A 56,501-nucleotide genomic window follows, 5' to 3' on the forward strand; every position below is an offset into this window, starting at 1 on the left:
TCAGGTGAAGAAGCCCCGTACGGAAGTACGGGGCTTTTTTACGTCCGTCGTCCGGGGAGGGCGTGGCCTGCCGGGCCTCTGCGGGCTTCAGGGCAGATCTCTGCCGTCGCCTGCCGGTCATCCTCCCTGGCCCTGACCGTTTACCTTGCCTCTGCATGTATGCGGCCGTCATGACGTTTATCTTCCGACGCCGCCCTCGTACAACCCCATACGACGTCTCAGCCAATACCTGTCAGAGATAACGCGCCATGTATCTCGTTCCCTTAACTGGCCTTTTCCAGCCATGTCATGATAAACGCAGCAACCTCTCCGGGCTGGTTCATATCCACGGTAGGCACATCCGGCTTACGCGAAAGGTCGTCAGTGACAACCGCCACGACATGCTCATCCAGCAGATCGACCAACTCCCCTTTAACACCCGATCGCCAAAGCACGATTTTGGGCACGGGCTCATCTTTGAAGCCTTCCACTAGCACCAAATCCAGTTGCGTACTATCCATTCGTGAGGCTAACGCTCTTAGACTAACGGGCTGCTCTGGCGTTTCACACATCATCGCCCAGCGCCGATCGCTGGCGACAATAACCTGATCGGCACCGGCTTTTCGCAGCCGATAGCTGTCCTTACCTGGCGTATCAACATCCATCTGATGATGCGTATGTTTGATCAGTCCTGCTCGTATTCCCTGCGCTTTCAACAGCGGTATAACCTGCTCAAGCAGCGTGGTTTTACCGGTTCCGCTCCAGGCGACAATTGCTAATAAGGGGACGGGCATGATGATTTCTCCCGATTAACCAGATCGTCAGGCGTATTAATATTGCGGAAAGCTGATTCCGCATCACTGAAAAGTACGGGATGTCCACCCTGTTCACGCATAAATTGCATAAGCCTGCGTTCACCACGTAACAGGCCCGCTTCAAGATCGCCAATCAGCGCCCGATTCATCAGCGCCAGAGTCGGATGATCACGTTCGGATGACTGCACCCAGACAACAGGTGCGCTGTTACGCTGCTGCCAAAGACGCGCAACAAAATCGCCGGGAATATCAGGTGTATCGCACGCGCAAAACGCAACCCACTCAGTAGGACTGTTTCGCAAACCGCTCAGCATACCTGCCAGTGGTCCGGGATAGTCCTGCATGGTGTCAGCCACGACCTGACAACCACTTATCTGATAACGATCAATGTTACGGTTGGCGCTTATTAACACAATGTCTACCTGCGGCTTTAACCGCTGAAGAACATGCTGATAAAGTGGTTTACCTTGCAGCATTATTAACCCTTTATCCTGTCCTCCCATACGGCGACCTTGTCCACCTGCAAGGATTACCCCGGTAATTGCTGTCATTTTCGTCTCCTGACTCAAATCTGGACGATACTCACATTGCGGCAGCGGACCACCTGCATAAAGGAATCATCATGAAAACGCATCGGCTGAGTGAACTGCTCGAACTCCTGCAACCAGCCTGGGAAAAAGAACCTGATCTTAACCTGCTGGCATTTTTACAAAAACTGGCTCAGGCGTCCGGTTTCGTTGGCCCATTAAGTGAATTAAGCGATGACATATTGATTTATCATCTAAAAATGCGTGATTCTGCCAGCCATGATCAGATTCCCGGACTGAAAAAAGATTATGAAGTTGATTTTAAAACGGCGCTGCTGCGTGCACGTGGAGTCATTAAAAATGATGAGTAGTGTTATCCTTAGCCGTTCACAGTAAAGATAAGCACAGGGATAACCATGAGTGATGCCGCCTTTAATTTTCAAACGCTCAATCCAGATGTCCTGCTTGATGCGCTTTGGGAAACAGGTATTCGGGTAGACTCCGGTCTTACTGCCCTGAACAGCTACGAAAACCGCGTTTATCAGTTTAGCGATGATAACAGGCAGCGCTATGTGGCCAAGTTTTACCGACCACAGCGTTGGTCTGCTGAGCAGATTACTGAGGAGCATCAGTTCTCTCACGCTTTACTCGGCGATGAAGTGCCCATTGCTGCGCCCCTGGTTCTTAAGGGTAATACGTTGCAACAGCATGCGGGTTTTTACTTTGCGGTTTTCCCCAGCCTCGGGGGCCGACAATATGAAACCGATAACGACGATCAGATGGAATGGGTTGGGCGCTTCCTGGGCCGCATGCATCAAACTGGCCGAAAAAATCTGTTCCGGCACCGCCCCTCAATGGGGCTTGATGAATATCTGGATCAGCCCCGGGATGTGCTGGCAAACGCTGAACTTGTGCCCGCGTCGCTGCGCAGTGCACTGTCAGAGGCCGTTGATAAGCTGGGTATGACACTCCGTCAATGCTGGCACGACAACTGGCAGCCGTTACGATTACATGGTGATTGCCACCCAGGCAATATCCTGTGGCGGGACGGCCCCCTGTTTGTCGATCTCGACGATGCCCGCAATGGCCCGGCCGTTCAGGATCTGTGGATGTTGATCAGCGGCGATAAGCAGGAGCAGCGGATCCAGTGGGATATTCTGCTGGAAGCCTATAGTGAATTCAGTGATTTCGATATTAACGAATTGTCACTGATTGAACCTTTACGTGCGATGCGCATGATTTATTATCTGGCCTGGGTTGTTCGCCGCTGGCAGGACCCCGCCTTTCCGCGCGCGTTTCCCTGGATGACCGATGAGGATTTTTGGCGCAGGCAAATTTTGCAGTTTATCGAGCAGGAAAAGGTGTTGCGGGAACCCCCGTTGCAGCTGACCCCGCAATTTTAATGACAAGTCAGGAGAGTTTTCCCCAATGAAGAAAATATTTTTTGCACTGATGGGTTTGGTGCTGGCCTTCAGCGCATCTGCTGCACAATTCTCTGAAGGTAAACAATATGTCAGCCTGCCTAAGCCGGTTGCCGGTGAACCGCAGGTCATGGAGTTTTTCTCTTTTTTCTGTCCTCACTGCTACCAGTTTGAAGAAATCTATCATGTCAGTGATGCGGTGAAAAAGAACCTGCCAGCGGATACCAAAATGGTTAAATACCATGTTGATTTCCTGGGCGGCGAGCTGGGGCCGGTTGTCACGCACGCATGGGCTGTGGCCATGGCGCTGGGGGTTGAAGATAAAGTCACGGCACCTATTTTCGACGGTATTCAGAAAACCCAGACCATTACCGATCCCGCCAGTCTGAAAGACGTTTTCATCAAAGCCGCAGGCATTACCTCTGAGCAATATGATTCGGCCTGGAACAGCTTTGCAGTAAAAGCGCTGGTTGCCCAGCAGCAAAAAGCGGCCGCTGATGTGGATCTGCGCGGTGTTCCCGCTATCTTTATTAACGGCAAATACATGGTTAATAACGGTGGACTGGATACGAGCTCAATGGAAAACTTCGTGGCGGATTATGCCAACGTTGTTAAATTCCTGGTCGAAAAGAAATAAGCGTTTTTTGCTATCATCTTCCGCAAAACGCCAGCATTCGCTGGCGTTTTCTTTTGCCATCACTCACCTTATCTCTGCTGGAGTGGAGAAGCACAGTTTTTCTATCCACACAAGCAGACATGCCGTCAAAAATCACGATCACATCACGGTTTTGTTTTAAGTTACTAATTTTAAACAAGTATCATTGCTGGCCGGGATCGCTATGATATAAATAAATGATTGATATGATTTTTACGCACAAAGTTATCCACAGGAAGATCGTTACGATCCAAAAGGCTACAGCACCAAAAAAACAACTTCCCGTTTGTCTTGATTAACCCTTTTCGCCAAGGTGTGGCATCCTTATAGACCAATCCATGGCAACGAAGAATACACAGACATATGGCGCAAATAGCAGAAAACCCCCTGATTTTGGTTGATGGCTCATCCTATCTTTATCGCGCGTACCACGCTTTCCCGCCGCTGACGAACAGTGCAGGAGAGCCTACCGGTGCTATGTATGGCGTGCTGAACATGCTTAAAAGCCTGTTGGTTCAATACAGCCCTACACATGTTGCTGTGGTGTTTGATGCTAAAGGCAAAACCTTCAGGGATGAGCTGTTTGAACATTACAAATCTCATCGCCCGCCCATGCCCGACGATCTGCGGTCACAGATTGAGCCGTTACACGAAATGGTGCGTGCGATGGGATTGCCTCTGCTGGCCGTCAGCGGTGTCGAAGCGGATGATGTGATTGGTACGCTGGCGTTAGAAGCGGAAAAAAAGGGTTACTCTGTCCTTATCAGTACGGGCGACAAAGATATGGCGCAGCTGGTGACGCCAGCGATAACGTTAATCAATACGATGAATAACACCATTCTTGGGCCGGAAGAAGTTGAGCAAAAGTATGGTGTGCCACCCGCCTTGATCATCGATTTTCTGGCGATGATGGGCGACAGCTCAGATAACATTCCAGGCGTACCAGGCGTGGGTGAAAAAACGGCTCAGGCCCTGCTACAGGGACTGGGAGGGATGCAGTCGATCTACGATAATCTCGATAAAGTTGCCGATCTTTCATTCCGTGGTGCCAAAACTATGGCCACAAAGCTGGAACAAAACCGCGAGGTGGCGTTTCTCTCCTATCAACTTGCGACCATTAAAACGGATGTGGCGCTGGATCAGCCTTGTGAGGCGCTTACCGTCGGTGAACCGGATATTCAGGCCTTGCAGGCGCTGTTTAGCCGTTACGAGTTCAGGCGCTGGTTGACCGACCTGCAAGAGGGAAAATGGCTGCAGGGTAAGAAAAGCAACCGACAGGCCCAACAGGTTCTTGTCGATGAGCCTGTAAAGGCGGAAGCCACAAGCGTCTTGTCTGCCGAGGGTTATGTCACCATCCTGGATCAGCAAACACTGGACAACTGGGTTGAGAAGCTGAAAAAAAGCGACGTTTTCGCGTTTGACCTTGAAACCGATGCGCTGGACACGTTAACAGCCAACATTGTGGGTCTCAGTTTCGCCATCGCGCCAGGCGAAGCGGCCTATCTTCCTGTCGCGCATGATTATCTTGATGCGCCCGAGCAGCTTGATCGCGATGCGGTGCTCGCACAGCTCAAACCGCTGCTGGAAGATCCTGATGTGAGCAAAGTGGGGCAAAACCTCAAGTACGATCGCGGTGTCCTTAAGAACTACGATATTGAGTTAGCAGGCATTAAATATGACACCATGCTTGAGTCGTACATCCTGAACAGTGTGGTGGGCAAGCATGATATGGACAGCCTGTCGGCACGCTGGTTGAATCATAAAACGGTCACCTTCGAAGAGATCGCCGGTAAGGGTAAAAATCAGCTTACGTTTAATCAGATTGCCCTTGAGCAGGCTGCGCATTATGCGGCAGAAGATGCTGACGTCACGTTGCAGTTGCACCTGAAGATGTGGCCTGAGCTTGAAAAAGAAGCCGGCCCGAAAAAGGTGTTCGAACAGATCGAGATGCCGTTGCTCAGGGTCATTTCGCGCATTGAGCGTAATGGCGTGTTGATCGATCAGGCCATCTTAGCGCAGCACTCAAAAGAGCTGACAGCGCGCCTGGCTGAACTGGAACGTGAAGCGCATGAACTGGCGGGCGAGCCGTTTAATCTCTCTTCCACGAAGCAGCTGCAGGTCATCCTGTTTGAAAAGCAGGGCATCAAGCCCACCAAGAAAACGCCGGGTGGTGCGCCGTCGACCAGCGAAGAAGTGCTGGCAGAGCTGGCGCTGGACTATCCATTACCGAAAGTCATTCTGGAGCACCGTGGGCTGTCAAAACTCAAGTCCACGTACACCGATAAGCTGCCGTTGATGATCAATCCTGTAACCGGCCGTGTGCATACGTCTTACCATCAGGCCGTCACCGCGACCGGACGTTTATCATCTACCGATCCTAATCTGCAAAACATCCCGGTGCGGAATGACGAAGGACGGCGCATTCGCCAGGCCTTCGTAGCAGGCAAGGGCAACCGCATCGTCGCGGCGGACTACTCGCAGATTGAACTGCGTATCATGGCCCATCTGTCGCAGGATAAAGGCCTGCTGGACGCGTTCTCGCAGGGAGAAGATATCCACCGGGCTACCGCAGCGGAAGTGTTTGGCGTACCGCTCAGTAAGGTGACGGGTGAACAACGTCGCAGCGCGAAGGCCATCAACTTTGGTCTCATCTACGGTATGAGTGCATTTGGCTTATCCCGCCAGCTGAATATCGGTGCAGGTGAGGCGAAGAAATATATGGATCTGTACTTCGAGCGCTATCCAGGCGTCCTGCGCTACATGGAAAATACGCGTCAGCTCGCCGCGAGTAACGGTTATGTCGAAACGCTGGACGGGCGTCGCCTGTGGTTGCCTGACATCAAGTCCAGCAATGCGATACGACGTAAAGCGGCAGAACGCGCCGCAATCAATGCCCCCATGCAAGGAACGGCGGCCGATATCATTAAACGCGCGATGATCGCGGTTGATAACTGGTTACAGGAACAGCGAAGCGACGCAGTGAAGATGATTATGCAGGTGCACGATGAACTGGTGTTCGAAATCAAAGAGGAGGCCGTTGAAGCGGCCAGTAAGCAGATTCGTACGCTAATGGAAGGCAGTATGGCGCTGGATGTGCCCTTACTGGTTGAAGTTGGGGTAGGGGATAACTGGGAGCAGGCACACTAGGTAAGCAACCGGCGCTGACGTGATGCGTTAGCGCCCGGTGAGAAACGTTGCCCGTTCAACCATTCAGGTTTTCTCAGCATCATGAAGGAATGACTGACTCTGCCTCCACCATTTTTTTGATAATTTAACTACATGTCATCTTCATTTTTGTGACGAGCATAGTAAAAAAAGTGGCGGAAAATGAATGGGAGTAACAAAAAAACCTTTGTTGCTCACAAAAAATCAGGTAAAGTTCGAGGCGTAGGGTACAGAGGTAAGATGTTCTATCTTTCAGACCTTTTACTTCACGTAATCGGATTTGGCTGAATTTAGCCGCCCCAGTCATTCTGTGACTGGGGCGTTTTTTATTGGGCTTTTTGCCCGGCCTTATGCGTCACTGTCCTGATCGTCCACTGCGGGTTCCAGTTCACTAAACCAGCTATTCAGCTTGTGGCGCACTTTATCAACGCCAATCTTTTTCAGCGATGAGAAAACCTCCACCTGCACATCTCCCATGAAAGCCAGCGAGGCTTCCTTCACCATATTAAGCTGGGCCTTACGTGCGCCAGATGCGAGCTTGTCGGCTTTCGTCAGCAGCAGCAAAACAGGAATACCGCTGTCAACGGCCCACTGAATCATTTGCTGATCCAAATCTTTAAGAGGGTGACGAATATCCATCAGTACTACCAGGCCTTTTAATGCCTGGCGTTTTTGCAGATATTCTCCCAGTGCCCGCTGCCACTTGAGTTTCATCTCTTCCGGTACTTCGGCATAGCCATAACCGGGTAGATCGACGAGGCGCTTACCTTCGGCCACCTCAAACAGGTTAATCAACTGCGTACGACCGGGCGTTTTACTGGTACGCGCCAGGCTTTTTTGGTTGGTTAACGTGTTTAAAGCGCTGGATTTCCCCGCATTAGAACGGCCAGCGAACGCCACTTCAATGCCGGTATCAGAAGGTAAATGGCGGATATCAGGCGCGCTAAGGATGAAGCGGGTGACATGGTAATTCAGTTCAGACAAGGTAGTACTCCAGAAACGCATTAGGGCAATGGCGCTGATTATACGCATTATGGCGGGAAAGTGCTCAATACCATTGTTCAGGGCTCCCTGTAAGACATTTGCCATAAATCTTGCAGGTTATGTCGCTTTTTAATTAAAAAATTAAAAAAATAAATGATTAAAATTCAGTGAATTATACTAAAGTACAGGTTTTTCGCTCAAACACCATACAAGTATTACTTGAGCCTTTTACCAATTGGTCTACATTATTCAGCAGTGCAGGACAGCATTCATCAGGATGATGCGCTCAGGAACGTTGGGATAACGAAGAGCGACAGGAAAGGAAATGGTCAGGGATTGCGGACCAGAAAAGGAAAAGGATGAGCTCCGGAGTTGAGCAGGCGCAGGATTAACCGGGATGTTGTGAGCCGAAACGGATTTGAAACATGATTCCTTCTGCCGAAGGTATGAAATAAGGCGACAGCTTGAGCTGTCGCCTTTTTTCTTTGTCTGGTTTCTGCTAGATTTCGCCGCAATTCTATACTGAATAAAAAACACCGGAACCCAAGATTATGAAGCAACCTGCAAGCGCGGCGAAGGGCAAGCCTGTCGCCAAAGCAAAACGTAAATCGCGTGAAGAGATCAATAACGAAGCGCGCGATCGTAAACGCGATAAAAAGCATCGTGGCCATGCGTCAGGCAGCCGTGCTAACCCGCAAGCGCAGAGCAGCAACGGTAAGCAAGCGGCCCCGGCAAAAGATCCGCGTATCGGCAGTAAAAAGCCGGTGTCGTTAATCGTTGCCGACAACGCTGCACCCGCAAAAACCAAAAAAGTGACGGCAAAACCGGCGAAGCAGAAAGTGGTGCTGACACCGGAAGAAGAGCTGGCGCAGTTAGAGAACAGCGAGCGTCTTGATGCGCTACTGGACCGCCTTGAGAAAGGCGAAACGCTGTCATCTGAGGATCAGGGCTGGCTTGATGTCACGCTGGATCGCATTGATGAACTGATGGAACAGCTCGGCATCGCGATGGACGAGGAAGACGATCCGGAGGCGGAAGAAGATATGTACCGCCTGCTTAAAGGGCATTAAGCCGTCTTTGATCGGCATGCGTAAATGCGCATGCCTGGTTTAACAGGTAAACGACAATGTTTTGGCCTGGATCAATTTTCGTGCTTTTGATGACATGTTATCTCCTGTGGTTATTGTTTAAACTACAACGACTGTCGCGTCTGAAGCAGCGTTTACGGCGGGTTTCCTCCCGCACTCCTCTCTTTCCTTCTGCATCGCGGCCTTTCCCACAGCGAGGTAAACGGAAGGAGTCAGCATGTCAGCGACACAAATCGACTGGGACCAGGCATTAATTGAAAAATACAATGCGGCGGGTCCGCGCTATACCTCTTATCCCACCGCGTTAGCGTTCAGCGAGACCTTTACAGACGCTGATTTTCAACGTGCCACTGAACGTTATCCGCAACGCGCGCTGTCGCTCTATGTTCATATCCCGTTCTGTCATCGCCTGTGCTATTTCTGTGGCTGCAATAAGGTTGTCACGCGTCACTTACATAAAGCCGACCGCTATCTGAACGCGCTGGAACAGGAGATTGTCGCCCGCGCGCCACTGTTTCGTGATCGTCGCGTCACTCAACTGCACTGGGGCGGCGGCACGCCGACATTTTTGAATAAGCAGCAGGTTAGCCGGCTGATGGCGCTGCTGAAACAGCATTTCACCTTCGAGGATGACGCGGAGATGTCGATCGAGGTCGATCCGCGTGAAATTGAACTGGAGATGATCGATCATCTCCGGACGTGCGGTTTTAATCGCCTGAGCATGGGCGTACAGGACTTTAACAAGGCGGTGCAGGAACGAGTTAACCGGGTGCAGGATGAGGACGTGATTTTTGCCCTGATGGCACGGGCACGTGAGCAGGGGTTTCGTTCAACCAGCATCGACCTGATTTACGGTCTGCCGCTGCAAACACCGGAAAGCTTTGCTTTTACGCTGCAGCGGGTTATCGCGCTGGATCCCGATCGACTGAGCGTTTTTAACTATGCGCATCTTCCGTCACTCTTTGCCGCACAGCGAAAAATTAAAGAAAATGAACTGCCCTCGGCGCAACAGAAGCTGGCTATCCTGCAGCAGAGCATTACAACGCTCACCCGGCATGGCTACCAGTTCATCGGTATGGACCACTTTGCTAAACCGCAGGACGAGCTGGCGGTGGCTCAGCGCGAGGGGAACCTGCACCGCAATTTTCAGGGTTATACCACCCAGGGCGACTGCGATTTACTCGGTCTGGGCGTCTCCGCCATTAGCATGATCGGCGACCGCTACGCGCAAAACCAGAAAAGCCTGAATGAATGGTACAGCCAGGTTGAAAAACAGGGCCATGCCTTGTGGCGGGGATTCACGCTCAGTCAGGACGATTGCCTGCGCCGCGATGTGATCAAAACGCTTATCTGCAACTTTGCGCTCGATTTCAGCGCGACAGAAACGCAGTGGAATATCACCTTCGACAGCTATTTTGCCGAAGAGCTGGCGCGGTTAAAACCGCTGATTGCGGATGGGCTGGTGGTGCAAAACGCGACAGGCCTGAAAGTGACAGGAACAGGACGACTGCTGATTCGCCATATTTGTATGTGTTTTGATGCTTACCTGCGACAAAAGACGCAACCGCAGCCCTATTCGCGTGTGATTTAACCGCCGGAACAGCACAGGCTGTTCCGGCGGAATGGCTTATTCCATGCCCAGTTCTTTCAGCTTACGTGTCAGCGTATTCCTTCCCCAACCCAGCAAACGCGCGGCTTCCTGTTTGTGACCCTGCGTGTGGCGCAGTGCAGTCGTCAGAAGCGTGCGTTCCATTTCCGGCTGTGCTTCTGACAGCAGGTTTTGATGACCGGAACGCAAGGCACGATCGGCCCATTGTGCCAGCAGGGTTGCCCAGCTGTCGGGAAGCGACTGCGTGGGGCTTTCCGGCGTACTGGATTCGAATAGCTCCGGTGGTAAATCCTGAATCAGCACTTCCTGACCGGCGGCCATCACCGTTAACCAACGGCAGGTATTCTCCAACTGACGCACGTTACCCGACCAGTGCAAACGGGTCAGCGCGGTCTCGGTCTCCGCATGCAGGATCTTGGCTTCCACACCAAGCTCGCGTGCGGCCACCTGCAGGAAATAACGGGCCAGACGGGGGATATCTTCACGACGCTCACGCAGCGGCGGCAAATGCACGCGGATGACATTCAGGCGGTGAAACAAGTCTTCACGGAACTTGCCTTCCTGTACCCGCAGTTCAAGGTTCTGGTGCGTAGCGGCAATGATGCGCACGTCCACTTTGACCGGTGCATAGCCACCGACGCGGTAAAACTGCCCGTCTGCCAGTACGCGCAGCAGGCGCGTCTGAACATCCAGCGGCATATCACCAATTTCATCTAAAAACAGCGTCCCACCGTCGGCCTGTTCAAAACGTCCCTGACGAATCTGATTCGCACCGGTAAAGGCCCCTTTTTCATGGCCAAACAGTTCCGACTCAATTAAATCCTTAGGGATCGCCGCCATGTTGAGGGCAATAAACGGCGCTTTACTGCGAGGACTGTGGCGGTGCAGTGCGTGCGCTACCAACTCTTTACCTGTACCCGATTCCCCGTTGATCAGCACGCTAATCGACGAACGGGAGAGACGGCCGATAATACGGAACACGTCCTGCATGGCGGGCGCTTCACCGATAATATCGGTGGTGGGGCCGCTTACCGGTTGATTACGTGGCTGCTGTTGCTCCTGATAGTGACTGATGGCACGTTCAACCAGCGCGACCGCTTCGTCGATATCGAACGGTTTGGGCAGGTAATCGAACGCGCCTTGCTGATAGGCGCTTACCGCGGCATCCAGGTCGGAATGCGCTGTCATGATGATAACCGGAAGCATGGGATGGCGCTGTTTGATTTGTTTTAGCAGAGCCAGCCCGTCCATACCCGGCATACGGATATCAGACAATAAAACGTCCGGGGTTTTTGTTGCGAGTGCATTGAGCACGTCGTTCGCGCTGTCAAAAGTGGCACAGCTTAAACCGGCTCCAGTGAGCGCGCGTTCAAGCACCCAGCGGATGGAGCTATCGTCATCGACGATCCAGACTATCCCTCGTTGCATAGAAACCTCACTGGCGAATAGGCAGGTAAACCGAAAACTCGGTATGACCCGGCCAACTGTTGAACTCAATTTTTCCCGAATGCTGATCAATCAGGCTACGGGCAATAGAAAGGCCTAAGCCGGTACCGCCTTCCCGTCCGCTTACCATTGGATAGAACAGCGTATCCTGCAGCTGGGCTGGAATACCGGGGCCGTCATCTTCGATATCAATGCGGGCAACCAGACGATAACGTGTGCCATGCAGTGTTAACTGGAAGGCTGTACGGGTTCGAATCACGATTGTGCCGCCGTCTTCGCCTAACGCCTGCAGCGCATTGCGCACGACGTTCAGCAATACCTGCTCAATCTGATCGGGATCGTGCGGTAATTCCGGCAGGCTGGGATCGTAATCGCGAACCAGCGATACATTTTCTGGCAACTCCATCGAAACCAGGTTAACGACACGTTCCGCTACCTGATGAATACTCTGGGTAATATGCATACCGGGCTGTTGCGGCCCCAGTAAGCGATCGACCAGATTTCGCAGGCGATCTGCCTGTTCAATAATGACTTTGGTATATTCATTCAGGGCAGGGTCCGGCAGGGCGCGTGACAAAAGCTGCGCCGCGCCGCGCAATCCACCTAGCGGATTTTTAATCTCATGGGCCAGCCCGCGGACCAGATCGCGTGCGGCCACCTGCTGAGCATGCTGCAGCTGTTCCTGACTCAGGCGACGCTGATTATCCATCGGTGCCATTTCCAGCAGAATCAACCCATCAGGCAGGCGCTGTGCCGTGAGCGACATAATGTGCGCCCGGCCATCCACGACCAGAGTAACTTCGCTGTCAGTAAAGCCCTGGCCCGCCTCAAGACTTTCGCGCATGACCTCGACATTCAGCGAAAAGTAGCCGGTTAATTCAGGTAACGGCGTGCCGAACAATTTACGTGAGCTTTGCGCCAGTAATTGCTGTGCCGCCGGGTTGGCATAATGGATCGCCAAATCGGTATCCACCAACAAAATACTGTTGATTAAGGTATTGAGAATCTGCCCGGCGTCGGGCAGGGAGGCAGTTGCCATACAGCGTTCCTCTGCACTAATTTAGTGCATTGTAGTCTTTAAGCCGGAATTAAAGCGAATGAACGATGAATTCGCGGAGAAAAAAGCCCATCCGAAGATGGGCTAAAGTTTCCACGGCAACAAAAAAACGTTTCAGGTTAAGCGTGCCGCAATTGCAATCTTTCAATGCGGCACCCATTTTGCTGACTCTGAAATTAGACGCTGTAGTACAGTTCGAACTCAACCGGATGTGGCGTCATGCGCACACGGTCGTTCTCTGATTTACGCAGCTCGATGTAAGCATCGATCGCGTCGTCAGTGAAGACGCCGCCACGGGTCAGGAACTCGCGGTCTTCGTTCAGTGCATTCAGCGCTTCTTCCAGTGAACCTGCAACTTTTGGAATCTCAGCTTCTTCTTCCGGTGGCAGGTCATACAGGTTTTTATCCATCGCATCACCAGGATGGATTTTGTTGATGATGCCATCCAGGCCAGCCATCAGCAGTGCAGTAAACGCCAGGTACGGGTTAGCCGCTGGGTCCGGGAAGCGCGCTTCAATACGACGTGCTTTCGGGCTGGCAACAACCGGGATACGGATTGATGCAGAACGGTTACGGGCAGAGTAAGCCAGCATAACCGGTGCTTCATAACCCGGAACCAGACGCTTGTAAGAGTTGGTGGTTGGGTTGGCCAGGGCGTTGATTGCTTTTGCGTGCTTGATGATACCGCCGATGTAGAACAGCGCGGTTTCAGACAGGCCGCCGTATTTGTCACCAGAGAACAGGTTTTGTCCGCCTTTAGACAGAGACATGTGGCAGTGCATACCTGAACCGTTGTCACCAAACATTGGCTTCGGCATAAAGGTTGCCGTTTTGCCGTAAGCATGCGCCACGTTGTGCACAACATATTTGTAGATCTGAATTTCGTCAGCTTTTTTGGTCATGGTATTGAAGCGGGTTGCCACTTCGTTCTGACCCGCTGTCGCAACTTCGTGGTGATGAGCTTCAACAACCAGACCCATTTGCTCCATTGTCAGACACATAGCAGAACGGATGTCCTGTGATGAATCGACCGGTGGAACCGGGAAGTAGCCGCCTTTCAGACCTGGACGGTGACCTTTGTTACCGCCTTCGTATTCTTTGCCGGTGTTCCAGGCCGCTTCGATATCATCGATAGCGACGTGTGAACCAGAGGTTGACGAACCGAAACGGATATCGTCGAACAGGAAGAATTCTGGCTCGGGTCCAAACAGAACGGTATCAGCGATGCCTGAAGAACGCAGATAGTCTTCAGCGCGCTTTGCGATAGAGCGTGGATCGCGGTCATAGCCTTGCATGGTGCCAGGCTCAAGGATGTCACAGCGAATGATCAGTGTTGAATCTTCAAAGAACGGATCCATAACTGCCGTGGTTGCATCCGGCATCAGTACCATGTCTGATTCGTTAATGCCTTTCCAGCCGCCGATGGAAGAGCCATCGAACATTTTGCCTTCTTCGAAGAAGTCAGCGTTAACCTGGTGAGCCGGAATAGTAACGTGCTGTTCTTTACCTTTGGTATCGGTAAAACGCAGGTCAACAAACTTAACTTCGTGCTCGTTCATCATCGAGAGAACGTGTTCAGCGGACATACTCAACTCTCCTGGAAATGGTCATTGTCTACATGGTGAGAACCGGGTGAGGAAATGTGCGACATGTGTCAGCCATACCTCAGTCTGATCCCGACCAGCTCTGCAACCGTTGTCTTACGTCGTTTTCATCTGGATAATACAAAGCGAATTCTGTGCCAACTTTATTTCTTTGCACAAAATCGCGCTGTCATGCACCTTTTTGTCATAAAAGACGTGCACCATGATAGTTGCACTGCACTTTTTATGTGCATTGGCGTTGAAAATGAGCACCATTGTGGTGCGAAACATCATTGCAGTGCAATTTTTGCACGGCTATTAGTGCGATTTTGCGACAATGCAATAAACTTTCAGTGAAAAGTGTGATCGTGTTCAGTCTCCCGCTTAATCCGTGTACAATACCGCGTTATTTCTAATGCCTGAGGCAAAAAAGCTGTGATCGAAAATTTGCGTAACATCGCCATCATCGCGCACGTTGACCATGGAAAGACCACCCTGGTTGATAAACTGCTGCAACAGTCTGGTACTTTTGATGCCCGTACTGAAGCCACCGAGCGCGTGATGGACTCCAATGATTTGGAGAAAGAGCGTGGGATTACCATCCTCGCAAAAAATACCGCCATTAAATGGAACGACTACCGTATCAACATCGTTGATACCCCAGGACACGCCGACTTCGGTGGTGAAGTTGAACGCGTAATGTCTATGGTGGATTCGGTACTGTTGGTTGTAGATGCGATGGATGGCCCTATGCCGCAAACCCGCTTCGTTACCAAAAAAGCGTTCGCGCATGGTTTGAAGCCGATTGTGGTTATCAACAAAGTTGACCGCCCTGGCGCACGTCCTGACTGGGTTGTTGATCAGGTGTTTGACCTGTTCGTTAACCTGGATGCAACGGACGAGCAGCTCGATTTCCCTATCATTTTCGCCTCTGCGCTGAATGGTATTGCCGGTCTGGATCACACCGACATGGCTGACGATATGACCCCGCTGTATCAGGCAATCGTTGACCACGTTTCACCTCCACAGGTTGAAGTAGAAGCGCCGCTGCAGATGCAAATTTCTCAGCTGGACTACAACAACTATCTGGGCGTGATCGGTATCGGCCGCATCAAGCGCGGTAAAGTGAAGCCTAACCAGCAAGTCACCATCGTAGACAGCGAAGGCAAAACCCGTAACGGTAAAGTGGGTAAAGTGCTGACTCACCTGGGGCTGGAGCGTATTGACAGCGACCTGGCAGAAGCGGGCGACATCATTGCGATCACCGGTCTGGGTGAACTGAACATTTCTGACACCATTTGCGATCCGCAGAATGTGCAGGCGCTGCCAGCCCTGAGCGTGGATGAGCCAACGGTAACCATGTTCTTCAACGTCAACACCTCACCGTTCTGCGGTAAAGAAGGTAAGTACGTGACCTCACGTCAGATCCTTGAGCGTCTGAACAAAGAACTGGTTCACAACGTGGCACTGCGTGTGGAAGAGACCGAAGATGCTGACGCGTTCCGCGTATCGGGCCGTGGTGAGCTGCATCTGTCTGTACTGATCGAGAACATGCGTCGTGAAGGTTTCGAACTGGCGGTATCCCGTCCGAAAGTTATCTTCCGCGAATTCGAAGGCCGTAAACAAGAGCCATTCGAGAACGTGACGCTGGATATCGAAGAAACGCATCAGGGTTCCGTTATGCAGGCCATGGGCGAGCGTAAAGGCGACCTGAAAAATATGGATCCAGATGGCAAAGGCCGCGTACGTCTTGACTACGTCATCCCAAGCCGTGGTCTGATCGGTTTCCGTAACGAATTTATGACCATGACATCAGGTACAGGTCTGCTGTACTCCACCTTCAGCCACTACGACGATATTCGTCCGGGCGAAGTGGGTCAGCGTCAGAACGGCGTTCTGATCTCTAACGGCCAGGGTAAAGCGGTAGCGTTCGCCCTGTTCGGTCTGCAGGATCGCGGTAAGCTGTTCCTGGGCCATGGCGCGGAAGTTTATGAAGGCCAGATCATCGGTATTCACAGCCGTTCTAACGACCTGACCGTGAACTGCCTGACCGGTAAGAAGCTGACTAACATGCGTGCCTCCGGTACTGACGAAGCCACCACACTGGTTCCACCGCAGAAAATGACGCTGGAACAGGCGATCGAGTTCATTGATGATGACGAACTGGTCGAAGTTACGCCTCTGTCAGTGCGTATCCGTAAACGTCACCTGACTGAGAACGACCGTAAGCGTGCTTCACGCGGCGGTAAAGACGCCTAATCGCGTAATAATAAAGCCCCGTTTTAACGGGGCTTTTTTTTGTCCGGGGTTTTGCCAGCTCAGTTAAATCCAGTCTAAACCAGCCTGTAACTTCTTCTTTGTCCCCTTCCCACTTTGTCCTGTCGTACCTTAATTTAAAGTGTGTAATTTTCTCGTCCGGGCCGCCTGTTCAGGCCGCACTTTTACCGCTAGAGTGAATGATCCAGGGAACCAAAGGAGGCACCATGCTGTATATCTTTGATTTGGGCAATGTGATTATCGATATCGACTTTAACCGCGTGTTGGGCGTCTGGAGTGACCTCAGCCGCGTACCGCTGGCATCGCTTCAAAGTCATTTTCAAATGGATGCGGCTTTTGAGCAGCATGAGCGCGGTGAAATCAGCGATGAAGCCTTTGCAGAAGCCTTATGTGAAAAACTGGAGATTGCGCTGAGCTATGAACAGTTTGCTGCGGGCTGGCAGGCTATCTTTGTGGGGGTGCGTCCGGATACGCTGGCGCTGATGAATCAGCTACGCCAGGCGGGACATCGGGTGGTGATATTGTCGAACACCAATGCACTGCATTGCACCTTCTGGCCGACCCAGTATCCTGATGTGCAGCAGGCGGCTGACAAGATTTATCTGTCCCAGGAACTGGGCATGCGTAAACCTGAAGCCCGCATTTATCAGCACGTACTGGATGCGGAAGGATTCAGTGCCGATCAGGCCGTCTTCTTCGACGACAATGCCGCCAATATTGAAGGGGCACGCGCATTAGGCATTACCAGCGTGCTGGTGACCGACAGTAAAACCGTGCCCGACTGGTTCGCGGGTCAGCCTTAAGCCATGAAGTTACATCGTTTTCGCCCCAGGTTTCATGCCTTTTGGCTGTGGCTTAAGCTGCTCTGGAAGCGTATTGATAATGATGCCATGACGACACAGGCGGGCAATCTGGCCTTTGTGTCGCTACTGGCGCTGGTGCCGCTGATCGCCGTAGTTTTTGCGCTGTTTGCCGCGTTTCCTGTGTTTTCTGATATCAGCGTCCAGCTTAAAAACTTTATTTTTGCCAACTTTATGCCTGCTGCGGGAAACACGTTGCAGCGTTACCTTGAGCAGTTTGTGGCTAACGTGCACCGCATGACCGCAGTGGGCGCCGTGGGGCTGATTGTCACGGCGCTGCTGTTGATGCATTCTGTCGATTCGGCTCTGAATGCTATCTGGCGCAGTCATAAAAAGCGCCCGCTGGTCTATTCCTTTGCCGTCTACTGGATGATATTGACGCTTGGGCCGTTGCTGGCTGGTGCCAGTTTAGCCATCAGCTCTTACCTGCTGTCGCTGAAATGGATAAACGTGACGGGAGTGACCAGCCTGGTCGATCAGACGCTGCGTTTCTTTCCCTTGCTTCTGTCGTGGCTGTCATTTTGGTTGCTGTACAGTATTGTCCCGACGCAGCGGGTGCCTTCTCGCGATGCGCTGACGGGGGCGCTGGTCGCCGGGTTACTGTTTGAACTGGGGAAAAAGGGGTTTGCGCTGTATGTTACGATGTTCCCGACGTATCAGTTAATCTATGGCGTGCTGGCGGTGATCCCCATTCTTTTCCTGTGGGTGTACTGGACCTGGTGCATCGTTTTGCTCGGTGCCGAAATTACGGTTACCTTAGATGACTATCGCCAGTTCAAACGGCAGGAAAGAGAAAAAGAACGAGAGGACGGATGATTGCTTTAATTCAACGCGTTCAGCGTGCCAGCGTCAGCATTGATCATGCGGTCGTGGGTGAGATCGGGCAGGGATTATTAATTCTGTTAGGCGTTGAAAAAGGTGATGACGAAAAGCGCGCTGAACGACTGGCGGAGCGCGTACTGGGCTACCGTATTTTTAGCGATGAACAGGGCAAGATGAACCTGAACGTCAAACAGGCAGGCGGAAGCGTGCTGGTGGTATCACAGTTCACCCTGGCTGCCGATACGCAAAAGGGCATGCGGCCCTCTTTTTCCGGTGGCGCCGCGCCGCAGGAAGCGGAGCGGTTATATGAGTATTTCAGCGCGTGTTGTCGCCGTCATGATGTCACGACCGCCAATGGCCGTTTTGCTGCCGACATGCAGGTTGCTCTGGTCAACGACGGTCCGGTGACGTTCTGGTTACAGGTATGACGCCTCATTTCGCACGGCTTAGCCTCGGCAACCCCGCATCAGAACGAGAGAACCATTTTATGTATCATCTTCGTGTGCCACAAACGGCGGAAGAGCTGGATATGTATTATCAGTTCCGCTGGGAAATGTTACGAAAGCCGCTGCATCAGCCTCAGGGTTCTGAACGCGATGCCTGGGATGCATTAGCGCATCATCAAATGGTGGTGGATGAACAGGGCAATCCGGTTGCGGTAGGACGGCTCTATATCAATGCTGATAACGAAGCGGCTATCCGTTTTTTGGCCGTTCATCCCACCGTACAGGGCAAAGGCCTCGGCACGCTGGTGGCGATGACGCTGGAGTCCGTTGCGCGTCAGGAAGGTGTGAAGCGCGTGACCTGTAGCGCACGAGAAGATGCGGTGGCGTTCTTCGCTAAACTTGGCTACCTGAATCAGGGCGAGATTACCGCACCGCAGACGACGCCGGTGCGCCACTTTCTGATGATCAAGCCGGTCGTCACACTGGACGATATTCTGCACCGTGCGGACTGGTGCGGGCAGTTACAACAGGCCTGGTATGAGCACATTCCTCTGAGTGAAAAAATGGGCGTGCGCATCCTGCAATATACCGGGCAGAAGTTTATTACCACCATGCCGGAAACCGGCAACCAAAATCCGCACCATACGTTGTTTGCCGGAAGCCTGTTTTCACTGGCTACGCTCACCGGCTGGGGGCTGATCTGGCTGTTACTGCGGGAGCGCCATCTGGGCGGCACCATTATTCTGGCCGACGCGCACATACGCTACAGTCGTCCGATTACCGGTAAACCCGGTGCTATTGCCGATCTTGGCTCACTGAGTGGCGATCTTGATCGCCTGGCGCGCGGACGCAAAGCCCGTGTTCAGCTTGAAGTGCAGCTGTTTGGCGATGATGAGTGTGGCGCGGTATTTGAAGCGGTTTACATCGTGTTGCCGGTGGATCCCGACGGACCACTGGAAGAGGGCGGCTCCGGCGCGCGTATCAATTAAATCACAGGGCCGCTATTGCGGCCCTGTGTGCGTTAGCGGACCTGTCCGGCCTGCATGCTCTGCTGTAGCTGCTGGCTGTCTGTGGTTACGGACAGTGTCGCGTTAACCGACGGGGCCAGCGGCTGATTCGCTTTCAGTGAGGCGTTCAGGCGCAGCTGCAAATTGCTGTCACCCTGCAAGGGAAGCGCCGGCCAGCCCCAGTTTTGCAGAACATTAACGGGCACGCCGCGTCCCGTCAGGTTCAGGCTGACAGGTCGATCAGCCTGCTGCCCTATGGTCGCCGTGCCTTCCAGCAACCCTTTACCACTAAACGCACTGAGCTCTGTCACCTTAATTTGTTGTTCATCAGCCTCCAGTGCGACAGAAGGATGACGTAAATCGGTACGATTGAAGGTCGACTCCGCCGCGTTCAGACTCAGCTTACCTGACCAGATTCCCCATTGATGCTGACGGGCCAACTGCAGATTTTCGCCGCTGCCATCCAGTGAAGTGAGCTGGAAAGGGAAGGCCGGATTAATATCGATCAGTAAATTGCGGTTCGAGGTAAAGCGCGTCACGGTTACGGCATCCAGCCAGTCAGGCAGGGCATCCTGCCATAACGCCCGCCAGTTCTGAGGCAAGGTATATTCCAGCCCGGCCACCGCCAGATTATTCAGCGTTAACCGTTTATCCTGACGTGACCAGTTGCCGTCAGCCCGGATAACGCCATTGGCCCAGCGCGAGCTGAACTGCGTCAGGGCAATCCCCTGAGGCGAGAAATCCATGTTGATGATGGGATCGTTAAGTTCGAAGCGCCCGTTAATAAAGTTACCGGCATTCATGGCCAGCGATCCGTCCTGGCTCTGCCAGTCCCGGCCCTTCCAGCTCAGATTTTTCAGCGTCAGATCGAGATCGGTCACCGCCCAGTCAGGGCCCTGGAGCCGGGCATCGGTAATATCAACCCGGTTGAGCGTAACTGAGGGTACTTCTTCAAACGGTTTCAGGAAATCGACAAGCGTATGCGCCGTTTGCAGACGGATATCGTTCAGACGCAGTTGATTAATCTTCCAGTTACCCTGCGCGTCGCGCTCACCGTTACCGGTCATTGAACCGCGTGCTAAGTCCGCCCCAATGTTGCTAAATACCATGCGGCCCTGGGACACATTACCCTGAATCAGCACGTTTTCACCGTCAACGCTGTTGAGCGTCATCCTGGCCGCGCTCATCTGGAACTGCGCATCACGACCCAGCAAATCACCGGCCTGCGGATGCCAGGGCACAATGCCGCCATTCACCTGCTGTGCCGCCAGCGGTAGCGCTGAGGCAGGGCTGTCGATGCGCATGTTGTTTAACTGCAGGCGGTTTGCCTGCATGGGCAGTGCGCTTTTGTTCGCCAGGTTAGCAAGGTTTACCTCGCCGTCGCGTAATTCTATGCTGGCAAAATGAAACGGATCGCTGAACTGTAACAGGGCGATGCCAAGGTCGACGCGTTTGGCCACCAGTACGGCAGGTTGGCCGTCATGACCAAAGCTGAAGTCATCCAGAATAATGTGCGTAGGTGAAGAAAAATTGTGCTCAATTTTGCTCAGCGACAGATGCCATTCTGTTTTATCACTCACCCAACGGCTAAACCAGCCCGCGCCCCACTGAGTTTGCAGCAGAACATAGACGACGATCAGCGCAAACAGCAGCAGTAACAATAAGGTGAGGAAAAACTTTCCTATAAATTTCATCGTATCCTTCCCGGGTTCAGTCCGCTGAAAGGTTGTTATGCCTGAATTATCGTTATAGCTCAACCGCCTGGATGTAAATCAGCCGAAATAGCAGGCGGGTTGCCGCCTGCCTTGAACGTTACTTTTCGGGTGGGAAGATAAGATTCAGCACAATCGCGGTAATCCCACCCGCAGCGATACCGGAAGAGAGTAACGTTTTCAGCCAGTCGGGTGCAAATTGCAGAATCAGGGGCTGCTGGGAAACACCGAGTCCTGCTGCCAGCGACAGCGCGATAATCATGATAGCCCGGCGATTCAGCTGCTCCCGGGAAACGATACGGACACCGGATGCGGCGATTGTGCCAAACATCACAATCGTAGCGCCGCCCAGCACGGGCTCAGGAATGTGCTGTACCAGTCCGCTCACTGCCGGGAACAGTCCCAGCAGGATCAGCATCAGCGCGACAACAAATCCCACGTAGCGGCTGGCAACGCCTGTCAGCTGAATCACGCCATTATTCTGGCCAAAGCAGGAGTTAGGAAAGGTATTAAACAGGGCAGATACAAAAGAGTTCAGGCCGTTTGCCAGCACACCGCCTTTCAGGCGCTTCATGTATAACGGGCCGCTGACCGGCTGTTCAGAGACATCCGAAGTGGCGGTGATGTCCCCAATGGTTTCCAGCGAGGTCACCATAAAGACCAGCATCAGCGGGATCAGCAGATTCCAGTCAAATCCCAGGCCGTAATAGAGCGGAGTGGGGAACGCCACGATCGGCTGTCCGGCAGGCGTGCTGATGGTGGGTAGCATGCCCATTGCCCAGGCCAGCAGGTAGCCTACCGCCATCGCAATCACCAGCGACGCAACGCGCAGATAGGGGTTTTTCTGGCGATTCAGCAGGATAATCACCACCAGCACGGCACCGGCTAACAGCAGATTTTTCGGCGCGCCGAAGCTGTGATCGTTCATCGCAGCAAACCCGCCGCCGATGGAGGTAAGGCCGACCTGAATCAGGGATAAGCCGATAATCATCACTACAATACCTGAGACTAACGGCGTGATGATGCGGCGTGCCAGATGCAGCACGCGCGACAGCACCATTTCCGTACAGGAGGCTACCATCAATGTACCAAACAGCGCCGCCATCATTGTGGGTACGTCCGCGCCACCATTTTTCAGCGCCATTCCCCCCATAATCAGCGGCGTGACAAAGTTAAAGCTGGTGCCCTGAATGGAGAGTAACCCTGAACCGATCGGTCCCCAGGTTTTGATTTGCAGTACCGATGCCACACCGGACGCGAACAGGGACATGCTGATAATGTGCTGTGTATCCTGCGCCGGTAAACCGAGCGCCTGGCAGATGAGCAGCGCGGGCGTGATCACCGCAACAAACATCGCCAGAAGGTGTTGTCCGGCTGCAAACAAGGTTTGCGTTAGCGGCGGACGATCTTCCAGGCGATAGATCAGTTCACTTTTACTGGCGGTGGTGGGGGCTGGTTGCTGTGTGGTCGACATCGTCATGGTTCCCAAAAAAAGTGAGGCGATTGTAATCGTCCCCGGATCAAAAGCAAACGTTTGCTCACGGTTGCAAAAAAAGGTCAGGCGTTGCTGTAGCGGCCGGTTTCGGGCAGCCAACGCTCAATCAGCGCCTGCGCCTGCTCAGGATAATGTTCGTGAATATGACGAGCGACGCGCTGGACTTCAGGGATCATGGCCTGATCGCGCAGCAGATCGGCAACTTTAAACTCCGCATTACCGGTCTGGCGCGTTCCCAGTAGCTCCCCCGGACCGCGAATCTCTAAATCATGCTGAGCAATCACGAAACCGTCATTGCTGTCACGCAACACCTGCAAACGCTTCTGGGCCGTCTTGCTCAGCGGCGCTTTGTACAGCAGAACACAATGAGAGGCGACCGCGCCACGTCCTACGCGGCCACGTAGCTGGTGCAGTTGCGCCAGGCCAAGTCGCTCCGGATTTTCAATAATCATCAGGCTGGCGTTCGGCACGTCCACACCGACTTCAATGACGGTTGTGGCAACTAACAGCTGGATTTCGTTGGCTTTGAAAGCCTGCATGACCGCCAGCTTCTCCGCTGGCTTCATACGGCCATGAACCAGCCCGACCTGCAAATCAGGCAGCGCCACTTTGAGTTCTTCCCATGTGGCTTCCGCAGCCTGAGCTTCCAGCAGGTCTGACTCTTCAATTAACGTACAGACCCAGTAAGCCTGACGGCCCTCGTGACAGGCCTTTTGCACACGCTCAATGATCTCATTACGACGACTGTCAGGGATCGCTACGGTGGTCACTGGTGTTCTGCCTGGCGGCAGCTCATCAATGGTTGAGGTATCAAGATCGGCGTAGGCGGTCATGGCCAGCGTGCGCGGGATCGGCGTCGCTGTCATGATGAGCTGGTGGGGATGAAAACCCTGCTCTTCTCCTTTTTCCCATAATGCCAGTCGCTGATGCACGCCAAAGCGGTGTTGCTCATCAATGATGACCAGCGCCAGCCCGTTAAACTTCACCTGCTCCTGGAACAGGGCATGCGTGCCGACCACCATCGCAACCTGCCCGCTGGCAATCGCCTCTTGCTGGGCCTGTCGCGCTTTGCCCTTTTGTTTGCCCGCCAGCCAGCCGACCTCAAGGCCAAGCGGTGCCAGCCACTGGCGAAAATTATTGGCGTGTTGTTCAGCCAGTAACTCTGTAGGTGCCATCAGGGCCACCTGCTTACCGTGGGCGATAACGTTCAGCGCGGCGAGCGCGGCAACCATGGTTTTACCTGAACCGACGTCTCCCTGTACCAGGCGCAGCATGGGGAAGTCATTCGCTAAGTCTTTTTCGATCTCTGCGACAACGCGTTTTTGGGCTGCCGTGGGGGAAAACGGCAGGGCGGCCAGTAACCGGTCACTTAATGTATGCCGGGCAGGCATCGGCAGGGCGTAATGGCGCTGTGCGCCGGCCCTGACGGCCAGCATACTGAGGTTATGCGCCAGCAGTTCTTCCAGAATCAGCCTGCGCTGTGCGGGATGCTGCCCACTCTCGAGCTCGCTGAGTTTGAGGTCCGGCGGCGGGCGGTGCAGCGTGCGAAGGGCTTCAGGCAGGCTTAACAGCCCGCCGCTTAACGCCTGCGGCAAAAGTTCTGTGATGGCACAGCTATCCAGCAGGGTTAAAGCCTGATCGGTCAGGCTGCGCAGGGTCGCCTGACGAATGCCCTCGGTCGTGGAATACACGGGCGTCAGCGTTTCTTCCAGCGTGACATGGCTGTGCTCGCCCTGTACGCGGTATTCCGGATGGATGATTTCTGCGCCGCGCTGACCGCGTTTGATTTCGCCGTAAGCGGTGACGCGTCGGCCCGGTGCGAGGCTGTTTTTCATGCCGGCATTGAAGTTGAAAAAGCGCAGCGTTAAAACGCCACTGCCATCACCGATCTGACAGACCATCATGCGCCGACGGCCAAAGGTGATATCGGTATGCAGGACTTCGCCTTCCACTGTCGCCCAAATGCCGGGCAACAGGTCGTTAATGGCATATAACTGCGTACGATCTTCATAACGCAGAGGAAGGTGAAGCAGTAAATCCTGAATGGTGTGCAGGCCGATTTTAGCCAGCTTTGCTGCCTGACTGGCGCCGACGCCGGTCAGGGTACTGAGCGGGATGGCATCCAGCAGACGGCCTTTCATTTCTGACGTCTGCCCGTTGACTGCATGGCGGCCCACCAACTCTCATCGGCTTCAATGTCACCCTGCGCGTTAATATGGGGATAAGGCATCCGCTTATGTTTTGCCACGCGCGCCAGAACGGGATAGCCGCCCTCAAACAGCAGACGCTGTTGCTCTTTCTCTGCCAGGAGGCTGGACTGACGACGGTACATGCCAGCATTCTGCCGCTGGCGCTGGGCTTCATACAGAATCAGGGCAGAGGCAACGGAAACGTTAAGCGACTGTACCATACCCACCATCGGGATAATGATATGGTGGTCGGCCAGCGCCAGGGCTTCATCGGTAATGCCCGTTTTTTCCTGACCCATCAAAATGCAGGTAGGTTTGGTGTAGTCAATCTCACGAAAATCCACAGCATCCGCCGACAGGTTCGTCGCCAGTATCTGCATGTCTTGCGTTTTGAGGTGGCTAATCGCGTCGCTGATTGAGCGGTGCGTTACTACGTTTACCCAACTGTTGCTGCCAGCCGAGGCTGAGGCCTGCGTTCGCATGCGTTGGCCTGGCCATACGGCATGGACTTCATGGATACCGACAGCATCCGCGGTGCGAATGACAGCAGAAACATTGTGCGGCTTATGTACCTGCTCCATGCAGACGGTAAGGTCGTGCTGGCGCAAGGCCAGCATTTCCTGAATTCGGGCAAAACGTTGAGGATTCATGCACTAGTTACGGTTGCGGTGAACTTTAATCACATCCGGCATCACACGGATTTTACGCATGATATTGGCCAGGTGGACGCGATCGCGTGCGGTCAGACGAATAAAAGCACTGTAAACACGGCCATCGCGTTCTTCCGTATTCAGGCTCTGAATATTGGAGCCCGCCGTATTGATGGCGGCCGTCAGGTTGGCCAGTGCGCCCTGGTGGTTAAACATATCCACCTTTATCTCTGCGACAAACTCCTGCTCTGTAACTTTATCCCACTCCACAGGCATGAATTTTTCGGGCTCTTTTTGGTAGCCACGAATATTGCGACAGGATTCATGGTGAACGACCAGGCCCTTGCCCGGGCTGACGTGGGCAACGATAGGATCGCCTGGAATGGGGCGGCAGCATTTTGCAAAGGTAATGAGGACGCCGTCTGCCCCTTTAATCGGCAGCTTGCCTTGTTTTTTGTTGTTGAGCGCGCTGGTGTCGGTCTGCAACAGGTTCTTGGCGACGACCACGCTCATGGCATTACCCAAGCCGATTTCGGCTAACAGATCGTCCAGTGAGGTCAGCTTCATCCGATCAAGCTCCTGCTTGATGTTTTCGGCTGGCACCTCCGCCAGTTTACGACTGCCACCCAACGCATGGCTGAGCAGGCGACGCCCCAGATTTACCGAGTCTTCGCGCTTCAGGTTTTTCAGCAACTGACGAATCTTCGCGCGGGCTTTGGAACTGACGACAAAGTTGAGCCAGGCCGCGTTAGGACGCGCACCAGGCGCTGTGATGATCTCGATGGTCTGGCCGCTGGTAAGCGGCTGCGACAGCGGATAAGGCTGGCGATCAACGCGCGCGCCAACGCAGGCATGACCGATATCGGTATGGACCGCGTAGGCAAAATCGACAGGCGTTGCCCCGGTTGGCAGCTCGACGATGCGGCCTTCCGGTGTAAAGACATAGATTTCATCCGGGAAGAGATCGGATTTGACGCTTTCGATGAATTCAAATGAGCTACCGGCACTTTGTTGCAGCTCCAGCAGGCTTTGCAGCCAGCGTTGCGCACGCACCTGCGCGGTTGTGCCGCTTTCACCGGCCTGTTTATAGGCCCAGTGTGCCGCCACCCCCATTTCGGCCATCTGATCCATATCTTCGGTACGGATTTGCACCTCAACCGGCACGCCATGCGGCCCGATCATAGAGGTATGCAGCGATTGATAGCCATTAGCCTTGGGGATAGCAATGTAATCTTTGACCCGGCCCGGACGCGGCTTATATAAGCTGTGCATCTGGCCCAGTACGCGATAACAGGTATCCAGATCTTTCACGATGACGCGAAAGGCATAGATATCCATGATCGAGTGAAAACGCTGCTCTTTCAGCGTCATTTTTCGGTAAATCGAGTAAAGGTGCTTTTCGCGACCACTTACCCGGCAGGGAATACCGGCTTCCTGCAAACGACCGTCGATTTCAGAGAGGATTTTTTGAATCATCTCTTTACGGTTGCCGCGGGCCGCTTTCACGACCTCTTTAATTACCCGAAAACGGTTCGGATAGAGCGCTTCAAAACCCAGCTCTTCCAGTTCCGTTTTAAGGTGATGAATACCCAGGCGGTGCGCCAGTGGGCTGTATATTTCCAGCGTTTCCAGCGCGATGCGACGACGTTTATCAGGGCGTAAGGACCCGAGCGTACGCATGTTGTGGGTGCGGTCAGCCAGCTTGATGAGAATAACGCGGATGTCCTGCACCATCGCCATAATCATCTTGCGGAAGTTTTCTGCCTGCGCCTCTTTCTTATCACGGAACTTCAGCTTATCCAGCTTCGAAACGCCTTCAACCAGTTCAGCTACGCTTTTGCCAAACAGTTGTTCCATGTCCTGATAGGTCGCTGGCGTATCTTCAATAACGTCGTGCAAAAGCGCGGCCATGAGGGTTTCATGGTCGAGCTTCATTTCCGCCAGAATGCACGCCACCGCAACAGGATGGGTAATGTAAGGCTCACCGCTGGAGCGTGTCTGTCCCTCGTGGGCATCACGTGATACGAGATAGGCTTGCTTGAGGCGCTTGATCTGGTCCTCAGGCAAGTATTGTTCAATCAGTTGATTGAGACTTTCAAACAGATACAAGGTTGACCTGCAGTTCGCGGTTAACGACGACCTTCAGCGATAGCGGTAACGGCCTGTAACTCAGCGGCTTCCTGCTCTTGCTGCTCCTGACGATCACGCACATCTAAAATCTGATTGGTGACCAGACCTTCTTCGATTTCGCGCAATGCGATAACGGTCGGTTTATCGTTCTCTTCCGGAACCAGCGGATCTTTGCCGCCTACCTGCATCTGACGTGCACGACGTGCAGCGACCAACACCAGGTCAAAACGATTACCAACTTTTTCTACTGCGTCCTGAACGGTTACGCGTGCCATAGGTGTGCTACTCCACAGATGAAGAAATGACTCGGCATCATACTGAAACTGGGTTCAGACTGCCAACAGTTTGCTGATTAAAGCATCATGGCGCGCTTTCTGGCGGGCCATGCGCAGACGTTCTGCACGAATAATGGTCTTCAGATCGGATAAGGCCAGATCAAAATCATCATTCACAATTAAATAATCGTATTCGCCATAGTGGCTCATTTCGGCCACGGCTTGTGCCATACGACGGGCAATCACCTCTTCGCTGTCCTGACCGCGGCCGCGCAGGCGACGATCCAGCTCTTCTTTAGAAGGAGGCAAGACAAATATACTGCGCGCGTCGGGCATTTTAGCGCGAATTTGCTGTGCGCCCTGCCAGTCAATATCAAGGAAAACATCGACGCCGGTTGCCAGCACCTGTTCGATCGCCTTGCGCGACGTGCCGTAGTAGTTATCGAAAACTTTCGCGTGTTCAAGGAAAGCATCTTCCGCAATCATTTTTTCAAACTCATGCTTTTGCACAAAGAAGTAATGCTCACCGTGCGCTTCACCGGGGCGCATGCCGCGAGTGGTGTGCGAAACAGACACTTGCGTATCGTACAGCGGCTGCGTTTTTAACAGTGCCTGAATAAGGCTGGATTTTCCTGCGCCGCTAGGAGCAGAAACAATATAGAGCGTACCTTGGGCCATGATGTTCTTGAATTGATTAATTGCGGAGTCGATTTCCTGCACAGTATACACGGCTTCCCCGCGCCACGCAGCGTTTGCACCGCCCTCATCACGAAAAGTTTATGCGGGGTGCGCCGCAACCACTGTTTCGCAGGCTGTAAAGACGTATTCAATTTCCAGGAGGCGTTCCAGAACCGGGAAGCGGGGCTGGCTGAACCGGCTGTTTTGGCGGTTGAATATCCTAAACATCAGGAGGTCAGGGATGAAAGGATGCTTAGCCGCCGGGCTGCTCATAACAGCCAGCACATTTTCCGCGTTTGGGGCGCTGTGCCCGACCTGGACGCCGGGTCGAGCGGCAAAGGAGATTGACCATTTACAACAACAGCTCCGGCAGTGGGACGCGGCGTATTATCAGCAAGGCCATTCACCCGTGGCCGATGCCGACTACGATAGCCTGCAGACGCGGCTCAATCACTGGCAACGCTGCTTCAGGACGGGTGAGAAAGAGGATGTACCGGTATTGCCCAACGATGGCACGCGCTGGCATCCCGTTGCGCATACTGGTGTCAAAAAGGTTTGGGATAAGCGTGCTTTAGGCTATTGGATGCAGCCACGCCGGGATCTCTGGGTGCAGCCCAAAGTCGATGGCGTGGCCGTTTCGCTGGTCTATCGGCACGGGAAACTGGTGTCATTCATCAGTCGTGGCGACGGCTTACACGGTGAGGAGTGGGTCGAAAAAGCCAGGCTGATCCCTGCTATTCCGCTGGAGATTGACAGCGATGAAGAGAGCGTGGTTTTACAGGGCGAACTCTTTTTGCAGATGACCGGTCATCACCAGGCGGTTGACGGCGGGAAGAATGCCAGGGCTCTGGTCGCAGGCGCAATGTTGCGTAATGACGCCACAACGCTTTTGACACAACTGGGCATTTTTATCTGGGGATGGCCTGACGGACCAGATGCCATGCGGGAAAGACTGACGCGTTTATCGGATTGGGGGTTTAGCCTTGCCCGTCAATGGAGTCAGCCTGTTCAGGATGAAGAGGACGCGGCTGAATGGCGCGAGCGCTGGTTTCACGCGCCACTGCCTTTTGTAACCGATGGCATTGTTGTGCATCAGACGGCCCGGCCTGCAGGCAAATACTGGCGGCCCGGTGAAGGCGAGTGGGCTGTCGCCTGGAAATACCCGCCTCCTGAGGTCAGCACTGAGGTCCGTTCCGTTGATTTCTCAATCGGGCGAACGGGAAAAATCGCGGTCGTACTCAACCTGCAACCCGTTCAACTGGATGACAAAATCGTCCGGCGAGTCAGCATCGGCTCACTAAAACGCTGGCGAGAGCGGGACATTATTGCGGGCGACCAGGTGACGGTCAGCCTTGCCGGACAAGGCATTCCACGTCTGGATCGCGTTATCTGGCGCGTTGCGCAACGTGACTATCCTGAGCCGCCTCAGACGGATCGTTTCACGTCGCTGAGTTGTTATATTTTGGCACCGCAGTGCCATCGTCAGTTACTGGCGCGCCTCAGTTGGTTGAGTCAAAAATCGGTGCTGAATATTGCGGGTGTGCAACGCAGCACCTGGCAACGGTTACTGGAAACGGGTTTGATTACACATCTGTTTGCGTGGCTGGCCTTAACCCCCGAACAGATCGCGACAGCAGCGAGTATTTCACCCGAAAGAGCGCAGCAAATCTGGCATCAATTCAGTTTGACCCGTCAACAGCCTTTGCGCCGCTGGGTTAGCGCGTTAGGGGTGGCGTTGCCGCAAAAGGCGCTACTGTCATTGGCCGACGGCGACTGGGAGAGTGTTCTTGCCCGGGATAAACAGGCCTGGCAATCTCTGCCGGGCGTTGGCGCACGCCGGGCAGAGCAGATTACGGCGCAGTTTCAGGATGCCGGGCTCAGAGCGTTAATCCACTTTTTGCAGCAGCAGGGCATTCCTTCTTCATCAATGCTCAGGATGAGGGTAATTGAAGATGGGCAGCCCGAGACGGAATCTCAGCGCCAGCAGACGCGCAAAGAAGCCGAAGAGTAAGGTGATAATCACCACTGCTTCATGCGGCAGCGGCGTTTTCAGGAGCAGGATATACATCCAGCCTGCTGCAAAAGCGATGCCGGCATACAGCTCTTTTTGGAATACCAGTGGGATGCGGTTACAAAACATATCGCGTAAAACGCCGCCAAAGACGCCTGTGATCACGGCGCTGATTGCGGCGATGATCATGGCGTGGCCTGAGTCCAGTGCCACCTGCGCGCCAATAATCGAAAATACCACCAGGCCCAGCGCATCCAATACCAGAAACACCTTGCGCAGGTGCGTCATTAGCGGTGCCAAAAAAGTCGTTACTACAGCGGCAGCGGCCACGATCATGATGTACTCAGGATGTTTGACCCAGCCAAGCGGATAGTGCCCCAGCAATATATCGCGCACGGAGCCTCCGCCTATCGCGGTAACGGAAGCAATGATAATGACGCCGAACAGATCCATTTTACGGCGACCTGCGGCAAGCGCACCCGTCATCGCCTCGGCGGTGATCCCAATAATATAAAGAACAGTAAGTAACATAGCAGGCTCCAGGAAGACGGCGGCAAGGCTACGCCACTGACAAAAACGGCGCGACTGAGTTTTTCTGTTATTAAGAGTTAAAGTATTAGTAAAAATTATGCGGGCAAGAGTAATGCCTTTATTATCAAAAGGCTGTATCGGTTTTTACACGGAGACGAATTAAAAAACGTCGTGATGCGAATTTTTCGCCGATATGACGCCAGCCTGTTTACAACGTTGAACCCTTGCCCGTCGGCGACATTATGTGGTGACAGACAGAGAAAGCAAACCACGCAAAGCAGAGCATGGGGACCTGTCCGTGGGCTAAATGCGGGGGGAAGTAAGGTGAGAATAAGGATAAAGAGGACAACAACGCACACAGAAGGTGTCTGAAATGAAAAGTGGTGGGGTTTTATTGAGGAAAACGTACCGGTTAACAGCACGTTTTCCTGCTTTTACCGTCGGGCTGATTCCAGCCAATAGCGGTTTGTCAGTGCTTCATATGAAGCTGAAAGAACGCTTTCAGGTTGAAGTCATAGTCGGGTCGAAAACATTTACGACCATAAAAGCAATACGTCAGCATTCTCACTGATGCCATTGCCAGATAGCCCCATAAAGCACATAAAACGGAAGGCGCCAGCCATAGGGTCAATAGTGTAATGATCAGGCCGATAAATACAGAGGCGATCTCGCAAAAAGCGATATCAGAGAATTGCTTTTCACGCTGCATCAGGGCGCGATAAGACTGGCCCTGAGGAATAATAATAAAGATGACCGATGCGATTTCAACAACCCTGGCCACCTCGGGTAGCCCAAACATATGTTCAAGCATAAGACCGCAAGTAAAAAGGGCAGAAAAAATGACCAGGCCCATGAATATATTGCCCCAGTAAAGCACGGACAGCGTTTTTACTGGCAGCGGTGCATATCGAATCAACGTATTGGAAAAACCACGATCGGCCAGTGTGTCAATAACCATCAAGCCTGTAATGACGACCGCCAGCAGATTATAGGTATCGGCCTGCAGGACTTTTCCCAATACTGAAAGTTGTAACACACCCATACTCAGCATTTTGACCGATGAAAGAAAAGGCCACTTGACGTTTTCCAGATTTATTTTTCGTGTTGTCATTTTTTTCTCGCCGGGCAGAGTAGTAGGGCGCTGCGCCGATGAGTATTCATCAGGACCGCGCTGGCATTACTATAATTTAATAAAGTAAATTTTTATCTTTATAATGAGCTGTGTGTTAAAGCATACTGCTAATAATGAACGTTCCCCTGGTGATGAATTTCCCCTGTTGTCATTATTATTATCCGTTCATTTTAAATTGCTTAAATTTTCCGGCGGAAATAATGTTCGCCGGAAATGTCATGCTGTTATGTTTTGAATAGCTTTGCTGTGTGCAGATGATTTATAGCGCGTTTTATGAAAGTTAACATCATAAGGAAAATCTGATATGTGATTTGACTAAGGAAATAATATTCATCATTTACAGCATTATTTGCACAGGCCTTATCACAGCGTTCTCTTTTTTTGTTTTTTCGTTAAGTCTGGAAACTGAAGCAATACATGAAAAAAATAAAAAAACGTTAAATAAGCCGTACATACACGGGTTCGCCCGTCATTCTCCAGGATTTTTCCCATACAGCATGCTTAAGCAAGGGCAAATAATAACCGAAGGGTAAGCATTCAGACCCGATATACTGCTAATGCATGTTGACTGCGAAAATATTTGTAATGCGTACGATTTATGGCTCAGTCTGGATCTGAGTTCGGGCTAAGAAGGCGAACAGAGCCCGTGGCAGGGAGGCAGGATTATCGCGGTAATAGTGAAAACAGGCCGTCAGAAGGAAGCCTCCAAATTAACAGAGAGGTCTGTCACACGAAAAAGCAGGCCGAAACCTGCTTTATGTCTGTCTATACGTAAAGAGAGGCTTCGCCAGGCGGACGCGTTTTGAAGCGGCGATGTAGCCAGAGGTATTGCTCAGGCGCTCGCATGATTTGGTTCTCAATCACTTTATTCATATAAGCTGCGGCTGCGGCTTCATCCGCATGCGGGTAATTTTCCAGAATCGGTTCAATAATCAGCTTATAGCCATCATTGCCAGGATTACGAATCAGCATAATTGGAACCATAGCGGGCTTAGCCAACCGGGACAACACATAGGTACCGTTGGTCGTCGCGGCTTTTTCTACAGCAAACAAGGGGGCAAACGTACTGCCTTTGGGACCGTAATCCTGGTCTGGCGCAAACCAGACAGATTCACCTTGTTTCAGCGCCTGCACCATCCCTCTCAGATCGCGACGGTCTATCATCGCTTTATTCGAACGCATACGGCCTCTGGTCTGTACGTACTCCATCGCGTGGTTATTATGGGGACGGTACATTGCCATCATCGGCTGACACAACCCGCTGATGCGACCACCCAGCTCCAGCGACATGAAATGGATGCCGATGAGCATTACGCCACGACGCTCATTCTGGGCTGAGTAGAGGTTCGACAGGCCCGAGACGTTGAACAGACGTTTAACGGCATGGTCTGGCCAGAACCAGGCGATACCCGTTTCCATCAGTGCCATGCCGAGAGAGGCAAAATTTCCCGCAATCATGATTTCTTTATCTTCGTCGCTGATATCCGGAAAGCAGAGTTCAATATTACGGCGCGTAATGCGCTCTCTGCGCTGAAGAAAATGGCGGGAAAGCCGGCCGGCACCTGCGCCAAGTCGCATCAGCACAGGATAGGGGAGTTGAACCAACAGCCAAAGAATGCCAAGACCAAACCATGTAAACCAATAGCGGGGATATAAAAGGGAACGACTAAACTGCCTGGTGTTTTTCATTATAAACCTTAAGGAAGTAATGGATGTAGCGCAAAAAGACCCATTCCTTAAGTTCTCAAGCGGTACAGCTGTACTGACTACGACCCACACTTTATCAAAAAGTGCCTTAAAGCACAGGAAGCGTCAGTTACAGCGAGGAATAAAATGAGGGATTGACAGCGTCATAATCAGAAGAAAGATAGCGCTTTTTTTATTTAAATTATCTATAAAACAATAGATTGTATTTTTATGCTTTTAACAGGCGATGCAAAGAGAGCAATAAAAATTAGGACGGTTCTGCAATAAAAAAATGTACTCTTTTCGAAAAACTTACATTCCATTGGGGCGAAAGTTGAAAAATTGAACAGGAATTTGGCTGTCATTGGTAAAAGGTAAAATAACGGAGATGACAATCGCTTCTGCGCCAGTCATCTCACCTTATGAGAGGCATCCTGTCCTAATCATGTTATTTGACCTTATCCAGAGGCGGGTTTAGCCGATAAGCCGTACCCATTAAAATAACGATAAAGCAGCGTTAATTGTAGCTGACCGTCATCATTTTAACGTTACCAGTTTGCCTGACCTGCACCGTGCCAAGTTTATAAGGCATGGGTTGCTGGGCATTGTTCAGACTGACCTTATTAATAACGGTCTTTCCTCCTCGTGTGCAGCTTTGCTGTATCTGGTTGGGCGCAATCAGCGTGTCGCAAGGACTTTCGACAATAGCGCCCCTGAAGTTAATTTGTCCACTTGTGGCAAATGAAAGGGGTGATAGCATGAGTAATGCGAGTAAAACGGCTGATTTTTTCATAATGGCGATCTCAGGTGGGGGTTACTTAAATAACGGCAATCCTTATTAAAACTTTAGTCGAATAGGTGTATTTGTTTCCTTTCTGTTGTTATTTTATTCACAATTGTGATCGCGCCGCGATTTGAGAAAGACGTCCACGCATCGCCTGAAATAGTGGCACGGTTATTTTTTTAACGGACTGGGCCTTTTATTTGCCTGAGCAGGCTGTGACGGAGAGGGGGAAAACGGGTAGATATATAGCCTGCTATTTTTTTCAAAGTGAAATATTTAAACCAGCTATAGAAAAATCAACGCCTCGGTAGTTTTGTTAAAAAATGCCTGACATCATCTGACTGGCAATGTTTTCATCCTTATAAAACGGGCTAATTTCAATAAAGACTGACAACGTTAACCGAATCAAGCGATTATTGTTATGTACCTGTTTAATGGCTAAAAAAATAAAAGAAGTCCGCATCTACGCGGACTTTTTCTGGTAAGGTTGCCAAATGACGACAGATAGCCTGATTACTCAATATTCTGAATCTGAGTGGTGTTATTTTTATATTTGTTTGATTTTTATGTTTTTTTTAGTTTGTTTCTTTTTTTGGTACAGAATTTGGTACATTTTGTTAACTCCTCCTCAATTTAAATTTGTGTGATCTTGCATTATGAAGATTGTTAAACTCATCTAATTGATAGTATGATTTACGTACACCAAAAAATTAAAAATATTAGTTATCTCTTCTGGAGGGACGGATGCCTTTAGACATAGCCTATTCAATTGAAGTTGAGGATTTTATAGATCCTGATAAAGCCTATGATTTGTATTGGTCAGGTGTTATTAGGGATAATAAAGCTTTTGTTTGCCCCGGTACCGACTGTTTAGCTCAAGTTACGTGTGCAAATTTATACGTTGAGTCGCAAAATATGAAGGTGGTACCTCACTTTAGAATTTATGGTGCACATAGCCAAGATTGTGAGATTTTTAATCAAAAAAACGTTTCATTTATACAAGAACCTTTAGCTACTCAGAAAAAAGAAAGAAATCCTATCAGTTCAGCAACAGTAGATAAGTTTATATTAGCAAGGCCTGAATCTTATTATGACTTGGATACTAAAAATAAAAGTGTAAATCTTGCTGAAAAACAAAAACGAGTAAGAGCAAGAAAAGTTGTTAAGTCTGCTGAATTAAGGAAAACTGGATTCATTGGGAATATCTACTCTGTACGAATGATTGTTAGTAGATACATTAGATATTCTAAGGATGGGACCATTGATCATAGATTTATAAATATAAAAGGAAAGGATGTTTCTTTTAAAAGTTTTTTAAAGCTAATAGCTAAGCAGAAAATACCCTCTCTTCCTTCATATGAGTTGGTTTATCATGGCTGGGCATACATAGATAAATATGAACTTGGCTATAGAGTTAAGTTTATAAACTCTTTAAAAAATGACAATGGAGAAGATTTGATCACTTCTTTTTTTATTTATGATGACCTTATTGAAAAATATGAGATAAAAAACTTAGTAATTAGCAGGATAAGGAAAATCGTAGGTTTGCCAAGACCAAAGGCGTATGTTTTTATTTATGGAAAACCTCAAGTGGTTCAGTCTAAAAAGCATGGAAAATACTATGCTAACTTTAAAGTTAGTAATTTAGATTATATAGATGTAAATATATCTGCTCCATTCTAATATATAAGGAAAGCTTATTTAAGAAGCTTTCCTTCATTAACTCATTTTCTTTTTCTTGCTATAACGATACCATGTTTATGGTTAGGGGTTTTATCATCAATATGTAAACGTGCGGCATCAGAACCGTTTTTTTTCCACTCAGGCCATCCTGAAACTATCTGGCTAGCTTCGTTTAAATATTTGAGTAATCCAGTAGTGTTGTTTTGACTCATATTTTTAGTCCTCCAAACTGAGACATCATACGATTTAATGTATCTGCAGTTTTCAACTCTTTGTCAATATAAGAAGATGGTAGCATCTGAATTCGGAGTCTACCATTTCTTCTTTCCCATTTCACTACATTTCCTTCAGAATCTTTTCTTTTAATTTTATAACCTATTCCAAGTGTCATCGAAAATAAATTCATAAAACACCTAGGGCCTACCCCCACGAAAGGCTCAAATATTACCTTGTTCTTTTTGTTTTCTTTTTTTTCTGAAGAAGTAATTGAGTCTTTGTGAAAATCAAACGCTTTACTTTTAGGATAGGGTTCGATATAAATTACCCTTTCAATGCCGCTTGCCACAATATGCTTAGCGCAATTGTGACAAGGGAATGTTGTACAATAGATACTCGACCTGCTGGTGTTAATCTCACTTCTTGCACATGATAATATGGCTTCCATTTCAGCATGGACCACTCTACCATATTCTGTTATGTCTTTTATTTTACTTTTCTTTAAAGATTTAGTGACTATTTCTAAAATCTTTTCCTGTTGATTTATTATGTCTTGATTATCACATTCATTTATGTTGTCCTTGGTTTTACTCAAGACATCTTCTATTATATTTTGTTTTTCTCGAGCATTTGAATCATATCCTAAAGTATAGTCTTTCCCACCAATCACATCCTCTATATTATCATTTATTTCTACGGGCCAGTATAATCCTCCACCAAAAGAGGGAATGTCATTCGCGCCAGTTGTCAGGATCATTTTATTTTTTGTTAATACGGCACCTACTTGTCGCGATAGGTCTGAGGATCTCAACGAGGCTGAGTAAGCCATAGACATAGCATATTCATCAAATGTGGGGCTTATATTCGGTTTCCCAAATATAAGATCAAAAAATCGCCATAAGTGATTGGTTGTTCTATCATAATTATTATCAAAGTTTACAAAAAAATCTGATAGCTCATATGTATCGCGGGTGTGTTGACCCCATTTTTCATCTTCATCGGCGTCGCGAGATATTAACTTTCTAGCCTCATCATCTGCCATGTAACGATGGTCAACTAAATATTTTATTCTACGTTCCTCATTGGCATATACACCAATTAAGTAAAAACCATTCGTGTACACCTCGCGTAGAAGATTTACCTCATCTGGGTGTTTCAATGAGTGTATTATATAGGCTGTGCGAGGGTTAGGTGTAGGTGTTTTATTCACATCTTTTGCTCGCGTACTACTAATCTCTGCTGATACTGCCATGGAAAGAATTGCGTTGTTTTGAGTTTTTTGACGCAATACATTGCCTGCGGTCATTAATGCGTTTGCTTTCTTATAATTATCATCAGTATCTGGAATTTTGCAAAATTGGCTAATGAAGTCTGTGGATATTCTTATAACCTTGACTTCGTAGCTGTAAGCTTTAAGCATTTCTGTAATTGATATCTTCAATAAATCAAGATTGGTTCCAACTGCTCCTACTAAACCAATAACTAGTTCAGATGAATTTTCGATGTCTGGATCAGTTATTCTTGTAGAGGTATCTTCATTTTCTCGCCCTAAGAACGATAAGCTTTTGATGTCCATTGCCATTCCCTCGCCAATTAGTATCTATTAATGCTATATACCATTAATGTACAAAAAACAAACTTTTTGGTGTGAAGATGCTTATCAGCGCTCATTAGGATTATTCTTTTATTTTTTTAACGTTACATGTGGATTTTAGAGAAAGTGGTTTTATGAGCTAACCTCTAGTGATTGGTTGACCTTCTAAAGTTTATACCTCTGCGCGCGCTCGTAGCCCCGCCACGCCTGCGCACTTCATGTAGCGGTTTTCATGCACCTGCATGAGTGGCTCCGGGCCGCGCCGCTGCTGGCCTTTGCTGCCGCTTTTGGGTGCCTGAGACTCATGCGTTTTCATGCAGCATAGACATGCACCCGCACAGCAGACGTAAAAAACCCGGCAGGTGCCGGGCTGTGGGGTGTTATTTCTGGCCGGGGAACCGTTTACGCTTACGCCGGTCAGTTCCGGCACCCCTGAAGGGGTAGGGACCGGCAAGGCTGATAACATCATCACGGAACATCAGCGGCAGCTTTGTATTCGTCCAGCTCAGCATCAGATTCATAATATATCCACGGTAGAGCGTGTCTGCGTCGTTTGCCCCTTCAAGCACACCCGGCGCATGGGGTGAGCCATCGCGCTTAAACTGGCTGTACTTCATTCTCAGCAGGCTGGTCAGCTCAATGGCGTGGAAGATAAAGAATTCGTCAATGAGCGCATCAATGCGCTCGTCCATAATGCGTTCATGGCAGGTGATGTAAGCGTGAGCCTTTTGCCCGGTCACGTCGGCCAGCCCCGGCAGCTGCTTTTCCCTCTGGGTAATCAGTCCGGCCAGCTCGGTCGCCGTTTCCTGCTGCTCCAGATACTCCGCACGCAGCGCCTTCATCTCCGGCGTGACGGTGCCGCCGTTCTGCTCCAGCAGCTCACGAAAGCGCGCCCGGTTGTCCTGGCCTGCCTGCTCCGTCTGTGCCTGGCTCTGGCGCAGCGCCTCAACGCTCTCCCTGGCGGCGGCTTCGGCCTTTTTGGCCTTCAGCCATTCCATCATTTTTTTCTGGAGTTCCTGAATGCGGGGCAGCCAGCCAGCCGGAAGACTTTTCGCCAGCGCGGCGCTCTGTTCTGCTAACTCAGCTTCGGGCAGCTTCATGAGCCAGCCCGCATCCTTAAGCGGCTTCTGACTCCGTGCCACAAGCTGGCCCACGTACTGGCCGGTTGCCTTAATCTCTTCGTCGGTCATCTGCTTCTGTGTCATGTCTTTTCCTCTCTGTCAGGGCTGTGCGTGGCGGTCTTTACGGGTGCAGGCCGAGCCGTAGCGGCCCAGCGTCTGCGGCTGGCGCACAGGCGCATCATTTTCCGGCTCCGGCTCTGCCGCCACGGGCCTGTGGGGCTTCATGATGATTTTCTCGACGCTCTCCAGCGCGGTGAACGTGCAGGAGCAGTCGAGGTTCTGGCACTGATACCAGGTGCGCTTGACGGACGGGGCCTCGTAGGCGCTGGTGCGGGTGTGGGCCACCTGGCCGCATTCGGGACATTTCAGGGCCATTTCTTTTTCCTGTGTGGTCGTTTTCAGTAAGTCAATTGTGCCGGGGCTGGCACAGGTGAGCCATGTGCGGGCCGTGTGCCGTGCCTGACACAAACGCCTGCCAGAAAAGGGCGGCTGGCTGACTTACCTTCTGTTTGCGGTGTAACACGGGTAACAGGTGTTACAGCGATGAATTAAAAGCACTTTTTCTTGTTCTTCCGGTGTAACACGACGGGTAACACGGTGTAACAGCGCGGGCGGGTGCGTTACACCTGTTACACCTCATATGAGAAAGAGGTGTAACAGGCTGACGCCTTACTGCATGCGGCTGTTACACCCGTTACACCTGTTACCCTTTAAAAATAAGACTCACGCAAAGGCATCTGCATCAGCCCGGCACCTCGCTGTTGAAGACGTACAGCCTGCGCACGTTCATCTCTGGCGGGCGGATGCTGGTCTGCAGCTTGCCGTCGGCGGAGGCCATCAGGTAGCCCCGGTCGGCGCAGAGACGCGCCACCTTGCGCGGGTCAAACCCCCTGCAGATTTCCTTCCACCCGGACGGCATGACGTAAAACGTCGTGGCCGCCTCGGTGCCCTGCGCGGTGTTGCCTTTTTCCACCCTGCGCCAGCCCACCATGTTGCCGGGGCGGTTGCGCTCGTCGTTCCAGTCGGCAAAGCGGCTGTACTGGTTGGCCGTGAAGAAGCTGCGCACCTGCTCCAGCGCCGCGATGTCTTCCTGGTTGGCCGTGTGGCCGCGGTCTTTCAGCCAGGCATTCAGGCACACGCGGGTTGCGCGCAGCGCTTCCCCCTCCTGCCAGCCGGTGATGCCGAGCCGGGTTGCCAGCTCGCCCGCCATCGCCACCAGGGCAAAGCGGTTGACCGCGCGGCCCACCTGATTGCCCGCATCCTGCGGCGTCAGGGCGGCGGTGTACTCCTTCATCAGCGCCTTTGCCTGCGCCGTCAGCCCGCTGAGGTCAGCGGTCAGCGCCCTGAGCCACTCGCGGAACGGCGCGCCGTAGTAGCTGGAGGTTGCCCACTCCAGATGTTCGGCCAGCGCCTTTCCGCTGTCGAAGCCGTGCAGCTCCTCAAACACGCCAAACTTCCCGGAGTCGCTGGGTATCTGGATCATCCTCACCTCCATCCCGGCAAACGTTCGCTCACCCGCCTTTGCGGCGTGCTCGGTCAGCGACAGCTCCCCGGTGGAGAAAAACAACAGCCTCCACTGTTTCCGGGTGCGCAGCTCCCCGTCCGTTCCGGCGCGGCCCTTGCCCTGGCCGTTTGCCAGCATGTAGGCGATGTTGCCCGCCTCGCGGCCGTCCACCTCGCGAATTTCGTCGAGCATCATGGCGGCGTCGTTGCGGCGGCTGGCGCAGCCCTCCAGCGCGTTGCCGGTGGCGCGCCACGTCTGCCAGTAGTCCGGCCCGCCGCACACTGAGGTGGCCGCCTTCATGGTGGTGGTCTTGCCGTCCGTGGATTCGCCTTTGAGGTGATAGCCGCCGCCGTCCATCCCGACCAGCCGCAGCAGCGGGGCGGCAAAGGCCAGGCTGACGGCAAACGCCACGCGGGAATTGCCGGTGCAGAAGCGCGCCACGTGCTCGCGCCACTCCTCCACGGTGCCGGACACGCGAAAGTCGCGGCCCTGCACGGAGGTGGTCTGGAGAATGACGCCGTCCGCGCCGTCGCCGCTCACCTCGTCCTGGAGGACGTAAACCTGCCCGTGCCAGCCGGTGCGGCTCACGCAGGTCACGCGGCGCTCCGGCTTGCACAGCGAGATGTACTCCATCAGGCGCGCGCGGGCCTCGCCGGTGGTGCTGATGTACGACAGGCCGTTCACCAGCAGCACCCGGCGCAGCTCCTCACCGCTGCCGCTCAGCATCTCCATCGGCATCGCCCAGCGCCTGCGCTCGCCCCAGGTGTCCTCCCACTCCAGCAGGCGGCCGAAGTTGCCGCCGTCGGCGTCGCAGGTGATGGCCGTGACGCGCAGCGGGTTGCAGATTTTCACGTTCTGGATTTCGGTTTCGCCGTTGCGCTGCACCTGCTTTTCGTACCAGAGATACTCCTGCGTCAGCCGGAACCCGTGTGGCAGCTGCGTGCGGCCCTCACCGCACAGCACCAGACCGTTACGGAAGGCTTCACGGGCGCGGGTCACGCCGTGCTCGCGGTGAAAGTCGTTCCAGTCGGCCTTTATCTCGCCCGGCGGCAGGCTCACCCAGCCGCCGACCGCTCTGGCCGCCTTTTCCGCGAACGCCTTACCGGGGTTTTCGCCGCCGTCCTGAAAGTCGTTGTCACCGGCGATGACGATTTTCACCTCCGGCCAGCGCGCCCGCAGCGCCTGCGCCACGTTCGGCAGGTTGCCCGCCGAGATGGCCGCCACCACGCAACCGGTGGTCAGCTGGCTCACCGTCAGCGCCGTGGCGTAGCCCTCCGTGATGACCGCCTGCACCGGCGGTTCTGACGGCAGGGGGCTGAGCGCCACGAATGCGCCCTTCATGACGCTGCCCGGCAGCAGGCTTTTCTCCCCCGTGGGGGCAATCAGCTGCGCGCCGGTCACCGCGCCCTCCATTGTGGTCAGCGGCAGCAGCAGGGAATCCGCCGGGAAGGCCGTGCCGCTGATGCGCTGTGCGCTGCCGGTGAGGCAGGCCGGATAACCGGCAAAGCCTTTGCCTGCAAGATAGGCGCTTTCGCCGCTGCGACCGGCCTTCACCAGCGCGTCAACGACCGGAGCTATGTCGCGTTTCGGGGCTTTTTCTCTGGCAGGCTTAACCGGCACGCTCTGCACCTCGCGCAAATCCAGCAGCTCTGCCACCGCCTGCGCGGCCGCCTTAACGCCTTTGTCTTTGACCCGCTTCACCAGGTCAAGCCCGTCACCCCGGCCGCACTGGCTGCAAATCCACGTCCCGCGCCCCTCAAGGTCATCCATTCGGAAGCGGTCTTTACCGCCGCACGCCGGGCAGGGGCCGTGCCTGCCGCCGTCCGGCACGCTGATGCCGAGCTGCTGAAAAATCACCGGCCAGCGGCCGCGCGCAGCCGTCGTGATGTGTGATACTGACTGTACTGTCATAACTCCCCCTTAATGCCGGTACAGCGACGCGCCGGTGTCGCAGAAGGATTCAAACGCCGCCGGAAGCGTGGCGTACAGCCCGGCCATCACCTCACACCCGCGCGCCGTCAGCACGGGCGGAGCGGTCAGGAGCGTCGGCTCCACCATATCGGTGAGCAGCGCCAGCGCCGCCGCCGCGCCCTGAGCCTCGCCGTACTCGTTCACCATCGTGCCCTCCAGATGCAGGGCGATGGCCATCTCGATGCGCTCCACCGTCATGCGGTGCGGGCCGCGCATTTCGCTGCCGGTGTCGGCCAGATGCTTTGCCCGCCAGGCGGAGGCTATGGCGCGGCGGTAAAGGGCGGTCGTCAGCTCCGCCGGAAAAACGGAAACCTGTGGCTTTTTCATGCGTGAGCCTCCCCGATGAGCGCGCAGCAGCGGGTGACGTCGGTCAGGTCGGCGCGCAGGTACTCCATCACCGCCGCCATGCCGGGAACGGTGTGGCCCGCCACCGAACCCGCATCGCCGGGATGCTCTGACAGCAGCAGCTGGAGCAGGTCGCAGGCGTGCATGGCCCGGTTGAGCTTCTCGAAGGCGTCGGCAGGAAGGCCGTATTCAAAGGCGCTGAAAACGCCGGATTCAGGCAAGGGGATGCCCTGAGCACCGTTGTGCCCGTGTGAAATATTCATGGTTTACTCCGTTAAAGCTGGCTGCGTGTCAGAGATAGTTTGAGTAGTGGTCGTCGTCCGGCTCAGCGGGCTGGCGCATCACCGGCTCCCGCCAGCGGCTGAAGGTTACCGAGGGAGGCAGGTCAAGCGGGCTGAACCCGTCACGGTCGCCGTCAGCAGACATATCAGTGCGCGGCGATGCCGCTTTAAAGGTGTAGCTCTCCAGAAACCACGTCAGCGGGGCCGAGGTGGCCTGCCCGTCACTGTCATAACGGTAGAGCACCTCGTGACCGAACTCAGGGTTAGCACACGCAACGGAGAAGGGCGCAGCAGAAAGACGCATCACCGTTACCGTCCAGCCCTGCGAATGCTGCCAGCGTTCGCCATGCTGAGGATAATCAGGCATAACGACCTCCGTTGCAGCGACGGGGAGTGTTGAAAAGTTGAATGTGTTCTGCGGTCTGACTGTTGCTTGCGCAAAATATCCAAGTAGACTTTGATGCAGCCATATAAAGACCCTCTGGTTTAATTATGGTCAGGCTTTGTGAGGTATTGCGAGTACCTCGCATAGCCGCTTGTTTTCGGTCATCTGTTTGTATAAGGTACGTACCTTATGCCAATCATTAAAATAGAAGGTACGTACAATGTCAAGGGTTAAAGATCGCACTCCGAAAACAGGCGGAAAGTCACCAACCTTCCAAATCCGCATCAATCCAGAACTTCGAGAACAACTAGACCAGGAAGCCGCTAAAGACCAAACTACCCTTGCAAACTGGTTTAAAGAACTTGCAAGAAATGAGCTCAAACGACGTGGAGTTGAGCCAAAAGGTTGAAGGATGGCGATCTGCGTATTGGTTAGTGGGCGCATTGTTTGCAGATCCATTCTTTTACTTCCTCCACTCTCCAGGCGGTAATACGCGCAGAAATTTTTATAGGTTTAGGGAATTCTCCGGCAGCAATACGCCTCCAAAGCGTCGCAGAAGAAAAAGGCAAACACGGCATAAGTTGTTTTTGCCTAATAAATCCGTTTTCTGGGATTTTTCCATAAGGTGTTTGGTTCATGAGGGATCTCCTATCTCGTTGATTAAAAATGACATGTACTGAGATTAAAGGAGATGAGATGATGTATTCCACTAAAAATGGAATTCCAACGTAATGAAAGTAATTCCATCAAAAAAACGCTATTCCAAAGAATCGCAATATTTTATTAACTCAATAGAATCAATGAGTTAGTTTTTATCATAAGCTTATGATTTTATATGTTTTTATCCGATTTTATGCAGTTTTAAATTCCTGCTTATTTTCGAGGGGAATTTTTGTTTGGCAATCATTGGCAACTATAGGCAACTAAATGGTAATCAATGGCAATTGAAGGCAAACTGCGCGACTTCTTAGTTCATGCTGTTTACCAACATTTGGCGTTATCAAAGTTGTAATTTCACTCATCATGTACAGATGAAAGTGAAATTTTTAATTTTTCATAAAATGAAGATTTACCTAATCCCTTTTTATTGATGCCTTTAGCATCGGCATAAGCAGTCAGAAGTTTAAAAAGAGGATCAATTGTTGGTGTGCCAGAATTGTTAATCCATTTTGTAGAGCCGCTTGAAGATTTTTCGAGTGCTAAGTTAATAGCAAGAAGTCCAATTATTTTATGTAAAGAAGCGCTTTCCTCATCTTTTTTATGAAAACCACGTCTGTCTTGAGATTTATCTTTAGCAACCAGAACTCCCTCTGTACCTGCGCACTGAAAAATAATTGACTCACCATGCTTTTTATAAATGCTAACTAAAGATTCAATGCATTTTTCTATGATGATTTTAGGTGTTATCCCTTCCTCAATAAGTTTAAAGCATGATGCGAAAAGAATTCCTGATTCAATAGGGCAGTTGGTTGCAATGAGTTTTGGGTAAAAAACATCCAACTCTTTTGTTTTTCCTTGTGATTTTAGGAAGCTGAATAAGTATCTATGTATTCTAACTAAATAATCGGAGTAGGCGCTTATAATACCAATTTTATCTTCTGGAAGTTCATCATTACGGATATGCGGGTCAACACTAGCCAATGCTCTTGCTAATTCTTTTATTTCAATTTGAGGATAGTAGGCCAACCTCTCAATGGCACTTCCTTTTGAAAAACTAAATTCCATTATGATTCCTCCTCAATCTTAGCAAAAAAGTCAGATAGCTTTTGCATAGCAATTTTTCTTTCATCGAAATAATGATGTCGGTTATAGATTCCTTCAACACCTTTAATGCGATGATTTAAGCACCTCTCAGCAACCACGGGATCAACCCCTAATGAAGCCAGATATGTTCTAGCTGTGCGACGAAAGTCATGGATTGTGAAATTTTCTATATTTCCCATGTGGGGTTTGAGTTTGGCAAGAGCTACAGGTAGCGTGCTTTCTGCAATGTGGGGTATCATTCGATCTTGTATTTTTCTTGCAGGAAGCACCCAATCACTATTTAGAGATAGGTCTTTTAATTCTTGTAACCATTTAATTGCTAATGATGAAAGTGGAATGTCTAAATTATCTCCATTCTTTGTGTTCTTCAGGTGCCAAATACAAGCGTCTAAATCGAAATCCTCCCACCGCGCGGCACATAACTCCATCTTTCTGCAACAAAGTATTAAAAGTAATTTAAAAGTGATTTCATTCTGACGGCTAAATCCTTTAGCTATTTTCATCGCGCGAAAAAGTAGCTTAATTTCCTCTTTTGAAAGAAAGCGATCTCTGGATTTCTCCTGGCCACCTGCATCATTATTATCAAAAGATGCCGCTGGGTTAACACTCAAATAATGACGTTTTATACCATAGTTAAATATGCGCTTTATCCAACGTAACACATCATTAGCGATAGTTGGCGCGCCGCGTTGAACAATGCTCTGCAACATTCTATCAATATCACCAGGCTTAACGTCTTCAACCTTTAAGTTGCCTAAGTGAGGTTTGATATCTTTTTCAATGCGCCTACGAAGAATATCGGGGTGTTTCCAGCGTCCAACAATTTGTTTCTCGTAGTACTCAAGCGCAAGGTCAGAAACACGACGAGCGTTCTTTTCTTTCTCGATTTTGGCAAGTGTAGAGGCTTTACGCTCCTGTTTCTCTCCGGCGACGTCATAGCCTAAAGCTACTCTTGCCGATAGCTCTCTGGCCCGTTCGCGCGCTTTTGCTAAGGACAGATCCCCGTACGAACCGATCCACATCGCACGGGCTTTGCCTCCATAGCTGTAGCGAAAGCGCCATTTGGGTATTGAGAACTCTTTGCGGTAGCAAAGGTACAATCCGTTTCCGTCAGAGCGTCCTTCAAATCGTTCCTGAGACCTGAGCCAAGTTTTTATTTGAATATCTGATAGCTTTCCCATTCTTCCTACTTGTACCAAAACAATAACGGCTTGAAGTGTGGTTGGTACACTAGATGGTACAGTAAATGATAGAGATTTTGCGAGAGGGGATGATTCTTTATGAGAAAGTAAAACCCGTAAGTTACGGGTTTTACTGGTTTTATGAAGTTATATGATAGTTATTGAGAAATTACTCAATATTCTGAATCTGCTCTCGCATCTGTTCAATCAACACTTTTAGCTCAATCGCTGAATTCGTAATTTCTGCATTAATGGATTTTGAAGCCAGTGTGTTTGACTCGCGGTTGAACTCCTGCATCATAAAGTCAAGACGACGGCCTACCGCCTCTTTTTTCTTCAGAATGTTATAGGTCTCTTTAACGTGCGCATCCAGACGATCCAGCTCTTCTGCGACATCGACACGTTGTGCCATCATCACCAATTCCTGCTCAAGGCGATTATTTTCAAGCTGCACCTCAGCATCTTCCAGTTTGGCGATCAGGCGCTCCCGCTGCCACTTAATCACATCGGGCAGTTGAGCGCGGACTTTGCTGACCTCATGCGTTACCGCTTCCAGCCGCTGCTCGATCAGTGCCTTCAGAGCGCTGCCTTCGCTTTCACGTGCGGCGATGAAATCATCCAGCGCGCCATCCAGCGCCTGAATCAGCTGAGTATTAATTGCATCCAAATCCTGTTCAGGTGCTGCCATGACGCCCGGCCAGCGCAGAATATCCAGCGGATTGATAACGCCCTCATCGGTCTGCAGTTTGACCCAGTTAGCCGCCTGAACCAGTTGTTTGGCCAGTGACTCATTGAGCATCAGTTCGCCCTGCGCGCCAGGATCGGCCTCGAAGCGCAGATTACATTCGATTTTTCCACGCGTCAGTCGCTGGCGAATGCGCTCCCTGATCATCGGTTCCAGTCCGCGAAACTGTTCAGGCAGACGAATATAGGTTTCAAGATAACGTTGATTGACAGAACGCAACTCCCAGGCGGCGCTGCCCCAGTCGCCCTTAATTTCACGGCGGGCATAGGCGGTCATACTGCGGATCATAAGCGTTACTCTTTTTTTAAATAAGGTTGAGGCCAGTATAACGAGGCAAGGCTGACCAGAACAGGTGTAAGCGTGTACAGGATGCGATAACAAAATGTTTCCGCTTTTCTCAACAGCCACTTATGCTAATTACTGGTTTACTCGTTGAGGCCCTCTTTTTATGTCGCGCGTATCGTCTCTTCCACTCATACTCAGCCTGCTGCTTGTGGGCTGTCAGGCGCCGTCTCCATCATCACCATCATATCCGCCTTCTACCCGACCCGTTCCGGTGTGCGCCGGCGGTGAGGTCATGATGCAAACCACATTGTGGTTTGGTCTCAGTAAGCCGCAGGGCGGCAATGTGAGCGCACTGGACTGGATGAATTTTGTCGATAAAGAGGTAACACCGCGCTTCAGGTCTGGCTTGTCTGTTTATGATGCGCAGGGCCAATGGCTGGGCGAAAACGGTCAGTTAGCACGTGAGAAAAGCAAGGCGTTAGTGCTTATCTATCAGTTCGACAGCGACAGCAACAGTCGTGTCGAAGCGCTGCGTGCTCGCTATAAAAAACAGTTTGGTCAGGAATCGGTTATGCGCGTGGATACGCCAGCCTGCATTAGTTTTTAGGGACAAACGGCGGCCAGTGCCGCCGTTGAGTCCATCAGATAAACAGTCCGGCAAATGCAGCGGAAAGCAGGCTGACCAGGGTGGAACCATAGACCAGTTTCCAGCCAAACCTTGAGACGACATTGCCTTGTTGTTCGTTCAGGCCTTTTATCGCGCCCGCAACAATTCCAATAGAAGCAAAGTTCGCGAAGGAAACCAGGAAAACAGACAGGATGCCCAATCCGCGTGGCGTCATGCCTGCCGCTATCTTTTTCAGTTCAATCATGGCGACGAATTCATTCGCCACCAGCTTCGTGGCCATAATACTGCCAGCCTGTAATGCATCGGTAGCGGGAATGCCAATCAGCCAGGCAAAAGGATAAAAAACATAGCCAAGAAGCTGCTGGAAACTGTACCCAAACAGGGTGGCAAACAGGGCGTTGATGGCCGCGATTAAGGCAATAAAACCAATCAGCATGGCCAGAATAATCATCGCGACTTTGAAACCAGCGAGGATGTATTCCCCCAGCATTTCAAAGAAACTCTGATCTTCGTGTAATTTATCCAGCGGAATAGCCTGCTCATTGCTGCCTTTGCCGGGGTTAATAATCGACAGGATGATAAACGTGCTGAACATGTTAAGCAGGAGAGCCGCAACGACATATTTGGCCTCGATCATCGACATATACGCACCAACAATCGACAGCGAAACGGTAGACATCGCGGTGGCCGCCATTGTGTAAAGTCGGCGTGGTGGGATATCGGCCAAAATACCTTTATAGGCAATGAAGTTCTCTGACTGGCCCAGTACCAGCGTGCTTACCGCATTAAAGGACTCCAGTTTTCCCATGCCGTTAACTTTTGATAACAGCGTGCCAACAACCCGAATCAGTAACGGCAGAATGCGCCAGTGTTGCAAAATACCAATCAGTGCGGAAATAAAAATAATAGGGCAGAGCACGCCAAGGAAGATAAAGGCCAGTCCCTGCTGACTCATGCCACCAAACACAAATTCCGTGCCCTGTGCAGCAAAACGCAGCAGCGTTTCAAAGAAATGCCCCACCGTGCCTACCAGCGCCAGTCCACTGGCTGAGTGAAGAAAGAACCAGCCCAGTGCGGCTTCTACAACAATCAGTTGAATGATAAAGCGCAGGCGAATGCGTTTTCGGTCATGACTGACCAGTAGCGCAAGGGCAAAAATTACCACCAGCGCCAGAAGGAAATGAAGAAGAGCGGTCATAGTTTAGTCAGTTAGCGGATATGCAGGAAAAGGTAAGGCATTTAGCCATACTCCGGCATGAATTTCATCCCAGGCTGCACTGACCACTGCAAGAGACAGCAGGCCAGGAAGTCCGTATAATACGCAGCCAATCATTAGCAAGCCGGAGATAACCATGCGTCCAGCAGGCCGTAGCGCACATCAGGTGCGTCCAGTCACATTGACCCGCAATTACACTAAACACGCAGAGGGCTCCGTTCTGGTGGAATTCGGTGAAACCAAAGTGCTCTGCACTGCAACGGTGGATGAAGGAGTTCCGCGCTTTCTCAAAGGGCAGGGCCAGGGCTGGGTCACTGCCGAATATGGCATGTTGCCGCGTTCCACTCACAGCCGTATGGCACGTGAAGCCGCGAAAGGCAAACAGGGTGGTCGCACGCTTGAAATTCAGCGCCTGATCGCCCGTTCACTGCGTGCTGCGGTCGATCTCACCATGCTCGGTGAATACACGATTACGCTCGATTGTGACGTCATTCAGGCCGATGGCGGTACACGTACGGCTTCCATTACTGGCGCCTGTGTAGCCCTGGCAGATGCGCTTAATTCCCTGGTCGCGAGTGGTAAGCTGAAAGCGAATCCGATGAAAGGCATGGTTGCCGCCGTGTCAGTGGGGATTGTCAATGGTGAAGCGTTGTGTGACCTTGAATACGTTGAGGACTCTGCCGCTGAAACGGATATGAATGTCGTCATGATGGAAGATGGCCGCATGATTGAGGTGCAGGGCACCGCTGAAGGTGAACCCTTTAGCCACGAAGAACTGCTGGCATTACTGGCGTTAGCGCGTGGCGGTATTGAAGAATTGATTCAGGCGCAGAAAGCGGCGCTGGAAAGTTAAGGTAACAGGCGACCACAGAGTCGCCTTTTTTTTATCTGAGGAGTAAGACATGAAAGCCTGGCAGCGGCAGTTTATTGAATTTGCACTGAATAAGCAGGTGCTCAAATTTGGTGAGTTCACATTAAAGTCGGGTCGTAAAAGCCCCTATTTTTTTAATGCCGGTTTATTTAACACGGGCCGGGATTTAGCGCTGCTGGGACGGTTTTATGCGCAGGCGTTAGTCGACAGCGGAATCGATTTTGATTTGTTATTTGGTCCGGCCTACAAAGGCATCCCTATCGCCACCACCACAGCCGTTGCGTTAGCCGATCATCACGATCGTGACGTACCTTACTGCTTCAATCGTAAAGAAGCGAAAGATCATGGTGAGGGCGGTTTGCTGGTGGGAAGCCCGCTGCAGGGTAAAGTGATGCTGGTCGATGATGTCATCACGGCCGGCACGGCGATTCGCGAATCCATGGATATTATCAATGCACATGATGCCAGCCTGGCGGGCGTGCTGATTTCACTGGACCGTCAGGAACGCGGCCGGGGTGAACTCTCCGCTATTCAGGAAGTGGAACGGGATTATTCCTGCAAAGTTACCGCGATAATTACGCTTAACGACCTGATTGATTACCTGGCTGAAAAAACGCACATGGCCGATCATTTAGCGCAGGTTCGGGCGTACCAAAAGGCGTACGGCGTCTGATAACTGGCGGGCATTGCGCCCGCCTTTGTATTACACCAGTTGTGCCGCAATCAGCGGCCAGCGGGTGTCAAAGTCGGCCGTTGGGCTAAACCGGAACTCGGAACGGACGTACCGCGATAACAGCCCTTCACACAGGGCCAGCAGCTGGCTGGCCAGTAAGGTTTCATCCGTTTGAAAGCCTTCACCTTCGCGCATTTTGCGTTCGCGCATCACCTGGCGTAGCTGCACTTCAATGCGCTCAAACAGCTGATTAATGCGCCCCTGCAGACGGTCCTGTTCAAACATTAACGCGTGACCTGTCAAAATCCGCGTCAGCCCCGGATTACGCTCACCAAATCCCAGAATCAGTTGCACAATAAGACGCAGGCGCGCCATTGTTTCTTTTTCATCTTTCAGGATCAGATTGATGCGGGTAATCAGACTGTCTTCAATAAATTCGATCAGGCTGTCAAACATCCGCGTTTTACTGGGAAAGTGACGATAAAGCGCCGCCTCCGATACACCGACGTTAGCCGCCAGTTTTGCAGTAGTAATGCGTTGGCTGCCATCACTTGACTCAAGCATCTGCGCCAGCGCCTGCAAAATCTCCTCGCGGCGATTCCGCTTTACGACTTTTTTCTCTGCCATGCCCTTAAAAACCCCTGAATTTCACCATATACAGGCAACACCTACGCATCTGCCACAAGAGAAAGCCTTGGGGCGATGAGAAATAATAAGATTGGCGTAAGTGAAAATCGGTCGTGCTGGTTACTGACGGCCTGAGTGACCGAAGCCACCTTCACCGCGCAAGCTGGCGTCAAACTCGTCTACCAGATTGAATTCGGCCTGGACGACAGGGACAAAAACCATCTGGGCCATGCGGTCGCCCGGCTGAAGCGTAAAGCTTTCCTGCCCGCGATTCCATACCGATACCATAAGTTGTCCCTGATAGTCGGCATCAATCAGACCAACCAGATTACCCAGGACAATACCATGTTTGTGGCCCAGGCCAGAGCGCGGAAGAATCACGGCGGCAAGGTTCGGATCGGCGATGTGAATAGCCAGACCGGTAGGAATTAATGTGGTTGTGCCGGGTGCGATTTCCATCACATCATCAATACAGGCACGAAGGTCTAACCCAGCGGAACCCGGTGTCGCATAGGTCGGCAAGGGAAACGCTTTGCCGACGCGCGCATCAAGAATTTTAACGTCTATTTTTTTCATCATAACGGCTGACAATCTCGTCTATTAAAAGTTGACCAAGGAGTGACTTATCGCTGAGCGGTAAGGTTTTTTCTCCTTCCTGCCAAAAAAGGTGAAGAGCATTGGTGTCGCTATTGAACCCGTGGCCTGCTTTTGACACATCGTTAGCACAAATCAGGTCCAGGTTTTTACGCGCGCGTTTTTTTCGGGCGTATTCTTCCACATTCTGGGTTTCAGCCGCAAATCCAACCACAAATGGCCGGCTCTGCGTTAAGGCCGCCACCCCCGCGACAATATCGGGATTTTTAATGAGCTGCAGGCTGACTTTCTCATCGTCATCCTGTTTCTTTATTTTTTCATCCGCGATCTCAATTGCCCGGTAGTCTGCCACGGCTGCGCTTGCAATGAAAATATGTTGTGCGTTTATCTCCCCCATTACCGCCGCCTGCATTTCCAGGGCCGAGGTCACATCCACTCGTTTAACGCCGGCGGGCGTTGGCAGGGCAACCGGACCGCTTACCAGCGTAACGCGGGCGCCGCGCTTTGCCGCCGCCGCCGCAATCGCAAACCCCATTTTTCCCGAACTGTGGTTGCTGATATAACGCACGGGGTCGATCGCTTCCCGGGTGGGACCCGCGGTAATCATAATATTGAGATGTTGCAGGTCGTTGACGGGCGCGGCCCACTGTACGGCGTGGTCAACGATAGCTAAAGGGTCAAGCATGCGACCGGGGCCAATATCCCCGCAGGCCTGGCTGCCGCTGTCTGGCCCCCAAATTAACAGGCCGCGCGCCTGAAGCCTGACCAGGTTTTCCTGCGTTACGGCAGCGCGATACATCTGCTGATTCATCGCCGGCACAATCGCGACAGGCGCTGCTGTTGCCAGCACGGCAGTGGTGACTAAATCATTGGCCATCCCTGCCGTAATGCGCGCAATCAGGTCGGCCGTGGCCGGGGCCAGCACGATCAGGTCAGCCCATTTGGCCAGCTCAATGTGTCCCATTGCGGCCTCGGCTGCCGGGTCAAGCAGATCATCAAAAACAGGATAACCGGAGACGGCCTGCAGGCTGAGTGGTGTGATAAAAGCCTTTGCGCCCTCAGTCATCATCACGCGGACATCGGCACCGCGATCGCGCAGACGACGGACCAGCTCGGGGGTTTTATAGGCAGCAATTCCACCACTGACGCCCAGAAGAACTTTTTTACCGGCTAATCCCATCATGCTGTTGACCTCATTTTCGATTGCCGTCGCAGGGACGGTGTAATGGCCGAATTTTATCACAAAACGTGGCATGCACCTTTTCAATGGCTGCGTTTGCGAGACATGCCGGAGAATCACAATCACGCGCTGGTGGCGGATAGGTTCGCACGCGATGATACAGGGGGCGACAGGGAGAGCAGCAATGAAAAATTTGCCACCACGAGAAAAACTTCAGCAATGGGGTGCGGATGCGTTAAGTGACGTAGAGCTGTTAGCGATTTTCTTACGAACAGGTTCAAAAGGCGTTCCTGTCATGATGCTGGCGCAGCAGATGCTGCAGGAGCTGGGGTCGCTTTATAATATCGTTAATGCGACGGCTGCAGACTTTAAGGGCATTAAAGGCGCTGGCGAAATCAAGTTGATTCAGATGCGCGCAGTGGCAGAACTGGCCAAACGGTTTTTCGCCAGCCAGCTGGCGCGTGAGAGCACAATTGACAGTCCCGCAGCGACGCGTCAGTACCTGCAGACATTATTGGCCAGGCAGGAGCGTGAGGTGTTTGTCGTGCTGTTTTTGGATAATCAACATCGGGTATTAATGGCCAGAGAAATGTTTTCCGGATCCATCAACAGCGTCGAAGTCCATCCTCGTGAAATTGTGCGTGAAGCCCTGAAAATCAACGCGGCTGCGCTCATCGTGGCGCATAACCATCCGTCAGGAATTGCTGAACCCAGCCAGGCTGACCGCGACATTACACTAAAAATCTGCGAAGCTTGTCGCTTATTGAATATCCGGTTGCTTGATCATCTGGTGATTGGACACGGTCAATCTGTCTCATTTGTCGAACGCGGATGGCTCTGAGCCTGAAAATCTGGTCCAGGTGGCGGCTTTTTACACGATCATTCGGGATCTTTATCTGTTCGGGACTTGAGCACTTGGGCCGAGCGGCGTATACTACGCCACCTTTGAGAATCTCGGGTTTGGCGGTTAGGCCAGCTTAGCGGGTTCCATGGAACTCGCCTGGCGGGCTGCAAGCCTGACGAGGCGGCCAAAACCTAATTTTTAAAGCTCGAGCTGATTTGATTTTTGGAGAATAGACATGTCACGAGTCTGCCAGGTAACTGGAAAGCGTCCGGTAACCGGTAACAACCGTTCCCACGCAATGAACGCGACGAAACGCCGTTTCCTTCCGAACCTGCACTCACACCGTTTTTGGGTTGAGAGCGAGAAGCGCTTCGTTACTCTGCGTGTATCTGTAAAAGGTATGCGTATTATTGATAAAAAGGGCATTGATACGGTGTTAGCCGACATGCGTGCCCGTGGTGAGAAGTACTAAGAGTACTAAGGAACTGAATCATGGCTAAAGGTATTCGTGAGAAGATCAAGCTGGTTTCCTCTGCTGGTACAGGTCACTTCTATACCACCACGAAGAACAAACGTACTAAACCAGAAAAACTTGAACTGAAAAAGTTCGATCCGGTTGTACGTCAGCATGTGATCTACAAAGAAGCCAAAATTAAATAATTTTGGTGTTCTGCTAAAAACCCGGCTCCGGCCGGGTTTTTTGTTTGTGTAATGCGCAGGGGAGAGGTTATGCCAGAGTTGCCAGAGGTAGAAACCAGCCGACGCGGCATTGAGCCACATCTGGTTGGTCAAACAATTCTTCACGCCGTCGTTCGCAACGCACGCTTGCGTTGGCCGGTATCCAATGAAATCCTCGCATTAAGCGATCAGCCAGTACTGAGTGTTCAGCGGCGCGCTAAATACCTTTTGCTTGAGCTGCCACACGGCTGGATCATTATCCATCTTGGTATGTCTGGCAGTCTGCGCGTTCTGCCCGAAGAATTGCCTGCCGCCAAACACGATCATGTTGACCTGGTGATGAGCAACGGGAAGGTCCTGCGCTACACCGATCCCCGACGTTTTGGTGCCTGGTTGTGGAGCAGCGATCTGGACGGAAGCAGCGTACTTGCCCATTTAGGTCCAGAACCACTGAGTGAAATATTCAGTGGCGACTATTTGTTTGAAAAATCCCGCGGTAAGCGAACGGTGATCAAGCAGTGGTTGATGGACAATAAAGTCGTGGTGGGCGTGGGCAATATTTATGCGAGCGAGTCACTGTTTACAGCAGGGATCCTGCCTGATCGAGCAGCGATGAGCTTGTCTCACGATGAAGCGGCGTTTTTGGCTAACACTATTAAAGCGGTACTGCTCCGCTCTATCGAGCAGGGTGGAACGACATTGCGTGACTTTTTACAAAGCGATGGCAAGCCAGGCTATTTTGCTCAGGAGTTACAGGTTTACGGCCGGGCTGGCGAACCCTGCAGGGCATGCGGCACGCCGATTGTGAGTGGGAAGCACGGGCAGCGCAGCACCTACTGGTGCCCCAACTGCCAGCATTAAGGCAGCTTTGCGAGTAAGGCCTGATGGACAGGTGCGGACAGGAAGGCAGAGACATCGCCACCATGCCGCGCCACTTCTTTGACCAGTGACGATGAGATAAAAGAAAAGCCTTCTGAAGGCATTAAAAATACGCTTTCCAGCGTTGGCAACAGGTGTCGGTTCATACGCGCGAGCTGCATTTCATATTCAAAATCGGACACGGCACGTAATCCACGAACCAGCACATTTGCCTGCTGCGCC

56 protein-coding genes (1 of these 56 running past the window's edge) are annotated in these 56,501 nt (G+C 51.8%); 21 read left to right on the plus strand and 35 right to left on the minus strand.

Annotation, left to right across the window (positions count from 1 at the left end):
- Positions 1-263 precede the first annotated feature (263 nt).
- A complete protein-coding gene (gene mobB, locus RAC65_RS18435; RefSeq protein ID WP_039342398.1) occupies positions 264-773 on the minus strand; it encodes a molybdopterin-guanine dinucleotide biosynthesis protein MobB in 510 nt (169 codons plus the stop codon).
- Complete coding sequence (gene mobA / locus RAC65_RS18440; protein WP_375097018.1) at positions 755-1,345, minus strand: molybdenum cofactor guanylyltransferase MobA; 591 nt, start codon at positions 1,343-1,345, stop codon at positions 755-757. The genes mobB and mobA overlap by 19 nt, the downstream gene beginning before the upstream one ends.
- Before the next feature lie 71 nt (positions 1,346-1,416).
- Between mobA and RAC65_RS18445 the strand changes: the two genes are divergently transcribed.
- The 4 genes from RAC65_RS18445 to polA all read left to right on the plus strand — a co-directional run bounded on the left by RAC65_RS18445 (position 1,417) and on the right by polA (position 6,544).
- Positions 1,417-1,692, plus strand: a complete 276-nt coding sequence (locus RAC65_RS18445; RefSeq protein WP_006121318.1) for a YihD family protein — start codon at positions 1,417-1,419, stop codon at positions 1,690-1,692.
- A 45-nt stretch (positions 1,693-1,737) separates the two neighbouring features.
- Positions 1,738-2,724, plus strand: coding sequence for a serine/threonine protein kinase (locus RAC65_RS18450; RefSeq protein WP_325993102.1), 987 nt, complete (start codon positions 1,738-1,740; stop codon positions 2,722-2,724).
- A 25-nt stretch (positions 2,725-2,749) separates the two neighbouring features.
- Positions 2,750-3,379 carry a thiol:disulfide interchange protein DsbA gene (gene dsbA / locus RAC65_RS18455; RefSeq protein WP_006121321.1) on the plus strand — a complete coding sequence of 210 codons (630 nt, stop codon included), beginning with the start codon at positions 2,750-2,752 and terminating at the stop codon, positions 3,377-3,379.
- 381 nt (positions 3,380-3,760) lie between these two features.
- Positions 3,761-6,544: a DNA polymerase I gene (polA, locus tag RAC65_RS18460; protein WP_375097019.1), complete on the plus strand. Its 2,784-nt coding sequence runs from the start codon at positions 3,761-3,763 to the stop codon at positions 6,542-6,544.
- Positions 6,545-6,910: 366 nt separating this feature from the next.
- On the opposite strand, the gene yihA is transcribed toward polA, so the two are convergent.
- Positions 6,911-7,546 carry a ribosome biogenesis GTP-binding protein YihA/YsxC gene (gene yihA / locus RAC65_RS18465; protein WP_006121326.1) on the minus strand — a complete coding sequence of 212 codons (636 nt, stop codon included), beginning with the start codon at positions 7,544-7,546 and terminating at the stop codon, positions 6,911-6,913.
- Between the two features lie 551 nt (positions 7,547-8,097).
- On the opposite strand from yihA, the gene yihI reads away from it, so the two are divergent.
- Together yihI and hemN are read left to right on the plus strand one after the other, a co-directional pair.
- On the plus strand, positions 8,098-8,616 hold the full coding sequence (yihI, locus tag RAC65_RS18470; RefSeq protein WP_033738025.1) for a Der GTPase-activating protein YihI: 519 nt from the start codon (positions 8,098-8,100) through the stop codon (positions 8,614-8,616).
- Positions 8,617-8,851: 235 nt separating this feature from the next.
- A complete protein-coding gene (gene hemN / locus RAC65_RS18475) occupies positions 8,852-10,225 on the plus strand; it encodes an oxygen-independent coproporphyrinogen III oxidase (RefSeq protein ID WP_375097020.1) in 1,374 nt (457 codons plus the stop codon).
- Positions 10,226-10,261: 36 nt separating this feature from the next.
- Here the strand turns inward: hemN and glnG are convergent, their stop codons facing one another.
- The 3 genes from glnG to glnA all read right to left on the minus strand — a co-directional run bounded on the left by glnG (position 10,262) and on the right by glnA (position 14,332).
- Positions 10,262-11,671, minus strand: coding sequence for a nitrogen regulation protein NR(I) (gene glnG, locus RAC65_RS18480; protein ID WP_006121329.1), 1,410 nt, complete (start codon positions 11,669-11,671; stop codon positions 10,262-10,264).
- 7 nt (positions 11,672-11,678) lie between these two features.
- Positions 11,679-12,728 (minus strand): nitrogen regulation protein NR(II), encoded by a 1,050-nt coding sequence (gene glnL, locus RAC65_RS18485; protein WP_033738029.1) that lies wholly within the window; start codon positions 12,726-12,728, stop codon positions 11,679-11,681.
- A gap of 194 nt (positions 12,729-12,922) precedes the next feature.
- The gene (glnA, locus tag RAC65_RS18490) at positions 12,923-14,332 is read right to left on the minus strand and encodes a glutamate--ammonia ligase (protein ID WP_006121331.1); all 1,410 of its coding nucleotides are present in this window, start codon (positions 14,330-14,332) and stop codon (positions 12,923-12,925) included.
- A 432-nt stretch (positions 14,333-14,764) separates the two neighbouring features.
- Between glnA and typA the strand changes: the two genes are divergently transcribed.
- The 5 genes from typA (at position 14,765) to fabY (ending at position 19,723) form a co-directional block, all read left to right on the plus strand.
- Positions 14,765-16,588, plus strand: a complete 1,824-nt coding sequence (gene typA / locus RAC65_RS18495; protein WP_006121332.1) for a ribosome-dependent GTPase TypA — start codon at positions 14,765-14,767, stop codon at positions 16,586-16,588.
- Positions 16,589-16,812: 224 nt separating this feature from the next.
- A complete protein-coding gene (yihX, locus tag RAC65_RS18500) occupies positions 16,813-17,409 on the plus strand; it encodes a glucose-1-phosphatase (protein WP_006121333.1) in 597 nt (198 codons plus the stop codon).
- A gap of 3 nt (positions 17,410-17,412) precedes the next feature.
- Complete coding sequence (locus RAC65_RS18505) at positions 17,413-18,282, plus strand: virulence factor BrkB family protein (protein WP_033738033.1); 870 nt, start codon at positions 17,413-17,415, stop codon at positions 18,280-18,282.
- Positions 18,279-18,716: a D-aminoacyl-tRNA deacylase gene (dtd, locus tag RAC65_RS18510; RefSeq protein ID WP_006121336.1), complete on the plus strand. Its 438-nt coding sequence runs from the start codon at positions 18,279-18,281 to the stop codon at positions 18,714-18,716. Before RAC65_RS18505 ends, dtd begins: the two co-directional genes overlap by 4 nt.
- Before the next feature lie 59 nt (positions 18,717-18,775).
- The gene (gene fabY / locus RAC65_RS18515) at positions 18,776-19,723 is read left to right on the plus strand and encodes a fatty acid biosynthesis protein FabY (RefSeq protein ID WP_172912711.1); all 948 of its coding nucleotides are present in this window, start codon (positions 18,776-18,778) and stop codon (positions 19,721-19,723) included.
- Between the two features lie 32 nt (positions 19,724-19,755).
- Here the strand turns inward: fabY and RAC65_RS18520 are convergent, their stop codons facing one another.
- The 7 genes from RAC65_RS18520 to gmk form a co-directional block, all read right to left on the minus strand.
- Entirely contained in the window at positions 19,756-21,435 is a 1,680-nt protein-coding gene (locus RAC65_RS18520; protein WP_033738039.1) for an AsmA family protein, read from the minus strand.
- Positions 21,436-21,553: 118 nt separating this feature from the next.
- Positions 21,554-22,927, minus strand: coding sequence for an NCS2 family protein (locus tag RAC65_RS18525; RefSeq protein WP_369974392.1), 1,374 nt, complete (start codon positions 22,925-22,927; stop codon positions 21,554-21,556).
- An 83-nt stretch (positions 22,928-23,010) separates the two neighbouring features.
- Complete coding sequence (recG, locus tag RAC65_RS18530) at positions 23,011-25,089, minus strand: ATP-dependent DNA helicase RecG (RefSeq protein ID WP_375097021.1); 2,079 nt, start codon at positions 25,087-25,089, stop codon at positions 23,011-23,013.
- A complete protein-coding gene (gene trmH, locus RAC65_RS18535; protein WP_006121342.1) occupies positions 25,086-25,787 on the minus strand; it encodes a tRNA (guanosine(18)-2'-O)-methyltransferase TrmH in 702 nt (233 codons plus the stop codon). The genes recG and trmH overlap by 4 nt, the downstream gene beginning before the upstream one ends.
- A 3-nt stretch (positions 25,788-25,790) precedes the next feature.
- Positions 25,791-27,896: a bifunctional GTP diphosphokinase/guanosine-3',5'-bis pyrophosphate 3'-pyrophosphohydrolase gene (gene spoT / locus RAC65_RS18540; protein ID WP_006121343.1), complete on the minus strand. Its 2,106-nt coding sequence runs from the start codon at positions 27,894-27,896 to the stop codon at positions 25,791-25,793.
- Positions 27,897-27,916: 20 nt separating this feature from the next.
- Positions 27,917-28,192 (minus strand): DNA-directed RNA polymerase subunit omega, encoded by a 276-nt coding sequence (gene rpoZ / locus RAC65_RS18545; RefSeq protein WP_003851346.1) that lies wholly within the window; start codon positions 28,190-28,192, stop codon positions 27,917-27,919.
- 54 nt (positions 28,193-28,246) lie between these two features.
- Complete coding sequence (gene gmk, locus RAC65_RS18550; RefSeq protein WP_006121348.1) at positions 28,247-28,870, minus strand: guanylate kinase; 624 nt, start codon at positions 28,868-28,870, stop codon at positions 28,247-28,249.
- 241 nt (positions 28,871-29,111) lie between these two features.
- Between gmk and ligB the strand changes: the two genes are divergently transcribed.
- The gene (ligB, locus tag RAC65_RS18555; protein WP_375097022.1) at positions 29,112-30,881 is read left to right on the plus strand and encodes an NAD-dependent DNA ligase LigB; all 1,770 of its coding nucleotides are present in this window, start codon (positions 29,112-29,114) and stop codon (positions 30,879-30,881) included.
- On the opposite strand, the gene RAC65_RS18560 is transcribed toward ligB, so the two are convergent.
- From RAC65_RS18560 to RAC65_RS18575, 4 genes are all read right to left on the minus strand, one after another.
- The gene (locus tag RAC65_RS18560) at positions 30,795-31,412 is read right to left on the minus strand and encodes a trimeric intracellular cation channel family protein (RefSeq protein ID WP_006121350.1); all 618 of its coding nucleotides are present in this window, start codon (positions 31,410-31,412) and stop codon (positions 30,795-30,797) included. The genes ligB and RAC65_RS18560 overlap by 87 nt on opposite strands.
- Positions 31,413-31,881: 469 nt before the next feature.
- Complete coding sequence (locus RAC65_RS18565) at positions 31,882-32,523, minus strand: oligosaccharide flippase family protein (RefSeq protein WP_375097023.1); 642 nt, start codon at positions 32,521-32,523, stop codon at positions 31,882-31,884.
- A gap of 786 nt (positions 32,524-33,309) precedes the next feature.
- Complete coding sequence (lpxP, locus tag RAC65_RS18570; RefSeq protein ID WP_205955831.1) at positions 33,310-34,233, minus strand: kdo(2)-lipid IV(A) palmitoleoyltransferase; 924 nt, start codon at positions 34,231-34,233, stop codon at positions 33,310-33,312.
- 514 nt (positions 34,234-34,747) lie between these two features.
- A complete protein-coding gene (locus RAC65_RS18575) occupies positions 34,748-35,023 on the minus strand; it encodes a hypothetical protein (protein ID WP_033738047.1) in 276 nt (91 codons plus the stop codon).
- A gap of 735 nt (positions 35,024-35,758) precedes the next feature.
- Here RAC65_RS18575 and RAC65_RS18580 point away from each other — a divergent pair.
- Positions 35,759-36,697 (plus strand): hypothetical protein, encoded by a 939-nt coding sequence (locus RAC65_RS18580; protein WP_375097024.1) that lies wholly within the window; start codon positions 35,759-35,761, stop codon positions 36,695-36,697.
- A 41-nt stretch (positions 36,698-36,738) separates the two neighbouring features.
- Here the strand turns inward: RAC65_RS18580 and RAC65_RS18585 are convergent, their stop codons facing one another.
- The 9 genes from RAC65_RS18585 to RAC65_RS18625 all read right to left on the minus strand — a co-directional run bounded on the left by RAC65_RS18585 (position 36,739) and on the right by RAC65_RS18625 (position 44,096).
- Positions 36,739-36,909, minus strand: a complete 171-nt coding sequence (locus RAC65_RS18585) for a hypothetical protein (RefSeq protein ID WP_375097025.1) — start codon at positions 36,907-36,909, stop codon at positions 36,739-36,741.
- A complete protein-coding gene (locus tag RAC65_RS18590; RefSeq protein WP_375097026.1) occupies positions 36,906-38,489 on the minus strand; it encodes an anti-phage dCTP deaminase in 1,584 nt (527 codons plus the stop codon). The genes RAC65_RS18585 and RAC65_RS18590 overlap by 4 nt, the downstream gene beginning before the upstream one ends.
- Before the next feature lie 190 nt (positions 38,490-38,679).
- On the minus strand, positions 38,680-38,823 hold the full coding sequence (locus RAC65_RS18595) for a hypothetical protein (protein ID WP_375097027.1): 144 nt from the start codon (positions 38,821-38,823) through the stop codon (positions 38,680-38,682).
- A gap of 64 nt (positions 38,824-38,887) precedes the next feature.
- Complete coding sequence (locus RAC65_RS18600; protein ID WP_375097028.1) at positions 38,888-39,712, minus strand: hypothetical protein; 825 nt, start codon at positions 39,710-39,712, stop codon at positions 38,888-38,890.
- A gap of 15 nt (positions 39,713-39,727) precedes the next feature.
- Entirely contained in the window at positions 39,728-40,003 is a 276-nt protein-coding gene (locus RAC65_RS18605) for an ogr/Delta-like zinc finger family protein (protein WP_375097029.1), read from the minus strand.
- Between the two features lie 367 nt (positions 40,004-40,370).
- A complete protein-coding gene (locus RAC65_RS18610; protein ID WP_375097030.1) occupies positions 40,371-43,043 on the minus strand; it encodes a DUF927 domain-containing protein in 2,673 nt (890 codons plus the stop codon).
- A 9-nt stretch (positions 43,044-43,052) separates the two neighbouring features.
- Positions 43,053-43,430, minus strand: a complete 378-nt coding sequence (locus RAC65_RS18615) for a DUF5375 family protein (RefSeq protein ID WP_013027753.1) — start codon at positions 43,428-43,430, stop codon at positions 43,053-43,055.
- Positions 43,427-43,711, minus strand: coding sequence for a hypothetical protein (locus RAC65_RS18620; protein ID WP_058701262.1), 285 nt, complete (start codon positions 43,709-43,711; stop codon positions 43,427-43,429). Before RAC65_RS18620 ends, RAC65_RS18615 begins: the two co-directional genes overlap by 4 nt.
- Before the next feature lie 28 nt (positions 43,712-43,739).
- Entirely contained in the window at positions 43,740-44,096 is a 357-nt protein-coding gene (locus RAC65_RS18625) for a hypothetical protein (RefSeq protein WP_375097031.1), read from the minus strand.
- 238 nt (positions 44,097-44,334) lie between these two features.
- On the opposite strand from RAC65_RS18625, the gene RAC65_RS18630 reads away from it, so the two are divergent.
- Positions 44,335-44,523: a toxin-antitoxin system HicB family antitoxin gene (locus RAC65_RS18630; RefSeq protein WP_210448616.1), complete on the plus strand. Its 189-nt coding sequence runs from the start codon at positions 44,335-44,337 to the stop codon at positions 44,521-44,523.
- 22 nt (positions 44,524-44,545) lie between these two features.
- On the opposite strand, the gene RAC65_RS18635 is transcribed toward RAC65_RS18630, so the two are convergent.
- From RAC65_RS18635 to RAC65_RS18650, 4 genes are all read right to left on the minus strand, one after another.
- Positions 44,546-44,752, minus strand: a complete 207-nt coding sequence (locus tag RAC65_RS18635; RefSeq protein ID WP_071988791.1) for an AlpA family transcriptional regulator — start codon at positions 44,750-44,752, stop codon at positions 44,546-44,548.
- A 376-nt stretch (positions 44,753-45,128) separates the two neighbouring features.
- Positions 45,129-45,839, minus strand: coding sequence for a hypothetical protein (locus tag RAC65_RS18640; protein WP_210448617.1), 711 nt, complete (start codon positions 45,837-45,839; stop codon positions 45,129-45,131).
- Positions 45,839-47,059 (minus strand): tyrosine-type recombinase/integrase, encoded by a 1,221-nt coding sequence (locus RAC65_RS18645; protein WP_375097032.1) that lies wholly within the window; start codon positions 47,057-47,059, stop codon positions 45,839-45,841. Before RAC65_RS18645 ends, RAC65_RS18640 begins: the two co-directional genes overlap by 1 nt.
- A gap of 169 nt (positions 47,060-47,228) precedes the next feature.
- Positions 47,229-48,092, minus strand: a complete 864-nt coding sequence (locus RAC65_RS18650; RefSeq protein ID WP_033738048.1) for a YicC/YloC family endoribonuclease — start codon at positions 48,090-48,092, stop codon at positions 47,229-47,231.
- 160 nt (positions 48,093-48,252) lie between these two features.
- On the opposite strand from RAC65_RS18650, the gene RAC65_RS18655 reads away from it, so the two are divergent.
- Positions 48,253-48,696 (plus strand): DUF3574 domain-containing protein, encoded by a 444-nt coding sequence (locus RAC65_RS18655; RefSeq protein WP_058701562.1) that lies wholly within the window; start codon positions 48,253-48,255, stop codon positions 48,694-48,696.
- A gap of 34 nt (positions 48,697-48,730) precedes the next feature.
- On the opposite strand, the gene RAC65_RS18660 is transcribed toward RAC65_RS18655, so the two are convergent.
- Positions 48,731-49,915, minus strand: a complete 1,185-nt coding sequence (locus RAC65_RS18660) for a NupC/NupG family nucleoside CNT transporter (RefSeq protein ID WP_039342462.1) — start codon at positions 49,913-49,915, stop codon at positions 48,731-48,733.
- Positions 49,916-50,069: 154 nt separating this feature from the next.
- On the opposite strand from RAC65_RS18660, the gene rph reads away from it, so the two are divergent.
- Together rph and pyrE are read left to right on the plus strand one after the other, a co-directional pair.
- Positions 50,070-50,786, plus strand: coding sequence for a ribonuclease PH (rph, locus tag RAC65_RS18665; protein ID WP_058701563.1), 717 nt, complete (start codon positions 50,070-50,072; stop codon positions 50,784-50,786).
- A 49-nt stretch (positions 50,787-50,835) separates the two neighbouring features.
- The gene (pyrE, locus tag RAC65_RS18670) at positions 50,836-51,477 is read left to right on the plus strand and encodes an orotate phosphoribosyltransferase (protein ID WP_006121244.1); all 642 of its coding nucleotides are present in this window, start codon (positions 50,836-50,838) and stop codon (positions 51,475-51,477) included.
- 30 nt (positions 51,478-51,507) lie between these two features.
- Here the strand turns inward: pyrE and slmA are convergent, their stop codons facing one another.
- From slmA to coaBC, 3 genes are all read right to left on the minus strand, one after another.
- A complete protein-coding gene (slmA, locus tag RAC65_RS18675; protein ID WP_006121245.1) occupies positions 51,508-52,104 on the minus strand; it encodes a nucleoid occlusion factor SlmA in 597 nt (198 codons plus the stop codon).
- Between the two features lie 120 nt (positions 52,105-52,224).
- Positions 52,225-52,683: a dUTP diphosphatase gene (gene dut / locus RAC65_RS18680; RefSeq protein ID WP_058701564.1), complete on the minus strand. Its 459-nt coding sequence runs from the start codon at positions 52,681-52,683 to the stop codon at positions 52,225-52,227.
- Positions 52,661-53,881, minus strand: a complete 1,221-nt coding sequence (gene coaBC / locus RAC65_RS18685) for a bifunctional phosphopantothenoylcysteine decarboxylase/phosphopantothenate--cysteine ligase CoaBC (RefSeq protein ID WP_058701585.1) — start codon at positions 53,879-53,881, stop codon at positions 52,661-52,663. The genes dut and coaBC overlap by 23 nt, the downstream gene beginning before the upstream one ends.
- A 181-nt stretch (positions 53,882-54,062) precedes the next feature.
- Between coaBC and radC the strand changes: the two genes are divergently transcribed.
- The 4 genes from radC to mutM all read left to right on the plus strand — a co-directional run bounded on the left by radC (position 54,063) and on the right by mutM (position 56,261).
- Complete coding sequence (gene radC, locus RAC65_RS18690) at positions 54,063-54,719, plus strand: DNA repair protein RadC (RefSeq protein WP_033738055.1); 657 nt, start codon at positions 54,063-54,065, stop codon at positions 54,717-54,719.
- 238 nt (positions 54,720-54,957) lie between these two features.
- Positions 54,958-55,194 carry a 50S ribosomal protein L28 gene (rpmB, locus tag RAC65_RS18695; protein WP_006121249.1) on the plus strand — a complete coding sequence of 79 codons (237 nt, stop codon included), beginning with the start codon at positions 54,958-54,960 and terminating at the stop codon, positions 55,192-55,194.
- 20 nt (positions 55,195-55,214) lie between these two features.
- The gene (rpmG, locus tag RAC65_RS18700) at positions 55,215-55,382 is read left to right on the plus strand and encodes a 50S ribosomal protein L33 (protein ID WP_001051798.1); all 168 of its coding nucleotides are present in this window, start codon (positions 55,215-55,217) and stop codon (positions 55,380-55,382) included.
- A 69-nt stretch (positions 55,383-55,451) separates the two neighbouring features.
- Positions 55,452-56,261, plus strand: a complete 810-nt coding sequence (gene mutM, locus RAC65_RS18705) for a bifunctional DNA-formamidopyrimidine glycosylase/DNA-(apurinic or apyrimidinic site) lyase (RefSeq protein ID WP_033738058.1) — start codon at positions 55,452-55,454, stop codon at positions 56,259-56,261.
- On the opposite strand, the gene coaD is transcribed toward mutM, so the two are convergent.
- Positions 56,258-56,501, minus strand: partial view of a pantetheine-phosphate adenylyltransferase gene (gene coaD / locus RAC65_RS18710; protein WP_006121252.1) — the 3' portion only. 236 nt of this gene lie beyond the right edge of the window; the window shows 244 of its 480 coding nt (coding positions 237-480); its start codon lies beyond the right edge, outside the window; the stop codon is at positions 56,258-56,260. The two genes, mutM and coaD, sit on opposite strands and share 4 nt — an antisense overlap.

Source organism: Pantoea sp. BS_8 (assembly GCF_041954965.1).
Taxonomy (GTDB): Bacteria; Pseudomonadota; Gammaproteobacteria; order Enterobacterales; family Enterobacteriaceae; genus Pantoea; species Pantoea stewartii.

Excerpts from the sequence above, each read along its gene's own strand:
- RAC65_RS18625 (WP_375097031.1), bottom strand. The coding sequence starts at position 44,096 with ATGCCTGATTATCCTCAGCATGGCGAACGCTGGCAGCATTCGCAGGGC.
- RAC65_RS18635 (WP_071988791.1), bottom strand. The coding sequence starts at position 44,752 with ATGAACCAAACACCTTATGGAAAAATCCCAGAAAACGGATTTATTAGG.
- polA (WP_375097019.1), top strand. The coding sequence starts at position 3,761 with ATGGCGCAAATAGCAGAAAACCCCCTGATTTTGGTTGATGGCTCATCC.
- glnL (WP_033738029.1), bottom strand. The coding sequence starts at position 12,728 with ATGGCAACTGCCTCCCTGCCCGACGCCGGGCAGATTCTCAATACCTTA.
- dut (WP_058701564.1), bottom strand. The coding sequence starts at position 52,683 with ATGATGAAAAAAATAGACGTTAAAATTCTTGATGCGCGCGTCGGCAAA.
- mobA (WP_375097018.1), bottom strand. The coding sequence starts at position 1,345 with ATGACAGCAATTACCGGGGTAATCCTTGCAGGTGGACAAGGTCGCCGT.
- RAC65_RS18445 (WP_006121318.1), top strand. The coding sequence starts at position 1,417 with ATGAAAACGCATCGGCTGAGTGAACTGCTCGAACTCCTGCAACCAGCC.
- RAC65_RS18585 (WP_375097025.1), bottom strand. The coding sequence starts at position 36,909 with ATGAGTCAAAACAACACTACTGGATTACTCAAATATTTAAACGAAGCT.
- mobB (WP_039342398.1), bottom strand. The coding sequence starts at position 773 with ATGCCCGTCCCCTTATTAGCAATTGTCGCCTGGAGCGGAACCGGTAAA.
- rpmB (WP_006121249.1), top strand. The coding sequence starts at position 54,958 with ATGTCACGAGTCTGCCAGGTAACTGGAAAGCGTCCGGTAACCGGTAAC.
- glnA (WP_006121331.1), bottom strand. The coding sequence starts at position 14,332 with ATGTCCGCTGAACACGTTCTCTCGATGATGAACGAGCACGAAGTTAAG.
- RAC65_RS18630 (WP_210448616.1), top strand. The coding sequence starts at position 44,335 with ATGTCAAGGGTTAAAGATCGCACTCCGAAAACAGGCGGAAAGTCACCA.
- RAC65_RS18595 (WP_375097027.1), bottom strand. The coding sequence starts at position 38,823 with ATGAAAACGCATGAGTCTCAGGCACCCAAAAGCGGCAGCAAAGGCCAG.
- yihI (WP_033738025.1), top strand. The coding sequence starts at position 8,098 with ATGAAGCAACCTGCAAGCGCGGCGAAGGGCAAGCCTGTCGCCAAAGCA.
- coaBC (WP_058701585.1), bottom strand. The coding sequence starts at position 53,881 with ATGATGGGATTAGCCGGTAAAAAAGTTCTTCTGGGCGTCAGTGGTGGA.
- pyrE (WP_006121244.1), top strand. The coding sequence starts at position 50,836 with ATGAAAGCCTGGCAGCGGCAGTTTATTGAATTTGCACTGAATAAGCAG.
- RAC65_RS18565 (WP_375097023.1), bottom strand. The coding sequence starts at position 32,523 with ATGACAACACGAAAAATAAATCTGGAAAACGTCAAGTGGCCTTTTCTT.
- RAC65_RS18590 (WP_375097026.1), bottom strand. The coding sequence starts at position 38,489 with ATGGACATCAAAAGCTTATCGTTCTTAGGGCGAGAAAATGAAGATACC.
- RAC65_RS18610 (WP_375097030.1), bottom strand. The coding sequence starts at position 43,043 with ATGACAGTACAGTCAGTATCACACATCACGACGGCTGCGCGCGGCCGC.
- hemN (WP_375097020.1), top strand. The coding sequence starts at position 8,852 with ATGTCAGCGACACAAATCGACTGGGACCAGGCATTAATTGAAAAATAC.
- rpmG (WP_001051798.1), top strand. The coding sequence starts at position 55,215 with ATGGCTAAAGGTATTCGTGAGAAGATCAAGCTGGTTTCCTCTGCTGGT.
- lpxP (WP_205955831.1), bottom strand. The coding sequence starts at position 34,233 with ATGAAAAACACCAGGCAGTTTAGTCGTTCCCTTTTATATCCCCGCTAT.
- RAC65_RS18580 (WP_375097024.1), top strand. The coding sequence starts at position 35,759 with ATGCCTTTAGACATAGCCTATTCAATTGAAGTTGAGGATTTTATAGAT.
- dsbA (WP_006121321.1), top strand. The coding sequence starts at position 2,750 with ATGAAGAAAATATTTTTTGCACTGATGGGTTTGGTGCTGGCCTTCAGC.
- ligB (WP_375097022.1), top strand. The coding sequence starts at position 29,112 with ATGAAAGGATGCTTAGCCGCCGGGCTGCTCATAACAGCCAGCACATTT.
- rph (WP_058701563.1), top strand. The coding sequence starts at position 50,070 with ATGCGTCCAGCAGGCCGTAGCGCACATCAGGTGCGTCCAGTCACATTG.
- glnG (WP_006121329.1), bottom strand. The coding sequence starts at position 11,671 with ATGCAACGAGGGATAGTCTGGATCGTCGATGACGATAGCTCCATCCGC.
- yihX (WP_006121333.1), top strand. The coding sequence starts at position 16,813 with ATGCTGTATATCTTTGATTTGGGCAATGTGATTATCGATATCGACTTT.
- RAC65_RS18615 (WP_013027753.1), bottom strand. The coding sequence starts at position 43,430 with ATGAAAAAGCCACAGGTTTCCGTTTTTCCGGCGGAGCTGACGACCGCC.
- slmA (WP_006121245.1), bottom strand. The coding sequence starts at position 52,104 with ATGGCAGAGAAAAAAGTCGTAAAGCGGAATCGCCGCGAGGAGATTTTG.
- dtd (WP_006121336.1), top strand. The coding sequence starts at position 18,279 with ATGATTGCTTTAATTCAACGCGTTCAGCGTGCCAGCGTCAGCATTGAT.
- RAC65_RS18560 (WP_006121350.1), bottom strand. The coding sequence starts at position 31,412 with ATGTTACTTACTGTTCTTTATATTATTGGGATCACCGCCGAGGCGATG.
- RAC65_RS18525 (WP_369974392.1), bottom strand. The coding sequence starts at position 22,927 with ATGTCGACCACACAGCAACCAGCCCCCACCACCGCCAGTAAAAGTGAA.
- RAC65_RS18520 (WP_033738039.1), bottom strand. The coding sequence starts at position 21,435 with ATGAAATTTATAGGAAAGTTTTTCCTCACCTTATTGTTACTGCTGCTG.
- RAC65_RS18650 (WP_033738048.1), bottom strand. The coding sequence starts at position 48,092 with ATGATCCGCAGTATGACCGCCTATGCCCGCCGTGAAATTAAGGGCGAC.
- rpoZ (WP_003851346.1), bottom strand. The coding sequence starts at position 28,192 with ATGGCACGCGTAACCGTTCAGGACGCAGTAGAAAAAGTTGGTAATCGT.
- RAC65_RS18505 (WP_033738033.1), top strand. The coding sequence starts at position 17,413 with ATGAAGTTACATCGTTTTCGCCCCAGGTTTCATGCCTTTTGGCTGTGG.
- RAC65_RS18645 (WP_375097032.1), bottom strand. The coding sequence starts at position 47,059 with ATGGGAAAGCTATCAGATATTCAAATAAAAACTTGGCTCAGGTCTCAG.
- RAC65_RS18600 (WP_375097028.1), bottom strand. The coding sequence starts at position 39,712 with ATGACACAGAAGCAGATGACCGACGAAGAGATTAAGGCAACCGGCCAG.
- recG (WP_375097021.1), bottom strand. The coding sequence starts at position 25,089 with ATGAAAGGCCGTCTGCTGGATGCCATCCCGCTCAGTACCCTGACCGGC.
- radC (WP_033738055.1), top strand. The coding sequence starts at position 54,063 with ATGAAAAATTTGCCACCACGAGAAAAACTTCAGCAATGGGGTGCGGAT.
- RAC65_RS18450 (WP_325993102.1), top strand. The coding sequence starts at position 1,738 with ATGAGTGATGCCGCCTTTAATTTTCAAACGCTCAATCCAGATGTCCTG.
- RAC65_RS18640 (WP_210448617.1), bottom strand. The coding sequence starts at position 45,839 with ATGGAATTTAGTTTTTCAAAAGGAAGTGCCATTGAGAGGTTGGCCTAC.
- RAC65_RS18620 (WP_058701262.1), bottom strand. The coding sequence starts at position 43,711 with ATGAATATTTCACACGGGCACAACGGTGCTCAGGGCATCCCCTTGCCT.
- RAC65_RS18575 (WP_033738047.1), bottom strand. The coding sequence starts at position 35,023 with ATGAAAAAATCAGCCGTTTTACTCGCATTACTCATGCTATCACCCCTT.
- gmk (WP_006121348.1), bottom strand. The coding sequence starts at position 28,870 with ATGGCCCAAGGTACGCTCTATATTGTTTCTGCTCCTAGCGGCGCAGGA.
- RAC65_RS18660 (WP_039342462.1), bottom strand. The coding sequence starts at position 49,915 with ATGACCGCTCTTCTTCATTTCCTTCTGGCGCTGGTGGTAATTTTTGCC.
- mutM (WP_033738058.1), top strand. The coding sequence starts at position 55,452 with ATGCCAGAGTTGCCAGAGGTAGAAACCAGCCGACGCGGCATTGAGCCA.
- RAC65_RS18655 (WP_058701562.1), top strand. The coding sequence starts at position 48,253 with ATGTCGCGCGTATCGTCTCTTCCACTCATACTCAGCCTGCTGCTTGTG.
- fabY (WP_172912711.1), top strand. The coding sequence starts at position 18,776 with ATGTATCATCTTCGTGTGCCACAAACGGCGGAAGAGCTGGATATGTAT.
- RAC65_RS18605 (WP_375097029.1), bottom strand. The coding sequence starts at position 40,003 with ATGGCCCTGAAATGTCCCGAATGCGGCCAGGTGGCCCACACCCGCACC.
- trmH (WP_006121342.1), bottom strand. The coding sequence starts at position 25,787 with ATGAATCCTCAACGTTTTGCCCGAATTCAGGAAATGCTGGCCTTGCGC.